Origin of the sequence: Candidatus Micropelagos thuwalensis, from assembly GCF_000469155.1 — a bacterium.
GTDB lineage: Bacteria > Pseudomonadota > Alphaproteobacteria > RS24 > RS24 > Micropelagius > Micropelagius thuwalensis.
Genome location: NZ_AWXE01000001.1, coordinates 576716 through 633230, shown reverse-complemented (window position 1 = coordinate 633230; position 56515 = coordinate 576716). Strand labels below are relative to the sequence as shown.

60 protein-coding genes (2 of these 60 cut by a window edge) are annotated in these 56515 nt (G+C 45.0%); 22 read left to right on the top strand and 38 right to left on the bottom strand.

Annotated features, from left to right (window positions below; genetic code table 11):
- Positions 1–383, top strand: the 3' portion of a protein-coding gene (locus RS24_RS03065) for a dihydrofolate reductase (RefSeq protein ID WP_021776720.1). Its footprint begins 109 nt before the window's first position; only the last 383 of its 492 coding nucleotides appear in the window; the start codon falls outside the window, past its left edge; it ends in the stop codon at positions 381–383.
- 127 nt (positions 384–510) lie between these two features.
- Positions 511–2070, top strand: coding sequence for an RNA polymerase factor sigma-54 (gene rpoN, locus RS24_RS03060; RefSeq protein WP_021776719.1), 1560 nt, complete (start codon positions 511–513; stop codon positions 2068–2070).
- A 9-nt stretch (positions 2071–2079) separates the two neighbouring features.
- Here the strand turns inward: rpoN and RS24_RS09660 are convergent, their stop codons facing one another.
- From RS24_RS09660 to bioF, 8 genes are all read right to left on the bottom strand, one after another.
- Positions 2080–2634 (bottom strand): NUDIX hydrolase, encoded by a 555-nt coding sequence (locus RS24_RS09660; protein WP_021776718.1) that lies wholly within the window; start codon positions 2632–2634, stop codon positions 2080–2082.
- Between the two features lie 79 nt (positions 2635–2713).
- A complete protein-coding gene (locus tag RS24_RS03050) occupies positions 2714–4006 on the bottom strand; it encodes a Y-family DNA polymerase (protein ID WP_021776717.1) in 1293 nt (430 codons plus the stop codon).
- Positions 4003–4425, bottom strand: a complete 423-nt coding sequence (locus RS24_RS03045) for a LexA family protein (protein WP_021776716.1) — start codon at positions 4423–4425, stop codon at positions 4003–4005. The genes RS24_RS03050 and RS24_RS03045 overlap by 4 nt, the downstream gene beginning before the upstream one ends.
- A gap of 92 nt (positions 4426–4517) precedes the next feature.
- Complete coding sequence (locus RS24_RS03040) at positions 4518–5021, bottom strand: SixA phosphatase family protein (RefSeq protein ID WP_021776715.1); 504 nt, start codon at positions 5019–5021, stop codon at positions 4518–4520.
- Positions 5021–5959, bottom strand: a complete 939-nt coding sequence (locus RS24_RS03035) for an NAD(P)-dependent oxidoreductase (protein ID WP_021776714.1) — start codon at positions 5957–5959, stop codon at positions 5021–5023. The genes RS24_RS03040 and RS24_RS03035 overlap by 1 nt, the downstream gene beginning before the upstream one ends.
- A 22-nt stretch (positions 5960–5981) precedes the next feature.
- On the bottom strand, positions 5982–7067 hold the full coding sequence (locus RS24_RS03030; RefSeq protein WP_021776713.1) for a patatin-like phospholipase domain-containing protein: 1086 nt from the start codon (positions 7065–7067) through the stop codon (positions 5982–5984).
- A 48-nt stretch (positions 7068–7115) separates the two neighbouring features.
- Positions 7116–7772 (bottom strand): dethiobiotin synthase, encoded by a 657-nt coding sequence (bioD, locus tag RS24_RS03025; protein WP_021776712.1) that lies wholly within the window; start codon positions 7770–7772, stop codon positions 7116–7118.
- Positions 7772–8947, bottom strand: coding sequence for an 8-amino-7-oxononanoate synthase (gene bioF, locus RS24_RS03020; RefSeq protein ID WP_021776711.1), 1176 nt, complete (start codon positions 8945–8947; stop codon positions 7772–7774). The genes bioD and bioF overlap by 1 nt, the downstream gene beginning before the upstream one ends.
- A gap of 139 nt (positions 8948–9086) precedes the next feature.
- Between bioF and RS24_RS03015 the strand changes: the two genes are divergently transcribed.
- Entirely contained in the window at positions 9087–10379 is a 1293-nt protein-coding gene (locus RS24_RS03015) for an adenosylmethionine--8-amino-7-oxononanoate transaminase (protein WP_021776710.1), read from the top strand.
- Between the two features lie 21 nt (positions 10380–10400).
- Here the strand turns inward: RS24_RS03015 and RS24_RS03010 are convergent, their stop codons facing one another.
- Genes RS24_RS03010 through RS24_RS09655 form a run of 3 tightly spaced genes read right to left on the bottom strand, consistent with a single transcriptional unit; the run spans position 10401 to position 12420 of the window.
- A complete protein-coding gene (locus RS24_RS03010) occupies positions 10401–11237 on the bottom strand; it encodes a metal ABC transporter permease (RefSeq protein ID WP_021776709.1) in 837 nt (278 codons plus the stop codon).
- Positions 11237–11959 carry an ATP-binding cassette domain-containing protein gene (locus RS24_RS03005; RefSeq protein ID WP_021776708.1) on the bottom strand — a complete coding sequence of 241 codons (723 nt, stop codon included), beginning with the start codon at positions 11957–11959 and terminating at the stop codon, positions 11237–11239. Before RS24_RS03005 ends, RS24_RS03010 begins: the two co-directional genes overlap by 1 nt.
- 17 nt (positions 11960–11976) lie before the next feature.
- Entirely contained in the window at positions 11977–12420 is a 444-nt protein-coding gene (locus tag RS24_RS09655) for a copper chaperone PCu(A)C (protein WP_021776707.1), read from the bottom strand.
- A 674-nt stretch (positions 12421–13094) separates the two neighbouring features.
- Here RS24_RS09655 and RS24_RS02995 point away from each other — a divergent pair.
- Complete coding sequence (locus tag RS24_RS02995; RefSeq protein ID WP_021776705.1) at positions 13095–14450, top strand: MFS transporter; 1356 nt, start codon at positions 13095–13097, stop codon at positions 14448–14450.
- Entirely contained in the window at positions 14447–15079 is a 633-nt protein-coding gene (locus RS24_RS02990; RefSeq protein ID WP_021776704.1) for a class I SAM-dependent methyltransferase, read from the top strand. The genes RS24_RS02995 and RS24_RS02990 overlap by 4 nt, the downstream gene beginning before the upstream one ends.
- A 2-nt stretch (positions 15080–15081) precedes the next feature.
- Here the strand turns inward: RS24_RS02990 and RS24_RS02985 are convergent, their stop codons facing one another.
- The 5 genes from RS24_RS02985 to dgcA all read right to left on the bottom strand — a co-directional run bounded on the left by RS24_RS02985 (position 15082) and on the right by dgcA (position 20665).
- Positions 15082–16149, bottom strand: a complete 1068-nt coding sequence (locus RS24_RS02985; RefSeq protein ID WP_021776703.1) for a GH116 family glycosyl hydrolase — start codon at positions 16147–16149, stop codon at positions 15082–15084.
- 2 nt (positions 16150–16151) lie between these two features.
- Positions 16152–16862, bottom strand: a complete 711-nt coding sequence (locus tag RS24_RS02980) for a class I SAM-dependent methyltransferase (RefSeq protein ID WP_021776702.1) — start codon at positions 16860–16862, stop codon at positions 16152–16154.
- The gene (locus RS24_RS02975) at positions 16843–18171 is read right to left on the bottom strand and encodes a glycosyltransferase family 4 protein (RefSeq protein WP_021776701.1); all 1329 of its coding nucleotides are present in this window, start codon (positions 18169–18171) and stop codon (positions 16843–16845) included. The genes RS24_RS02980 and RS24_RS02975 overlap by 20 nt, the downstream gene beginning before the upstream one ends.
- A gap of 77 nt (positions 18172–18248) precedes the next feature.
- The gene (locus RS24_RS02970) at positions 18249–19253 is read right to left on the bottom strand and encodes an alpha/beta fold hydrolase (protein ID WP_021776700.1); all 1005 of its coding nucleotides are present in this window, start codon (positions 19251–19253) and stop codon (positions 18249–18251) included.
- A 374-nt stretch (positions 19254–19627) separates the two neighbouring features.
- Positions 19628–20665, bottom strand: a complete 1038-nt coding sequence (gene dgcA / locus RS24_RS02960) for an N-acetyl-D-Glu racemase DgcA (protein WP_021776698.1) — start codon at positions 20663–20665, stop codon at positions 19628–19630.
- 118 nt (positions 20666–20783) lie between these two features.
- Here dgcA and RS24_RS02955 point away from each other — a divergent pair, with 118 nt between their 5' ends.
- Positions 20784–21104, top strand: a complete 321-nt coding sequence (locus RS24_RS02955; RefSeq protein WP_021776697.1) for a 2Fe-2S iron-sulfur cluster-binding protein — start codon at positions 20784–20786, stop codon at positions 21102–21104.
- A 3-nt stretch (positions 21105–21107) separates the two neighbouring features.
- Here the strand turns inward: RS24_RS02955 and RS24_RS02950 are convergent, their stop codons facing one another.
- Positions 21108–21419, bottom strand: a complete 312-nt coding sequence (locus tag RS24_RS02950; RefSeq protein ID WP_021776696.1) for a chorismate mutase — start codon at positions 21417–21419, stop codon at positions 21108–21110.
- A 193-nt stretch (positions 21420–21612) separates the two neighbouring features.
- Here RS24_RS02950 and RS24_RS02945 point away from each other — a divergent pair, with 193 nt between their 5' ends.
- Positions 21613–22659: an NAD(P)/FAD-dependent oxidoreductase gene (locus RS24_RS02945; RefSeq protein WP_021776695.1), complete on the top strand. Its 1047-nt coding sequence runs from the start codon at positions 21613–21615 to the stop codon at positions 22657–22659.
- Between the two features lie 135 nt (positions 22660–22794).
- Positions 22795–23076, top strand: coding sequence for a hypothetical protein (locus tag RS24_RS02940; RefSeq protein ID WP_021776694.1), 282 nt, complete (start codon positions 22795–22797; stop codon positions 23074–23076).
- Between the two features lie 5 nt (positions 23077–23081).
- On the opposite strand, the gene RS24_RS02935 is transcribed toward RS24_RS02940, so the two are convergent.
- Genes RS24_RS02935 through RS24_RS02925 form a run of 3 tightly spaced genes read right to left on the bottom strand, consistent with a single transcriptional unit; the run spans position 23082 to position 26920 of the window.
- Complete coding sequence (locus tag RS24_RS02935; RefSeq protein WP_021776693.1) at positions 23082–25058, bottom strand: transglutaminase TgpA family protein; 1977 nt, start codon at positions 25056–25058, stop codon at positions 23082–23084.
- Positions 25039–25989 (bottom strand): DUF58 domain-containing protein, encoded by a 951-nt coding sequence (locus RS24_RS02930; RefSeq protein ID WP_021776692.1) that lies wholly within the window; start codon positions 25987–25989, stop codon positions 25039–25041. The genes RS24_RS02935 and RS24_RS02930 overlap by 20 nt, the downstream gene beginning before the upstream one ends.
- 4 nt (positions 25990–25993) lie before the next feature.
- A complete protein-coding gene (locus tag RS24_RS02925; protein ID WP_021776691.1) occupies positions 25994–26920 on the bottom strand; it encodes an AAA family ATPase in 927 nt (308 codons plus the stop codon).
- Positions 26921–27105: 185 nt separating this feature from the next.
- Here RS24_RS02925 and RS24_RS02920 point away from each other — a divergent pair, with 185 nt between their 5' ends.
- A complete protein-coding gene (locus tag RS24_RS02920) occupies positions 27106–27294 on the top strand; it encodes a hypothetical protein (RefSeq protein ID WP_021776690.1) in 189 nt (62 codons plus the stop codon).
- Between the two features lie 21 nt (positions 27295–27315).
- Positions 27316–27438, top strand: coding sequence for a hypothetical protein (locus RS24_RS10090; RefSeq protein ID WP_021776689.1), 123 nt, complete (start codon positions 27316–27318; stop codon positions 27436–27438).
- A 16-nt stretch (positions 27439–27454) separates the two neighbouring features.
- Here RS24_RS10090 and RS24_RS09955 read toward each other — a convergent pair whose 3' ends face one another.
- The 3 genes from RS24_RS09955 to RS24_RS02910 form a co-directional block, all read right to left on the bottom strand.
- Positions 27455–27607 carry a hypothetical protein gene (locus RS24_RS09955; RefSeq protein ID WP_192814051.1) on the bottom strand — a complete coding sequence of 51 codons (153 nt, stop codon included), beginning with the start codon at positions 27605–27607 and terminating at the stop codon, positions 27455–27457.
- A 535-nt stretch (positions 27608–28142) separates the two neighbouring features.
- Entirely contained in the window at positions 28143–29318 is a 1176-nt protein-coding gene (locus tag RS24_RS02915; protein ID WP_021776687.1) for a vWA domain-containing protein, read from the bottom strand.
- A gap of 10 nt (positions 29319–29328) precedes the next feature.
- Positions 29329–30180, bottom strand: coding sequence for an AAA family ATPase (locus RS24_RS02910; protein ID WP_021776686.1), 852 nt, complete (start codon positions 30178–30180; stop codon positions 29329–29331).
- Between the two features lie 211 nt (positions 30181–30391).
- Here RS24_RS02910 and dksA point away from each other — a divergent pair, with 211 nt between their 5' ends.
- From dksA to alaS, 3 genes are all read left to right on the top strand, one after another.
- Positions 30392–30808 (top strand): RNA polymerase-binding protein DksA, encoded by a 417-nt coding sequence (gene dksA / locus RS24_RS02905; protein ID WP_021776685.1) that lies wholly within the window; start codon positions 30392–30394, stop codon positions 30806–30808.
- A gap of 201 nt (positions 30809–31009) precedes the next feature.
- Complete coding sequence (recA, locus tag RS24_RS02900; RefSeq protein ID WP_021776684.1) at positions 31010–32101, top strand: recombinase RecA; 1092 nt, start codon at positions 31010–31012, stop codon at positions 32099–32101.
- Positions 32102–32249: 148 nt separating this feature from the next.
- Complete coding sequence (gene alaS / locus RS24_RS02895) at positions 32250–34913, top strand: alanine--tRNA ligase (protein ID WP_021776683.1); 2664 nt, start codon at positions 32250–32252, stop codon at positions 34911–34913.
- Between the two features lie 30 nt (positions 34914–34943).
- Here alaS and RS24_RS02890 read toward each other — a convergent pair whose 3' ends face one another.
- Positions 34944–36158 carry an NADP-dependent isocitrate dehydrogenase gene (locus tag RS24_RS02890; RefSeq protein ID WP_021776682.1) on the bottom strand — a complete coding sequence of 405 codons (1215 nt, stop codon included), beginning with the start codon at positions 36156–36158 and terminating at the stop codon, positions 34944–34946.
- 164 nt (positions 36159–36322) lie between these two features.
- Here RS24_RS02890 and RS24_RS02885 point away from each other — a divergent pair, with 164 nt between their 5' ends.
- Entirely contained in the window at positions 36323–37120 is a 798-nt protein-coding gene (locus tag RS24_RS02885) for an RNA methyltransferase (protein WP_021776681.1), read from the top strand.
- 140 nt (positions 37121–37260) lie between these two features.
- Complete coding sequence (rpsD, locus tag RS24_RS02880; RefSeq protein ID WP_021776680.1) at positions 37261–37881, top strand: 30S ribosomal protein S4; 621 nt, start codon at positions 37261–37263, stop codon at positions 37879–37881.
- Positions 37882–37913: 32 nt separating this feature from the next.
- Here rpsD and RS24_RS02875 read toward each other — a convergent pair whose 3' ends face one another.
- From RS24_RS02875 to lgt, 4 genes are all read right to left on the bottom strand, one after another.
- Positions 37914–38846 carry a ribose-phosphate pyrophosphokinase gene (locus tag RS24_RS02875; protein WP_021776679.1) on the bottom strand — a complete coding sequence of 311 codons (933 nt, stop codon included), beginning with the start codon at positions 38844–38846 and terminating at the stop codon, positions 37914–37916.
- A 102-nt stretch (positions 38847–38948) separates the two neighbouring features.
- Entirely contained in the window at positions 38949–39716 is a 768-nt protein-coding gene (gene pgeF / locus RS24_RS02870; RefSeq protein ID WP_021776678.1) for a peptidoglycan editing factor PgeF, read from the bottom strand.
- Complete coding sequence (locus tag RS24_RS02865; RefSeq protein ID WP_204365696.1) at positions 39713–40873, bottom strand: class I SAM-dependent methyltransferase; 1161 nt, start codon at positions 40871–40873, stop codon at positions 39713–39715. The genes pgeF and RS24_RS02865 overlap by 4 nt, the downstream gene beginning before the upstream one ends.
- A complete protein-coding gene (gene lgt / locus RS24_RS02860; RefSeq protein ID WP_021776676.1) occupies positions 40824–41645 on the bottom strand; it encodes a prolipoprotein diacylglyceryl transferase in 822 nt (273 codons plus the stop codon). Before lgt ends, RS24_RS02865 begins: the two co-directional genes overlap by 50 nt.
- A 124-nt stretch (positions 41646–41769) precedes the next feature.
- Here lgt and RS24_RS02855 point away from each other — a divergent pair, with 124 nt between their 5' ends.
- The 3 genes from RS24_RS02855 (at position 41770) to proC (ending at position 43527) form a co-directional block, all read left to right on the top strand.
- Positions 41770–42090 (top strand): accessory factor UbiK family protein, encoded by a 321-nt coding sequence (locus RS24_RS02855; protein ID WP_021776675.1) that lies wholly within the window; start codon positions 41770–41772, stop codon positions 42088–42090.
- 146 nt (positions 42091–42236) lie between these two features.
- On the top strand, positions 42237–42737 hold the full coding sequence (locus RS24_RS02850; protein WP_021776674.1) for a type III secretion system chaperone family protein: 501 nt from the start codon (positions 42237–42239) through the stop codon (positions 42735–42737).
- Positions 42730–43527 carry a pyrroline-5-carboxylate reductase gene (proC, locus tag RS24_RS02845; RefSeq protein WP_021776673.1) on the top strand — a complete coding sequence of 266 codons (798 nt, stop codon included), beginning with the start codon at positions 42730–42732 and terminating at the stop codon, positions 43525–43527. The genes RS24_RS02850 and proC overlap by 8 nt, the downstream gene beginning before the upstream one ends.
- A gap of 1 nt (position 43528) precedes the next feature.
- On the opposite strand, the gene RS24_RS02840 is transcribed toward proC, so the two are convergent.
- The 3 genes from RS24_RS02840 to RS24_RS02830 are packed head-to-tail and all read right to left on the bottom strand — an operon-like array spanning position 43529 to position 46119.
- Positions 43529–44824 (bottom strand): ATP-binding protein, encoded by a 1296-nt coding sequence (locus RS24_RS02840; RefSeq protein ID WP_021776672.1) that lies wholly within the window; start codon positions 44822–44824, stop codon positions 43529–43531.
- Between the two features lie 57 nt (positions 44825–44881).
- Positions 44882–45583 carry a response regulator gene (locus RS24_RS02835; protein ID WP_021776671.1) on the bottom strand — a complete coding sequence of 234 codons (702 nt, stop codon included), beginning with the start codon at positions 45581–45583 and terminating at the stop codon, positions 44882–44884.
- Between the two features lie 2 nt (positions 45584–45585).
- Entirely contained in the window at positions 45586–46119 is a 534-nt protein-coding gene (locus tag RS24_RS02830; RefSeq protein WP_021776670.1) for a MarR family winged helix-turn-helix transcriptional regulator, read from the bottom strand.
- 131 nt (positions 46120–46250) lie between these two features.
- Here RS24_RS02830 and RS24_RS02825 point away from each other — a divergent pair, with 131 nt between their 5' ends.
- Positions 46251–47123, top strand: a complete 873-nt coding sequence (locus RS24_RS02825) for a branched-chain amino acid aminotransferase (RefSeq protein ID WP_021776669.1) — start codon at positions 46251–46253, stop codon at positions 47121–47123.
- 5 nt (positions 47124–47128) lie between these two features.
- Here RS24_RS02825 and pgsA read toward each other — a convergent pair whose 3' ends face one another.
- The 5 genes from pgsA to uvrB all read right to left on the bottom strand — a co-directional run bounded on the left by pgsA (position 47129) and on the right by uvrB (position 53459).
- Entirely contained in the window at positions 47129–47695 is a 567-nt protein-coding gene (gene pgsA / locus RS24_RS02820; protein WP_021776668.1) for a CDP-diacylglycerol--glycerol-3-phosphate 3-phosphatidyltransferase, read from the bottom strand.
- The gene (gene uvrC / locus RS24_RS02815) at positions 47696–49567 is read right to left on the bottom strand and encodes an excinuclease ABC subunit UvrC (RefSeq protein WP_021776667.1); all 1872 of its coding nucleotides are present in this window, start codon (positions 49565–49567) and stop codon (positions 47696–47698) included.
- A gap of 370 nt (positions 49568–49937) precedes the next feature.
- Positions 49938–50378, bottom strand: coding sequence for a dihydroneopterin aldolase (folB, locus tag RS24_RS02810; protein WP_021776666.1), 441 nt, complete (start codon positions 50376–50378; stop codon positions 49938–49940).
- 57 nt (positions 50379–50435) lie between these two features.
- Positions 50436–51188, bottom strand: coding sequence for an SDR family oxidoreductase (locus tag RS24_RS02805; protein WP_021776665.1), 753 nt, complete (start codon positions 51186–51188; stop codon positions 50436–50438).
- 24 nt (positions 51189–51212) lie between these two features.
- Positions 51213–53459: an excinuclease ABC subunit UvrB gene (uvrB, locus tag RS24_RS02800; protein WP_038300449.1), complete on the bottom strand. Its 2247-nt coding sequence runs from the start codon at positions 53457–53459 to the stop codon at positions 51213–51215.
- 76 nt (positions 53460–53535) lie between these two features.
- Between uvrB and RS24_RS02795 the strand changes: the two genes are divergently transcribed.
- Complete coding sequence (locus RS24_RS02795; RefSeq protein WP_021776663.1) at positions 53536–53847, top strand: hypothetical protein; 312 nt, start codon at positions 53536–53538, stop codon at positions 53845–53847.
- Between the two features lie 184 nt (positions 53848–54031).
- On the opposite strand, the gene RS24_RS02790 is transcribed toward RS24_RS02795, so the two are convergent.
- Positions 54032–54244: a hypothetical protein gene (locus RS24_RS02790; protein WP_021776662.1), complete on the bottom strand. Its 213-nt coding sequence runs from the start codon at positions 54242–54244 to the stop codon at positions 54032–54034.
- A gap of 144 nt (positions 54245–54388) precedes the next feature.
- On the opposite strand from RS24_RS02790, the gene RS24_RS02785 reads away from it, so the two are divergent.
- Positions 54389–55603: a pyridoxal phosphate-dependent aminotransferase gene (locus RS24_RS02785; RefSeq protein ID WP_021776661.1), complete on the top strand. Its 1215-nt coding sequence runs from the start codon at positions 54389–54391 to the stop codon at positions 55601–55603.
- 20 nt (positions 55604–55623) lie between these two features.
- Positions 55624–55998 (top strand): carboxymuconolactone decarboxylase family protein, encoded by a 375-nt coding sequence (locus tag RS24_RS02780; protein ID WP_021776660.1) that lies wholly within the window; start codon positions 55624–55626, stop codon positions 55996–55998.
- Between the two features lie 12 nt (positions 55999–56010).
- Here the strand turns inward: RS24_RS02780 and trxB are convergent, their stop codons facing one another.
- Positions 56011–56515, bottom strand: partial view of a thioredoxin-disulfide reductase gene (gene trxB / locus RS24_RS02775; RefSeq protein ID WP_021776659.1) — the 3' portion only. The gene runs 446 nt beyond the window's last position; the window shows 505 of its 951 coding nt (coding positions 447–951); the start codon falls outside the window, past its right edge; it ends in the stop codon at positions 56011–56013.

The window sequence follows — 56515 nt, the reverse complement described above, 5'->3', positions numbered from 1 at the left end:
TGGGATTGCCAATTATAATGGGGCGGCATACATGGGAGTCGCTACCGGGCGTGTTACCGGGCCGACTGAATATTATTATTACCCGTTCAAAGCTTGACCTGCCAGAAGGCGCGCTTGTCGTTAACTCCCCCGAAGCGGCTCTGGAAGCTTCGAAAGAGACAGGCTCAAAAAGGGTTATGATTATTGGGGGTGGAGAGATTTACAAAGCTTTTGAGGCTCAAGCTGATATTTTGCACCTTACGAAAGTACATGCCGCGCCGGAAGGGGATACTTATTTTCGCCTTTCAAATCCTGATGCGTGGCATGAGGCGTCTAGAGAAGATGTGCAAGCTGGTGAAAATGACACAGCTGATGTTAGTTTTGTAACATTGCGTCGCACCTGATTAGCAAGTTCCTTTTTATGACAAATTTATCACATGATGGGCTTTTCTAGGCTTAAGATATGCTGTTTTTTGGGTTTTTGTTGACAAAGCAAGAACCAGGCCAAAAAGTGAATTCCTTGGAGGCTTTATGAGTATCAAGCTGAAATTACAGTCCAAGCAGATGCAATCTCTCGTCCTGACACCGCAAATGCGGCAGGCGATACACATTCTGCAGTTGAATAATCTTGAACTCAATGAATTTCTTGCTGAACAAGTGAATGAAAATCCGTTTCTTGAAATTCAGGATGCCCAGGGTTTTGATACGGCCCTAGATGCTTCTAACTCAGATAATAATGATACCGGAAATGCTGCAGATTCTACAGATAGTGTGGCAGGTGATTTTCTTGATAATTCGTTTAAAAGCGGCAATCTGCCTGAAACGCATATCACAGATAGCTTTTATGAAAATCTTTGGGACTCTGATGCGCGTCAGGATTTACAAAATCGCCATGTTGATCAGGGCGAGGCATCTTCTTATGGCGATGACAACATTAATCCCGGGCTTGTAATTGAACAAAGTGTTAGTTCAGTGCTTTCGTTTGCGGATTTTGTGCAGCAGCAAATTTTTGACAAAATGCTTGAAAGCCCGTTGAAAGAAGATTGTCTAACTCTATTGGGGTGGCTTGATGATGAAGCCTATCTTCTTGAGAAGGCTGAAGAGTTGGAAACGCGCCTTGAGATCTCACTCGATAGAGTTCAAGCAGCACAAAATGAACTCCGGTCTCTTATGCCCGTAGGGGTTGCGGCAAGCTCTCTGGCAGACAGGTTATCCATGCAATTACATCATGAGGGACTTTGGCATCCAGATTTCGAAGTTATTCTTGATAATCTTGATCTTCTTGGGCGCGGTGAAGTTAATTTGCTGGCTAAGAAATGCAAAATCCGTCCACGTATTTTGTTGGATCGCGTAGAAACTATTCGTCAACTCAACCCTAAAATCACCTCATCTTTTAAGTTTCAAGCTACACAAGACCGCCAACCGGATATTCTTGTTTTTGAAAATGATGTGGCTGATGAAGAATATGGTAATTGGCGTATTGAATTAAATGACAACACGCTTCCTAAGATACTGGTGCTTGACCGTTATTGGGAAGAACTTGCAGCAAAAAAAATGCCTTCCAAAGACAGGGAATATTTGAATGCCTGCTATAATTCCGGCAACTGGCTAGTAAAATCAATGAACCAGCGGGCAATAACATTGTTGCGTGTTGCGCGGGAAATTGTGAAGCAACAACCTGAATTTCTTAAAAAGGGGCTAGATTATCTTAAGCCCATGACGTTGCGCGATATCGCTGTTGAGCTTGATCTTCATGAAAGTACGGTTAGCCGGGTTACCGCAAATAAGTTGATGGAAACCCCGCGAGGCATTTTCGAGCTAAAGTATTTTTTCTCGGTTGGGATTTCAGCAAAAGAAGGTGATCAATCTCATTCAGCAAGAGCCGTTAAAGAACGTATTAAAAATCTAGTGGCAGGTGAAACAAAGAACCAGAAAGACGGGCGACCAAAAATTTTTTCAGATGAAGCGCTAGCGCTTGCGCTACAAGAAGACGGCATTAATATTGCTCGCCGTACAGTTGCTAAATATCGCGAGGCCATCGGTATTCCAAGTTCGGCGGATCGGAAACGTGCGGCACGGCTTTTGAGTTAATACAAAAACTTAGGCGATATTTTGTCTAAGTCTTTTAAATATTTTCTTCTTTTGCTTTGGTTTGGCTTTTTCGAGTGCGCTTAATAACTCACGCAGATGGCGGTATTTTTGTTTCTTTTTAAGCTTGGTCAATGAAACCCATTTGCGTTGACGCATGAAGCGCTCCGGCCATCGTTTCATTTCGGTATCTACCAGGATTGGGTAAAAACAAACTGTTTTGCCAACACTATTAGCCCCATTTCCTTTGACTCTGTGGATAATAGGGTAATCAATAAGTTCACCTGAAACGCCAGCCTCTTCGGTTGTTTCCCTGAGAGCAGTTTGTTTTAGTTTTTCGTTTTGAATAACTTTACCTTTTGGGAAAACAAATCTGCTTTTGCAACGACGCGATGTCACGACGCATAGCTCGAACTCATTACCTCTTCGTCTGATTGGAATAGTGCCTGCATTGGTAAGTTTTTTATTTCCAGACTTACCGTTATTTATTGTGGTGTGTAATTTCTTTACACCTATTTCATTCCTTATGCCGTTATGCTCTGCATGCTTGCTTTGTAGCTTTGCCATGCCTTACCTCTTTTTGTTACTCTTCATCAACGTGCTCTAAATCTATTATTTTTATTGATGGCGCAAGCTTCTTTTTGGGTCAGACTGTGGGTAAATCTTCCCAGCGTGTGGTGTATCGCGGTGATACTTTTTCTTGTCGCATGAACCAGTTATTTTGTCGCTTCGCCGTGCCATAAGCAATACTGCCGTGACCGAAGCGACTATTAATCCCATCAAAAGCTTGCATAAGCTGATTTCTTTTTTTCTGTGCGATAAGTGCGTCAGGTGAACCAGCATGGCTCCAGAGACTTTGCGGGGCCATATCTTGTCGTACCAGATTGCTCAGGAGAACGCCCGCTTTTTTATACTCATAACCGGGCCGGAAAATATGCGCTAATCCTTGACGCATGGCGGCGAGAATATCAGCCGTATGGGCAGTCATTTCAGGGAAGGTGAGGGTGATGGCATTGCTATATTGGGGGCGGTCTTTTTGAAACCTGTTGGTGCGGACGAAGACGGTTATATAGCCTGCTACCAACCCAGCTTTGCGTGTTTTGGCGGCGGCGCGTGACGCAAAATCACTCAAACGGTCTGTGAGGGCCGCACGCTCTGTGACAGGTGTTGAGAAACTCCGTGATACACAAATACTTTTTTTGTCGGGGCTTTCGAGTTCCAGCGACACACAGGGTATGCCTCTGAGTTCGTGCAAAGTACGTAAACCGACCACTCCCATTTTTTGTCTGACCCAGCTATCAGAACAGGCACGAAAGTCTGCGGCGGTCATAATGTTGCGGGCTTTCAGCATGCGCGCCCAGCGTCGCCCGATGCCCCAGACATCTCCAACATCTGTGGCGGCAAGGGCGGTGGTAATTTCTGTCGGATCAGTCAGATTTGTAACGCCGTGCTTGCTGGGGTTCTTCTTGGCAAGGCGATTAGCAATTTTTGCTAACGTCTTGCTACTTGCCATGCCGATGGATACGGGAATACCCGTCCATTGCGCGACTTGTTGGCGTAGCCGGTACGCCAAATCAACTGGGTTCATTGTGTCCGGCAGATTACTGAAATCGAGAAAACACTCATCAATGCTGTATATTTCGATGGCGGGTGCGGCAGTGGCGAGCACTTGCATCACGCGGCTACTCATATCGCCATAAAGAGCGTAATTGCTCGACATGACGGCGATGCCAGCATCCTCAATCACGTGCCGCCACTTAAAATAGGGCGCGCCCATTGGAATACCGAGTGCCTTGGCCTCATTCGAACGCGCAATGATGCAGCCATCATTATTGGACAACACGACAACAGGCGTGTCGCAAAGTTGTGGGTTAAACACCCGTTCACAGGAGACATAGAAATTATTGCAATCAACGATAGCGATATGCGACTGCGTCATGCGCGGAAGCCTCGAATACAATGGCTGACCACGCCCCATATCTCACTATCGGGTGGCATTTTCGCATCTGAATAAGAAGGGTTCTCGGCATGCAGAATCCATAGATGCTTATCGTCTGGATCTCGCAGGAGCCGCTTAACGGTTAACTCACCATGCAGAACGGCAATAACAATATCATTGGCGGTTGGTGTCAGACTACGATCAACAACCAGCAAGTCGCCCGGATGAATACCCGCGCCTAACATCGACTCTCCAACAACCCTTAAAAAAAATGTCGCCGCCGGATGCGCAACAAGGTGCTTGTTGAGATCCAGACTACCTTCGATGAAATCATCAGCCGGGCTTGGAAATCCAGCAGAAATACGGGACGCAAAAATCGGGCGCCGCACCTCTAATGTGATGTCTGAACGCAATAACATAACGCAACCAAAAAGAACATAACATGAACATAGACATTATGTTATGCAGATTAGCCTGTCAAGATTTGTCAAGAATTGGAATGATATTTGGGCTATTCGTGCCTGATAAGACGAGATGGATTTTCATAATCATTAACACCACCATTATCAAAAGAGATATCAGCCCAATCGCAATCCCAGCTGATACACGCGACCGAGCAGGTAGGGTATTTCGTGGCAAATCTCTCGGCAATTTCAGGCGATGTTTGCGCCATGCGTCCGGCAAACATTTCCATGCCCGGATTATGAGCGACCAGCAAAATACAATCATGGTCACCGCCATTACGTTTGGCGATATTCAGAAGATCCGTATGCATCGCTTGATAGAGGTCGCTGGAATAAGTGATAATGTCGTGATTACATAATGTGACAACCGTTTCGCGTGTCCGGCGGGCAGTTGAGCAAATCACTAAAGTCGGCGCGAAATTATTCTCGATATAGCGGGCCATGATCTCGCGGTCACGGCGACCTCGCTTGTTAAGCGGGCGTTCATGGTCGTCAAGTTCAGGGGTATCCCAATCTGATTTGGCGTGCCGCCAAAGCAATAATTTAACCATTAGTATCCCGCCTCTTTATCTACGACATTGTTCAAGGGTTCCTGTTTAGCAAAAAGTGCCAAATTATCCAGAAAAGAAGTGGAAATAGCGTCAATAACCTGCATGTCGCACCAGGCCAAATGTGGACTGAGAAACACTTTTTCATGCCCATAAATCCAGTGATCGGTGGGTAAAGGCTCGGTCTTTACAGCATCAAGTGATGCACGGGCGAGTTTTCCATCATCTAGAGCCTGCTTTAGATCGTTTTCATCAACCAGTGATCCTCTGGCAATATTGACCAGATGTGCCTCCGGTTTGAGATAGCTAAGAGTTTTTGCGTTAACAATATTATCGGTTTCGGTAGTTGCAGGTGCTGCGAGGACTAAATGGTCGGCTTTTGCGAAAAGCGCTTCGAGACTATCTGCGGTTTCCACCCCATCCATTGCAACAGATGAGTGCCGTGTCGTAGCCAGAACCTGCATATCAAATGCCAAAGCGCGTTTGGCAAGTTCTCTTCCAATTGAACCAAATCCAAAAATAGAAAGTGTTTGTCCCTGTACCGCCCCGATATTATCGGCAATGGACCAGAGAGGTGAAGGTGCGCTAATCCAGTTTTCTGGCAGGTTTTTTCTGGCTGCCAAGATGCAAGTGAACGCCCATTCGGCAACCTGAACGGCGCTGGCACCGCGAGAGGAGGTTAAAATGGCGTCCCCTGTTGCTTCCAGCGGAAAGCCGTCAATACCGGTTCCAAAAATATGAATCCATTTCAGCCCTTTTGTCGCCGCGATAACTTCTTCCAGCCCATCCAGAAATGAGGCAACACAGAGCAGGCAATCTGCCTCGAGGTTTTCTGTCAGAGGTTGTGACGGGTCGATAAAAATAACCTTGGCTTCTGGCACTGCGGCGTGAATGCCGTCGATTAATTCTTGATTGTTTAAATAGGATAAAATTCTAACCATGTGTTTGTATAGGTTCACTTAGCTATTTCAGCAAGACCATCTCATCAGCGATACGTTCGGACTGCACAAGTTCCAGAAATGCCTCGCCGAGTTCCTCACTGCGCTGGATAGCTGTTTGCCAAACCTCCAAGCGCTTTGGCTCGTTTTTAATAAATCTCTTGAAATCATTTCTGGAGGGAATTCGCCCGTAGGGTAAGGATTTCACATAATCATCTGAAGGGGCAAAAATCACCACATTATCCAGCTTGCTCGCAGAAACTTTTCGCCATGGATAAAATTTATCAAACCAGCGCCATTTAAGATAATCGTAAAAATGCGGGTAAAGGACTATGCCTTCATTGGAAGGCCATAGCTGGGAAGGAATGGGGTGGTAATCCAGCATACCGCCATCTCGATAGAGATGAATACCATCCTCGGTTCCAATTTCTATGCCATGCATCATAACCGGAATAGCTCCGGATGCATTTAAAGCCGGTCCTAAATTCTTTTTGTCTAACGTCACATTGTGGGTTGGATAGTTGTCTATAGGTCTGAGTGCTTTTGAGCTTCTTGGGTCAGAAAACACAACGCGTTCTGCTATGCCTCTGAGACTTTGATTGTCTATGAGGGATAAAAGTGCAGCTTTTGCAATCGCCTGTTTCTGGCGTTTTACATTCTCGCTGGCTAGTAAATTGAAGGATCTTACAGTACCGATATGAAGTCTGAAATTTGGATGGGAGAGTATCTCCTCATCTCCACCATCAGCCATGACCGCGTCAATGAGTTCCTGTGGCGCCCAACTTATAATATCTCTCACATCGGGTTCATCAACCTTATCGGCATAAGTCTGCGTGGAATAAATATTGGCAAATTGATCCAGCCAACCAAGCGTATCGGTTCTGCATGCGGCAGCCAGTTTAAACGCGCCTGCAGAGGTTCCGAGTAAATCAACTGAATGGTCTATATTTTTTAGCCATTGTCCCAGTATCATCTTGTCCAGCCCGATTGTGGTTAGGGTCTTGGCGGCGCCCGACGCACAAATAACACTTTGCACATCTGACGGATTTAGGCCGTGGGCTCTGATATGTGAAAAAGCCCTTGGGCCTGCCAGAACTTTTAACGTCGTCATTTTTCGCCTTTATTCATTCGCAATATGAAATAGGTTAGCCAGAATTCATTACAATGTTAAGACCAGTTCTTCCGGTAGGGTGTCGGCATTTCTGGCGACGATATGAATCGGGATATCCGTCACAAACCGACCCAGCGTTTCGGCAGTTTCCTGCTCGGGGACAGGTGCAGCCTCTGAACTGTTTATGATGATTGCTGATGGGGTGATGCCTCGTTCTTTGAGGGCTTCAAGAGCTGTCATTGTGTGGGATAAAGTGCCGAGATAACTTCCTGTCACGAGGAAGCATTTCGCATTTAAAGCTGCCTGCCAGTCCAATGTTGTATCTGTTTCATTCAAAGGTACCATCACACCGCCAACGCCTTCCACAAGTGTAGGTGTGTCAGAGTCTAGGTTGTTACAAAAATCTACCAGCGGAAGAAGTGGGATAGTTGCGTCTTCACGTCTAGCCGCCATATCGGGCGAGAGGGCAGCTGAAAAACGCCATGGAGAGATTTCTCGCACATTTTCCATTGTCGGTGATTGGCCCATGGCATCAAGAATATGGCCTGTATCGGACTCATTAATTTTATTTTCGTCAAAGCCGCTAATGACTGGTTTCACGCCGCGAACGGTTTTCCCCATCTTGTTGGCAGTCTTAATCAGCAAACAGGTGATATATGTTTTGCCGATATCAGTGCCGGTAGCAGCTATGAAAGTAAGCGCCATTAAACAATTCCATATTCTTTTTTTGCCGCGCATATTAAATCAGCGAGGCGGTCAATATCTGCGGTTTTATGAGAAGCATTAAAAGCAATACGCAATCGTGCCGTATTATCGGGGACGGTTGGTGGTCGGATAGCACTGACAAGAAAACCTTCATTTGCAAGTTTTTCCGATACAGCCATGACAGTGTCATTATCACCGAATATGACCGGGACTATAGGACTCTGAGGGGTAGGAATACCAACCCTGTCACAAAAATGCTTTGCATAGGCCAGAGGTTTATCGACCAGCGTCGGGTCTTGCTCAATAATCTCCAATGCCGCAAGAGCTGCGGCTGTACTCATGGGAGGGAGGCCTGTCGAATAAACAAAACTCCGTGCCCTATTCACCAGCAAGTCAATTAACTTCTGACTGCCACATACATAGCCGCCATAGCTGCCCAGTGCCTTTGATAAAGTCCCCATTTGCACATCAGCCACAACGGGCGGATCAAAAGCAAATCCGCCTCCACGACCTGCACCAATAACACCAATGCCATGTGCATCATCGGTAACCAACCAGCTTTCATAGCGGTTGGCGATGTCTCGAAGAGCTGGAAGTGGTGCCAAATCACCGTCCATTGAAAAAACGGTATCTGTTAAAATAAGGCATTTGCTGGATGACTTTCGTTGCGCCGTGAGGTGGTTTTCCAAATCGGCACAATCATTGTGCTTAAAACGAATGACTTTTGCACCTGACAGCCGCGCGCCTGAATTGAGGCAAGCATGAGCCAGTTCATCCACGAGAATAAGATCGTCCGAACCGGCGAGTGCAGGTATGAGACCAATATTAGCCAGAAAGCCAGAGCCGAAAACCAGACAGGCTTGCGTATTTTTTAGTTTCGCCAGTTTCTCTTCTAACTCTTCCAGCAACGGGTAATTGCCGGTAATAAGCCTGGAGGCGGCGGCGCCAGTACCATAAAGTCTGGCGGCTTCATTTGCTTTTTCTAGAAGGGTTGGATCGTGCGATAGCCCCAGATAATCATTGCAGGAAAAGGAGATAAGAGATTTTCCAGCTTGGTGGCTCTGCGCTTCCGCAACGCGATGCGTGGTCTTAAGCTTTCGAAAGCTCGCACCTTCTTCAAGTTTGTTGATTTTTTCAGCGCAGAAAATATCAAGAGAATTTTGATTGGTTTTCATATATTCTATTATCCGCCTGTTAGGTCTTATCGTGAAGTAACATTTTCTCAGCCGACCTCATGATTATTAGCGCCCTGTAATTGAACAATAAAGCAAGAAATGAGTTTTTCTTTATAAGATATTAGTTTGAGAGATATATATGCCTGTTTCCCCCGTTAATCCTCTTTTTCCTGATATGCCAGATTGGCAGCGAAAGGCGACTGATAATTTATGGCCGCCCTACACGCAAATGCGAACAACGCCTATCGGTCTTCCGGTTAGTGAAGCAGAGGGGGTGCGCATAAAGCTGGCCGATGGTCGAACATTAATAGATGGTGTGTCCTCATGGTGGTCCGTCTGTCACGGTTATCGACATCCGCATATCGAGCAGGCGGTTGTCAACCAATTGCAAAAACTCCCGCATATTATGCTTGGCGGCTACCAACACGAGCCTGCTGCCCTTCTCGCCAGACGTCTTGCCGATATTTGCCCAGGCGAGCTTAATCATGTCTTTTTTACCGACTCTGGTTCCGTAGCTATTGAGGTTGCTATGAAAATGGCAATTCAATTCTGGTTAAATAATGGCATTAAAGGACGCCATAAATTCATGCATTTCAGAGGTGGGTATCATGGCGATACTTTTGCTACAATGGCTGTATGTGACCCGGAAGAGGGGATGCATAGTCATTTTTCGGGAGTGCTAACACCGCAAATTCTTGCCGAATTACCCATAAATGATGAACTTTACGAACGGCTGGACAACCAGATGGCTACCCATGCCGACGCGTTAGCGGGATTATTAATTGAACCTCTTGTTCAGGGCGCTGGGGGTATGATTTTCCATAGCGAGGATGTGCTGAAAAAAGTTGCCGATTTATGCCAAAAACACGATATTTTGCTGATTGCCGATGAGATTATGACCGGTCTTGGACGGCTAGGTGAGATGGTAGCATGTCAACGTGCCGATGTTACGCCCGATATTATTACGTTCTCAAAAACTCTTACAGGTGGCACAGTGCCATTGGCAGCCACCATCGCTTCGCGCAGGATTTTTGAAGCGTTTCTGGATGACGATCCTGCAAAAGCGTTGATGCACGGGCCTACCTTTATGGGGAATCCCATTGGCTGTGCAGCGGCTCTAGCATCGCTTGATTTATTCGAACAGGAACCCCGTCTTGATCAGGTAAAAGCTATTGAAACACAGCTTATCAAAGAACTTGAGTCTGCGCGTGAACTTCCTGCGGTAAAAGATGTCAGAGTTTGTGGTTCTATCGGTGTTATTGAGACCACCGGATTAGGGGATGTAAATCTACTAAAAAAGCGTTTTGTGGAAGAAGGTGTCTGGATACGACCATTTGGCAATATTATTTACACCATTCCTCCTTATATAATTGGTCAGAAAGACCTGACTCAAATAACCTCAGCAATGGTAAAGCTGTCCAAAGAATTATAAAGTATTACTTTACAATTTTTTTTAAATTATTGGCCTTTTTCTTCTCAGAAAAATCGAAATTAACAAAGATATTATAAATATTATGGTTAATGTGCTTATAATTACCGGTCCAGGAGGAAGGTAGGCGAGTTTTGACGCTAAATAACCGATGGAAACACCCGAAAAAGCGAAAATAATAGCCCATATAATCATTTTTTCAGGAGTTGTTGAGATTTGTCGCGCAGCGGCGGCAGGTATGATTAATAAAGAAGTAATAAACAGAACACCTGTGATTTGCATGCCCATAACGACCAAGGATGTCATAATTCCCATCATAATATATTGAAGGCGTAACGTCGGGACTCCCTCGGCCCTTGCAAGATCCATATTTAAGGTCATTAGAATTAAAGGCTCCCATATGAACTTGAGAATAACGCCGATCACAATGGCACCGATTATCAGAGTTATATTTTGGTGCATTGAAATATTTTCCAATGAGCCAAGCAAATAGGTTTCTAAGAGTTGATGCGGATCAATTTTGTTTTCTGCCTCATTGTGAACACCATGCCCGGTCTCTACTGCAGACCAAAAGACCAGCAACAATCCTAAAGCTAATGCGCCGTGAGCTAAAATCCCTAATAGCGTATCTATGCTCAGTTTGCGTCGTTGTTGGAGATACACCAGCAATACTGCAAAAAACGCACTTATCAGCGCGACGCCAATATTGGGTGCAAACCCTATAAATAGGCCAACCGCAACACCTAAAAGCGCAGAATGAGCAATCGCATCCCCAAAATAAGCCATACGTCGCCAGACAATTAAACACCCAACAGGCCCAGCGATAACGGCCAAAACAAGCGGGGCTATAAGTGGGGTCATCAGTGACTGTCTCCATTAAAATGGTCATGATCATGTTCATGCGGATAAACAGCCATCATTTTCGACAAATCATCCCCAAATATTGAAATGAATTCCGGATCACGTGTAATCGCTTGTGGTGCACCCGAACAGCAAACATGGTGATAAAGGCAAACCACTTTTTTTGTGGATGCCATCACCAGATGAAGATCGTGTGATACCATAAGTATCGCTTTCTGACGGTTGTGATAAATTTTTTCGAGTAATTTATAGAATTCGAGCTGACCCGAAATATCCAGATTTTGGGCAGGCTCGTCCAATATCAATAAATCCGGATCTCTAGCAAGGGCGCGAGCCAGCATAACCCGCTGGATTTCACCACTTGATAAGTTATGCATTTGCCTGTCCAGAAGATGTGGGATGTTTGTCTCGTCAATAATTTCTGTGAGAAAATCCGCCTCTATCGCCAAATTTAAGGATAAAAAACGTCTGACTGACAAAGGCAATACAGGGTCTATGAGCAAGTTTTGTGGCATATAGCCGATGGTGAGACCTGGTTTATGGGTTACGCGCCCTGAACCGGGTGTAAGCACACCAACAAGACACTTCAACAACATAGTTTTTCCGGCACCATTCGGGCCGACAATTGTCAGAAAGTCTTTTTCGTCAATCTGAAGAGATACGTTGTCAAGAATAAGTCCTGTCTCTTTCTTAACCGTAATGTTTTGACCCTCAATTAGCATTTGCAATGTTGGCCTATTTATTTTGCGCCATAAGAGACAATTTCGGGAGTAAAAGTGATTTGTTCTTCGGTTTCAAAATGAAGCGTAATGCTCATCTCGTCTTCGGAGGCGGTATAGCCAAAAACCATTAAATGAAGCCCGTGAGGTTTTAGGTGAACGCTTGTATTGGCATCAATGGTTAAGGCATCAAGTCGGCGCATCCGCATAACTCCATTTTTCATGTCATGCGTGTGGATTTCTATTTTTTTAGCAGACGTGCTCTGGGCAGATATTAAGGTCTTATCCTTGTCGGAGATGTTAGAGAGTTTGAAAAACACCACACCCGGGCGATCACTGATACCGGGACGGAAAACAGCATCTTCAATGCTAAATGAGTTGGCATCCGCATTTGCCTTTGAGACGATTGTCGCTCCAGATAAGGAAAGAAAAAAGACTAAAATAAGCGGTAAGATTCTGTACATGGGGCGAAAACCTCTTCGGTAGATTAAAAAATTTTTTAGTTAAATATCTTAGAAGAAAAACAACATACGTCTAATTAGGCTTGTCGACCACTCATATCGTCCATCTTCTGGAACTTTTTTCCTTTTATCTGTGGTTGGATTAAAAATTGGCTCTGATTTGGGTGTCTTTAGCGTTTTTCTATGTATCCGCCTGTTCGGGCGGTTGTGAGAGGCATGCTGGGTAGATATCTGGGGTAATCGCCAAAACACCAAGCTGAGCGTTTTGCGAGTCCTTAGATTATGCCAATGTAATAGTGTGGGGTGCCATATCATCAGAGCGGAGAGTAAATAGGCAAAGCTGAAACTAACTGGGATTCTGAAAATTTCCACACGAGGATCAAGGTAATTGAGAAGCGACCTAATGCGATATGCGTCACAATCGCTTCTAACACATACCGCAACGGGATGATTATTGATTTGTCGATTTATTAAGACAGCAGCCATGTGCTCTTGATTGTGATATTTCCTAGAAAATATCACATGCATTATTCTTTTGGCTTGCATGTCTCGGTTTTTATTATTTTTAATTTTTAACCTGACAGGTAAGTGGCCCTAAGCTATCAGCATTTTCACCTTGCACATATAGGTAATTAATTGAATGATGAGGCCAGTCTAGGATTTTGCATGGATTTGGTATGAGCAAAAGTTTCGGAAGCTCGTTGGTATATTTTACGCTTCCAACGATTGGCTTTGGCTATATGTATGGTCTCATCAATCTTTACCTTATGATTTTTGCGACCGATTTTTTGGCGATTGCTCCCGCAACTGTCGGTTTTATATTCGGAATATCGCGTCTTTGGGATGCAATTTCTGATCCGCTTATTGGTCATCTCTCTGATAACACCCGAACGCGTTTTGGACGACGACGCCCGTGGCTGGTAATAGCTGCTGTGCCCCTCGGATTTGCTTTTTATATGTTGTTTAATCCCGCTTCTGGCTCTGAGGAGTTGATTACGATTTTGTGGTTCGGTGCAGCCGTTATCCTTTTTTATACCGCCTCAACGCTCTTTTATGTGCCGCATTTTGCCATCGCGGCTGAGCTAACTGAAGATTATCACCAACGAAATATTGTTTTTGGTTGTCGCCATGCCGGATGGTTAGCCGGCTATGTGATGAGCCTTGGCGGGATTTATTCTCTGACCATGTTGCACAGTGAGGGAGCAGAGAAGGTCATTGATTTTGCCGGTAAACAAGCAACATTTATTGGTTCTTTGACAGCTATTAGTGTCCTGATTTGTGCTTATGGAATGCGGGAAAAGCCGGGATTTGCCGAACGCCGTTCAACCTCGGTATTACCGGTTATCAAAGATGTATTTAAAAACATGTATGCTCGGCGCATTCTGATTGTGAATTTTATGGATAATGTAAGTTTTGCGCTGACATCCACGCTCGTTATCTATGTTTGTACATATATTCTCAATGATGCGAATATTGCTTCGGTATTTATTTTATTCTTTATGCTCCCTTCTTTGTTGCTTGTTCCAATCTGGATGCCGCTGGCGCGCAAATTCGGCAAGAAAAATCTTTATACTTTCTCAATGTTGCTTTCCGGGACTGCTTTCGGGTCTTTGTTTTTTGCCGATTACAATAATTTAGCGCATCTCTACATTGCTGGCATAATGGCCGGTACTGCGAATGGCTGTAATAATGTTATTGGCCCGTCTATTTTTAGCGACATTATTGATTATGACGAACTGCAAACAGGTGACCGTAAAGAGGGGGCTTATTTTGCTGTTTGGAGTCTTGTATGGAAAAGTTCCACAGCAATCGTTTTATTTATTCTCGGCATGGTCTTGAGTTTTGTCGGATTTGAACCGAATGTGCCACAAACAGATTTGGTCATTGATACGATGAAATTTATGTTCACCTTATTGCCTTGTATGTTTTATATACTGGCGGCGTTTATGTTCAGCTTTTTTAAACTCAATGAAGAAACTTATAATAACATTCGAACCGAACTCGATACGAACCGCGAAGCCACTCAATTATGAGCCTTTCAGACGCTACGCTTGATTATATTGAAACCATTAAAGGTTTTATGGATCCAGATGAAGGAAGCGCTTTGCACGATATGGCGCTCGAGGTTATATCTGATTTTCCAAACTCTCTAACAGTTGAAATCGGCAGTTATTGCGGCAAATCCACTGTCTATATCGGCAATGCAGTTCGCCAGAGAGGCGGTCTTATGGTTTCAGTTGATCACCATTATGGCTCTGAAGAGAACCAACCGGGAGAGGCGTATTTTGATCCCGACCTTGCGGATATCGAAACGGGGGGCATGTCATCATTAGCTGCTTTTCGCCGCACGATACGAGGCGCTGATTTGGAAGATGTCGTGATTCCAGTCATCGCGCCCTCGCGCATGGCATCCCATATCGTGCACGGCGATATTTGTTTTTTATTTATTGATGGCGGTCATTCTATGCCGGCGGCGCTTGATGATTATCGCCTTTGGGCGACAAGGGTCAAGACTGGCGGAATATTGGCAATACATGATGTCTTCCCAAATCCTGAGGACGGTGGACGCTCGCCCTATGAAATCTATTTGCTGGCTATAGCCTCAGGCCTTTTTGAGGAAGTGAAAGCGGTGAAATCACTTCGCTTTTTGCGGCGTCTTTAGGCCTATTGGCTAAATAGTTTGCTGGCAGGGGTGATATCAAAAACCGCATCCGTTGCGAGTATAACAGCACCGGAAGTCCATGGCGGTTTTTCTAGAGGCCAGTTCATCTTACGCTCTGTCTGGTAGCCCATCCAGTAGCCGCCATCCTTATCGCGATATTTATCTAGCCATGACAAAATTTCCTTTGCTTGGTTTTTTCTCCCAGCTTTTACTAGCGCCATGACCAGTTCAGCTGTTTCGGCAACCGTGACCCAGGGTTCGTCGCTGACACATTTGCAACCGAACTTGTCGACAACGAAAACATCCCATTTTTCGTCCAACCGTTTTTGCGCGGCTTCACCTTCTAGGACACCAGTCAAAACGGGATAGTACCAATCCATTGAGAAATTATCTTTGGGCTGCCAATTTCGATCAAAGCGATATGGCTTGTTAATGAGAGCATCACGCAATTTATCTCGTGCCGCTGTCCACTTATGAATATACCTGTTGGCGTCAGTATCAAAAATGGCTAACTCTGCGAGTTTTAAAGATGAGTTAAGACTTTTAAAAATTGAACAGCAACCTGTGACCAATGCGTCATCGACACGCGTGGTATCCGTCTCTGCTGCCCAGCGTATATCACCATCTTCTGTTTGGAGTGAGAGTGAAAACTCAATAGCCTTTTTCACATGAGGCCAAGCCGTTTTAACAAAATCCAGATTATTATTAAGAAGATAATCATGCCAAACAGCCGTAGCGATATAAGCCGCGAAGTTTGTGTCTTTTGTCCGGTTACCTGAGTCCATATCCTCGGATGAAAAGTGCATCAGACCTTCATCCAATGGAACAGCGCTTCCAAGTTGTCCCCACCACGCGCCGTCATTGAGTTGGGTGTTAAAAAGATAATCAAAACCGCGTTTGACGTTTTCTTTCTTACCGCAAAGGTTGAGCGCCATGACTGCTTCGAGATGATTCCAAGGATCCAGTACGCCATTCTTGAACCATGGAATGCCACCATCCTCTATTTGTATAGATATGATTTTTTCTACGGTGCCGTCAAAATAAGGGCTGAAAGATTTTATGTTATTCATATTTATTTTTTGTCGAAATAATACACGACTGACTTTCCCATAATCGGGTCGAGAAGTTTGCCGAATGCAGCCACGAGACCATTTGGGTTCATCATTTCTGCAACCAGCAATTTATGATAATGGCGTACCCCGAAAACTTTATCTTTTTTCACGCCGAGTAAGCATCTTAACCACCAATATGGGGAATGCAGACCATGCGCCCAGTGATGACAAATTTTTTTAAATCCGCGTGAAGTGAAATCATCTTCCAACTCGTTGGCACGGAAAATGCGGATGTGGCCGCCTGGCTCATTGTGATAATCTGCCGATAGAAGCCAGCATATTTTTTCGGGCCAGTAGCGTGGCACTGAAACACCAATGCGCCCACCAGGTTTGGTGACACGCAATATTTCTTCAATTGCGGCAAGATAATCAGGAATATGTTCCAGAACTTCAGAACAGATAACTCTGTCAAATGTGTCATCAGCGAAGGGGAGGTGAAGCGCATCAGCTACACTTAGTCCGAAACGGCTTTTTGATTGACCTGCTAAATCTGGATAGGCTGCAAATCCATCTCGTGCAATAAGAATATCTTCAAAGCCAAGATCTACCCCGATTATCTGGCAGTCATTGTGATAATAAACGGCGTGACAATGCCGTCCGTGTCCACAACCAAGGTCTAGTACTTTATGACCTTCTTTAACGTTAAGTTTTTCAAGTTGAATTGTCTGCATTGGTTAACTGTATATTGGCATTTTTGGCGATAGTGGCCCGATACATATCGACGACCTCTTGTGCGCAACGCGACCAAGTAAAATTTTCTAAAATATGTTTACGCCCTTTGACTGAAAGCGCGTCTCGCTTATCTGGATTATTCAGCAAATCTGCAATTGCTTGGGCAAGTGCAGGCGGATTTGAATGTGGTACTATAATCCCTGCATCGCCGACGACTTCCGGCAGCGACCCACCATCTGTTGAGACCAGCGGAACACCGCATGATAAAGCTTCGCCCGCAGGAAAGCCGAAGCCCTCATAAACAGACGGAGAGACAGCAATGGTTGCCTCGGCATAGAGCTTTCTTATGTCTTCCTCATCAAGGCCAGAGATGAATTGAACACGGTCATGAATGCCGCGTTTTTCAAGTTCTTGCATTGTGGGCCCCTCCCGAAGGCTGCCCACCACAACCAACTCCAGATCAGGAAACTCTTTTAAAAGCTCCGCATAGGCTCGGATGAGGTAAATCAGCCCTTTAAGCGGGACATCCGCGCTGGCGGTTGCCATTAAGCGATTGGGCTTACGTTTAATTTCAGGCATCGGACTGAATGCCTCATGATTAATACCATGATGTATGCGTTGCATGCGCTCCATTGGTACGCCGAAATCTTTATGAACATCACGCTTGGTGCTGTCAGAGACAACTATAAGCGGGTCAAGCTGCCGCGCCACCCGGATTTGCATATTGAGAAAACTATACCAACGCCATTTCAACAGTTTAAGAAAAAGTGATTTTGCATGTGTAATTTCGATATGACGATCTTTGGTAATTGGATGATGAATTGTGCCAACAACAGGCAAACCCATATTGCGAACTTCGAGCATGCCATAACAAAGTGTCTGATTGTCATGCATGATGTCGTAATCTGAAATCCGTGTTTTCATATAATTTTTTAACCGTTCGCCGAATGTATAAGGCTCTGGAAAGCCGCCCCAATTATGTGACCACCATTCGAATAAATCGATACGGTTGCTCATAATATCTTTATTGAGACAGGTGAGAGGGTTGTCGCGGGCATACATGTCAAGCGAAGGCAATTCAATCAAGCCGACACGTTGATCTAGATATGGATAGGGTGGGCCAGAAATGACGTCAACCTCATGTCCCAAATCTACAATGGCTTTTGAGATGAGGCGCATATAAATACCCTGACCTCCAGTGTGGGGTTTGCTTCTATAACTGGGAAGTAAAATTTTGAGAGGCCTGTCACCATTGATTGCTGATATCAAATCTTTGGACGTGCCATTAATGTTAGAGGGTGTTTTCATGAGGAACGCTGGTTTGGTTAATATATAAACTTGGATAATAGACAAGTAGGGTCTGTCTGTTGATTTATCCTGTTTTCTTATACAGGGAATCTTTTTTCGAGCCAGTCTTTCATGAAGCCAAAAAGTTCATCTGGTTTTTCCGATTGAGTCCAGTGTCCGCAGTTTTTTATGAGTTTGGTTTCTAGATCTGCAATATGTTCTGGCATGACATCTGCCATGGCAGGGGGGAGAACAGGGTCTTTCTCAGCGCAAATCATCAGACAAGGCAGGTCAATTTTGTCGGGGAAATTTTCACTTAGTTCCCAGTTGCGTGTGAAATTCCGATACCAATTCACGCCGCCACGAAACCCAGTCTTGGAGAAGGCATCAATATAGGGTTGAAACTCTGCATCCGGTAAAAGCTGATGACCGGGCCATTGCGTTTCATCAGATTTCAGAATGTTTAATAACTCAAAGTTTTTCCACATTTTTTGAGTTGCTTCATCGCCATTAAAATTACTTCCCGTCGGTGAGCGATAGGATGCTAGAAGGGTTTTACGCGGATTTTCATCCAGTATTTTTTCAGCAACACCGTATTCTTGAAATCTTACCAGGTAAGAATCCTTTCCCCATATGGCTTTGAAAATTTCTATGGGGTCTATTTCCTGACGCGGTATAAAAGGGGTGTTGATACCGATGACAGCCTTTGTGCGATTTGGGTGGTAAAATGGCATTTGCCAAACAACAAAACCGCCCCAATCGTGTCCGGTGAAAATTGCTTCTTCCAGACCTAGAGCATCCAGTAGATGTGCCATGTCATCGCATAAATGTTGCATGTCGAATAAGTTTACGCTCGTGTCATCGCCTGTGTCACTTAATGGATTTCCCGTCGCCCCAAAGCCTCTTAAATCCGGCGCAACCACATGAAAGCCCAAATTTGCAAGTGGGGTCATGATATGCCGCCAGCTATAGGCAATTTCAGGGAACCCGTGACACAGGATAATTGTCGGGGTGGTCGATGACCTTTGCCCAGTTTCAAACACTGCCATGCGTAAATCTGGTAGGTCAATGAAACGGGGGGTCGTCCAGTCGATATTGGTCATTTTTGTATCCAAAGTAGTTAAAGAAAGCCTACTTTGGAATCTGCACATTGTGCAAGTCAGAGCTTGGAAGCTTTATAGCTGTCAAAGGGAATGATTTTTGCCGGAGATTTTCTATATCTATCTTGATGATTGGGGGTGTGGGGTGACGGTTTAAATATCACAATATTGTCGTCACTCTCCTTCGTGTCGTATGCCTGAATTTTTTTTGACAAGAGTGCTTTTAATTTGTGTGAAGGGATATGAACCCGTGTCATGCCATCTACCTCTATCATCCATCAATTAAATGCTATTGATAATCATTATCAATAAGAAAGGATGTTAGTCAAGCTTTAAGCGCCTCTATTTGAAATCATCTAAGTAGGAATTCTATTCCCTCAGTTCCAACCCCAGAGGGGTTTTGTGGGTAATGATATTTGGTCATGGACAAAATGCAGACCGTTTTCGCGGTCTTTTTCCAGCCATATCGGGCCGTCTAGGTCAACATAATCTGCCTGTAATCCCAGAAAATAAGCAGGCATCATTGATAGCGAAGACGCAACCATACACCCAACCATCACTTTAAGATTTTTTTTACGGGCAAGTTGAAGCATTTTTAATGCTTCTGTAAGCCCACCCGTTTTATCGAGTTTAATATTCACACAGTCATAGCCCGGATTAAGGTGATTGAGGTCATCGCTGTCATGAACCGACTCATCAGCGCAAAAGGGGAGATCAATATCCTTGAGGATATCATCATTGTCGGCGGGTAATGGCTGCTCAATTAGGTCAATATTAAAGGATTTAAGGGCATCAACATGAGAGATAATATCATGCGGGTGCCAGCCTTCATTTACATCAACGATGAGCGTTGCTTCAGCTGCGGTATCTCGAATAGCACTGAGGCGACCAATATCGGCTGCAAAGCCGTCCTCACCACCCAGCTTAACTTTAACTAATTGTTTCTTTTCAGAGTTTTTGTTCAAAAGCTGCTTAGCAGCCTGAGCCATTCTGGCAGGGGTATCTAATGTGATTGTCACAGCTGAAGGGAGAGGGCGCGGGCGCAAACCAAGCCGGTCTGGTACGGTCAGACCGATTTGTTTAGCTTCAAGATCCCAAAGGGCGCAATCTATGGCATTTCTTGCCGCGCCGGGGTGCATCGCGGTTTGAAGGTCGTCACGGGTAAAAGTGTGACTCAGCTTGTTTGAGCTACCTTCAAGGATTGGTTTGATACTCTCAATTTCCGCTGTGACACTTTCAAGGGTCTCACCGTATCGCCCATATGGAACGCATTCCCCGCGCCCGATCCGTGATCCATCATTTATCTCGACAACCACCACATCTGCGGTGTTTTTATGACCTCGAGAAATGGTGAAAGGCTTAGTTAGCCTATGGCTTTCGGCGCGTATTCTAATTTTTCTCTGCGTCTGGGTCATACTATTTCTATGCTAATGGTGGATTGCAAGCTAGACGACCCCATATATTTATGATAACGAGAGCCGAAATTCTAAGAGATTGTATATCACTTTCTCATCAGTATATGGGTATTAGCATATGGTGAAAATAACATTTGTTGAAAGTAACGGAACCGAACATCCTTGCGAGGGTGAAGTTGGAATGACTTTGATGGAAGTTGCCATCAAGAATGATATCAAAGCCATCAGTGCGGATTGCGGTGGAGCATGTGCGTGTGCCACTTGCCATGTTTATGTGCGCCAAGACTGGCAGGACAAGACGGGTCAGGCCAATGATCTGGAAGAAGATATGCTGGATTTTGCTGTTCATGTGAAGGATAACAGCCGTCTTTCGTGTCAGATTAAGGTGACAGATGACCTGGACGGTATTGTCTTAGATATGCCCGAGAACCAGTACTAGGTCTCAGCCCTTTTTATCGTAAGCGTCATATTCGTAATTGATGCTCAGCTCAATGATATTTTTCCATATCGCCTCAGCCATATCCTCCGGATAATTTGCTATCTTGGCTTCTTGTCTAATCAGGGCGATAACTTCATCAATGCGGGCAATGTCGCGGACTTGATTACGCTCTGGTTTCACCAAGGCGGCTTGCTCGATTAAATTGAGCCGCTTTTTGAGAAGCTGAAGAATGTCCTTATCAAGATTGTCGATATCTTCTCTTATTTTACCCATTTCAGGGCAAGGTAGCGGCGCGCGTGTGTTGTTTTCTGACATAGTTTCTTATATCCATTACAGGATTGAATTGAAAGTCTGACCAATCATCATATATATGAATTCACAAGGACAAAATGTCTCTGCAATAACAACTTGTAATTAATGAAAAGCATAATATAAACAAAATTATTCGGTAATTAAAATTAATTACATAAAAATTATGTAAATTACACGCACTCTGAAAGGTTAAGCTATGTCCGAAACAATTAAAACAGATGCCGTCATTATCGGAGCCGGACCCGTTGGTTTGTTTGCCATTTTTGAACTTGGCCTGTTGGACATGAAAGCTCATCTCATTGATATTCTTGATAAACCCGGTGGGCAATGTGCTGAACTCTATCCTGAAAAACCTATATACGATATTCCAGGTATGCCGGAGGTTTCCGGTCAACAACTCACGGATCAATTGATGGAGCAGGCGGCTCCTTTTGATCCGACTTTTCATTTCAACCGGATGGTAACTGGTTTGGAAAAAGTTGATGACCAGACTTGGCGTGTGACAACAGACGAAAATGAAGTTTTTGAAGCTCCGGTTGTGGTAATTGCTGCGGGTGGCGGAAGCTTCCAGCCGAAAAAACCGCCTATTCCAGAAATTGAAGTTTACGAACAGTCTGATACTTCCAATGGCGCTGGCGTTCATTATGCTGTTAGAAAAATGGAAGCTTTTAAAGATCAAGATATTCTCATCTCTGGTGGTGGTGATAGTGCCATGGATTGGGTGTTAAACCTTCAACCCATCGCCAAATCCATGACACTTGTTCATCGCCGTGATGTATTCCGTGCCGCGCCTGATAGCGTCAATAAAATGCGCGCGCTGGTTGATGAAGGAAAAATCAATTTACATATCGGTCAGATTACTGACCTTATTGGTGAAAACGGGCAGCTTTCTGGCGCACATCTTAAACCGGCTCAGGCCGATCCGATTGAAATCAATTGCACGAGCTTCTTGCCGTTTTTTGGCCTGACCATGAAACTTGGCCCAATTTCTGATTGGGGTCTTAACCTTAATGAAAATCTTATTGAGGTGGATACGGAAAAGTTTGCAACTGACCAAGATGGCATTTATGCCATTGGGGATATAAATACCTATCCCGGTAAGTTGAAACTTATTCTCTCAGGTTTCCATGAGGCAGCGCTCATGGCGCACCACGCATTTAAACGTGTGCATCCTGACCAAAAGTTGACCTTCCAGTACACGACCTCCAGCACCAGTCTTCAGAAAAAACTCGGAGTTAACTGAGGGTTAAAAGCAGTAATTAGGTTCGCCTTGTAACTTTGTCACATGTCTGAATAACCGAAGTATACGGTCTGAATTATCTTTAGCTCAACCGCGTTTTGTTATATCCAGTAAAATATAAAATGTGATGGGTGACGTATGACGGATAATTTAAACAACTGGAATAACACCCAGAGTCGTTACGACCAGCTTCCCGTTGATGTCGAAACGATTAACTACGCCATTAAAAATCTCAATGACATTGTCAGTAATCTGAACAAAGCTGTGGTTAATCTTAAAGCCGATATTAATGTGATTGTTATGCTTCTGTCCCGGATGGAAGGGTTAATGCAGGAGCAAGTTCAAATTTCTCGCGAGTTGATTGGCAAGAGTGGTAAGTCAGATAAAGAAAAGGCAGTCGATACGCCGACCACCGATTAATTCAGTCAACTACTTACAGACTGCCTTATCCCCATTAGTATTTTTTTGAGATGAGCTACATCGTCTGGTGTTACATTATCAGTGAAATAGCAACGACTCCAATGCTGAGTATAATTCCTTATCCCGTCGGCAATGTCTGGTCTGGCTTGCGCGATGCGTTCTGAAAAATCTAGTCTGCCTTCTGCTGGTGCGCGATGAAAACCGATTTTACCGGCAAGGATGCTGAATTTTGAATCCAGAAGAGTAAGCGGGTCTCTGCCGGTGAAAAACTTAAATAACAAAAGCGGGATGAGTAACGCTGAAACAGTTAGCCCCCAGATTGCCAGATATGTCAGTACACGTCCCAAGCTTAATTCGCTCAAAAAGTTCTTCCTTGATTGAGCATCAAAAGTCAAAATTTCGTTGTTCAAGCGCACAATTTGATGGTCTGCCCATCTCGCCAAACGGTTTAATCTGTCTGGTACGGTGAAACTATTACCAGGTTGCTTTAGCAATGGCGTGGTTGCACCTGTTTCCTGAGGTGTATTGGTTGTTTCTTCGATTAGGGGAACGACTTTTGTCGGGTCATAGCGTTGCCAATTTGAACCGTCAATTTTCGCCTCGACCCAGGCATGCGCGTCGGATTGACGAACCAGCACATAATTACCAAATTCATTCCAAGCCCCACCCGAATAACCGACGACGACATTTGCAGGAATGCCTGCGGCACGTAAAGCGGAGGCAAAAGCCATGGCGTAATGCCCGCAATAGCCTTGTTTTGTTTCAAAAAAGAAATCATCCATTTTGTCTCCGCGTAGCGGCGGCGGTGACAAAGAATAGCTGAACCCCTGACTTTGGAAATACCCAAGAAGCATTTCGGCAAAGGCAGCATCGCTATCAGTTTCACGGCGTTGTTTTTGAGCCCAGGCTGTTAGGCGTGGGTGACCTTGGAGGTTGGTACTCTCCGGTAGCGTGGCATTACTATTGCCGTCTGTCACAGTGCTGAGTTTCCAGATACGCGGAATCCTGTCCGTTTTGGCTGGAATAGTGATTTCTCCGCTCAGGCTGATTTGCGTTAAATTGGGGGGAGGTAGGTTTGACGGAGAACCCAAAACCGGCAGCCATGGCTCTGCGGGATTGGCATGTCTTACCGTATAGGTCAGATTTGGGTCATCATTGCCAATAGACGCTTTCAGCCTTTGAAAAGCAGGTGCTGCCGATAGCCCTCGCTCCCATTTGCCGTTTTTGGCGTGTGTGAGGACATAGACACGCCAGTAAAATTCTTTCACATTTGTTCCAGTTGGGAGAAAAGCTCTAAAGGCGGTTTCTCCGCTTTGAATGACCTCAGAAAACCGACCAATTTCCAACCTATCCGTAACGCCGGTTAAGGCTCTTTCGGATACAAGTTTTGGAATATCAGATAAATCAATGCGGGGGAGGAGAATAAAAATCATCAACGTTGCCAGAAATGCACCGCCAAGAATGCCGACCACACGAAGAATTCTTACCCGTAAGCCAGATAGAGGCATGTTATTATATCGCAGAACAAACAGGCCGAGATAAAGCCCAACGCTCACCAACATCAAAACAAACAGCATGAGACTGGAAGAAAGGGCTATCGCGCATAAAGCGGGGAACACGACCCCCAGCACAGCAAAGGGGTTTGGTCGCCCGCTTTGGTCAAGTTGCGCGATAACACCAAACATCATGACCAATAACATGAAAAATCGTTCGTCAGGTGGCGGTGCCAGAAACCGGATTGCAATAAAGACTCCGATAATAGAGGTGATGACCAGAACATGCCGTAGGGTTGAGCGTGGCATCAGGGCAAGTCCCCATAATGCAACCCATATCGGAAAAACAAGCACATGGCTCAGTGTTGCCATGGTCATGGCAATGGGGGCAGATGTTGCAGCCATTAACAAAGCTGTTAGGCGAATATCGGATTCCGGTAAGCGCTTTGGAGTGCGCTTGGGCTTTTTATTAAGCTGAAGCAAGCGCATGTAAAGCCTCAAGTCTTTGGGAGTCATTTTGAATGGTAAAGCGCTGATTGTTCAAAATCATAATGGCATTTTCCTGATGATTGGCACAAACCAACACCCCGCCACATAGATAAGATAATGCCGCCTCTTTCTCCATTTCTGTAGAAGCTTGCAACACCACATCGCCGTTATTTGGCGCGCTGAAGTCCCGGGTCAATAATTCCCGGGTTGCCGCAAAGCGTTTCCAATCAATGCGTGACGGCAAATCACCATCCTCAAATGTTCGCGGATCCTGCAAAAGCCCGTCTTCTGATTGTGCTGTTGCGGTGGCGAATAAATCATCTGAACCCTCCGTGACGGGTGTTTGGGTGGTGCGTGGATACTCTGTCAGGGGTCTCATGTCTGGCGTTGGGCAGACAGTCATTGTTATTGACGGAGATAGCCAACTCCAGCATCTAACGATGCCAAAAGGAAAACGGGTTTGAACTTTAAGCGCAGGTACAGTGTGAATACCGCGGGGCAGATTGCCGACGATTGGACGGATTTCGGCCTGACCTTTGGGTAGGTTGAGAACAAGTCTTTCAGATGTGGGAAGGTGGAGTTCCAGATTATAAACCGGATCTGTGCGTTGTAATGACAGCATGACTTGCTGGGTTTCAGAGGCCATGTAATAGGGTGCGGTTCTGAACGAGAAAGACAATCCCTGAAGGTTACGAACAGAGGCGATAAGCGACAGCATATAAATAAGAAATAGAAAAATAACGCCAAGTAGGATGAAGTTATTCTGCACACGGTAGCCCATGGCAAAGCTGGCAAACACCAAAAAGGCGACATAGACCCCATATCGATTGGGCAGAATAAATAAATCTTTTTGTCTGAGTATCTTTTCGTGTCCCGCCCATAAGCGTTTACCGGTCAGGCGATCCACAAAGGCTTGAACAGGCGCCAACATGAGATTATGGCACGGCTATACTGTTAAGAATATCTTGGAGTTTATCCAATGCATCATTTTTGCTGATGTTTTGTGTAAAGCGATGCCGCAAAGCACCGGGTATCATTTTTTGAATATCCTCCGGCGCGACATAATCGCGTCCGGCAATGAGTGCATGTGCCTGAGCGAGCCCTTTAATTTGAATGAGCGCCCTCACAGAGAGATGCGGTAATAATGCGCCGCGAACAGCTGTTGCTATGTCTTGTAAATATGTGACGATTTTGGCATCACAAATAATATCTTTTCGCCTCTCACATAGGGCCAAAAATGCGCCCTCAGGTAAAACCGGTTCACCACTAATGTCGCTGGAAAAGCCGCTTTCCGCACCGTCGATAATTTCTGCTTCGGTCTCTGCTGAGGGAAGCCCAAGTGTGAAAGAAACAGCAAAGCGGTCAAGTTGTGACTCCGGCAAAGGCGATACACCGATTTGCTCAGTCGGGTTCTGTGTGGCGATCAGCAAGAATGGCTCCGGCAAAGTATAACGACGTCCATCAATACTTGCTTGTCCTTCTGCCATGGCTTCCAGCAAGGCGCTTTGGCTTTTGCTGGGTGCACGGTTCAGTTCATCTACAAGCATAAGCTCTGTGAAAAGTGGCCCTTGCCTGAAGGTAAAATTCCCGCTTTGTGGATCAAAAACATTCACCCCGATAATATCGGACGGCATGGTGTCATTTGTGCATTGGAGGCGTTTCCAGTCCAGATTGAGGTGATGGCCGAAGGCTTGCGCGAGGGAGGTTTTACCGGTCCCGGGCGTATCTTCTATCAGGACATGCCCGCCGGATAGAAATGCCGCAAGCGCGCATTCAATTTGGTCTTTTTTGTCACGCACGATGTGATTAACGGCGTCAATGACGAAGGATAGTTTATTATCAACGGCTACAGGCTTCAACATAAGCAACTACTCATCAAATAATTTCCGACACCCTAACATGAACTTAATATATGCAAAAAGCGAAATATATTTATTAAACAAATTTAATTGTAAATTTTAATATAAAATTTGTTTAACAGTTTCATAAACTATCTTATGCTCATATGGTTACCCACATCAATCAGCAAAACCAACGGGTGTAATGAATGACTTTAGTTAAAAGAAATAACCTATCTGCATTGGCCTTAAATACACAAAAACTTAATCAAATTTTTCTTATTGCCGTCGTGCTGACACTACCGGCATGTGAAGCCTCACGCTTTACCTCAGTTGTCGCGCCGGACTTGGTACCTGCTGCCGAGCTGGCAAAATTCAGATGCGAAGAGTTGAATTAACCAAATGACAGAGAATGTCTGATGCGGCAGCACGAACAAATCATCATTGAGCGCGCCGAGATTCGCAAAGCTGAAGCAGGCGCCACCCACACCACCAACACCACAAATGTCGAAGTGATTAATAAAGGAAATAAGAAGGATTAGAGGTTTTCAAAACCCTCTATTTCAGCTTAAAACTCAGAGTGCGGCACAAATCCGCCAAGCTTATTTTTTCATCTTCACTTAGCTGAACATCTTCGCGAACAATCGTGATGACTTGATCTGTCTCCAGCCTACGAATGGCAATTAACGTATCACCCTCCATAAAGGGCATTAGCTCTGTTTTTTAAAGGGGAAGAATATGTCGAAGGAATTTCCGGATTTGTTGTAGATGTTTCATTTGGTGTCTCTTTGTATTGTTATACCAAAACGGCACCATTCATCTGAATGGTGCCGGGGTCTGATAGCACCGCACAAAGTCGGCAACGGCGTATTCGCCGGAGCTGTTGTATTCCGCCGCCACCCCGACATGGTGTCGAGTTGACGGTTATCGGGACAAGACTAAGAAAAACTCAATAAGCTTAAGCATTTAAGCCAAACTGAAACTATAGAGAACGGCAAGCCGCACTCACTGTCTTCAGGCGGCTTATCCTATACCGCTTTGTGTCAGGGCTATCATAACCCAGCCTTTGCCTGTCATAACAAAGGATGAAAATATCATAACATATTCTGTTATACAGTGTTACACGCAAAGGTAGTTTTTCTCAGAGATGCAGCTTTAGCTTTGAAAGAAATTGCGAAAGAAAACAATAGTGTAATCAATAGACTTCGTGTTAGGAGACTAGGTGTAGACATTGATTAGAGTTTTTTTACCGACTCAATTCGCGCATGGCGGCGTCGAGGCCATCGAGGGTGAGGGGGAACATGCGGTCATTGAAAATCTGCTTGATGATGTCGGTTGAGCCGCTATGCGTCCAAAAGCGTTCCGGCGTCGGGTTAAGCCACACCGCGCTGGTATAAATATCCACCACACGTTGGAGCCACACGCCCCCGGCCTCTTCATTCCAATGTTCCACCGACGCGCCTGCATGCACAATCTCATAAGGCGACATGGACGCATCTCCGACAAAAATAATCTTATAGTCCGCCGGGTATTTATGCAGCACATCCCATGTCGGCATTTTGTCCGTATGGCGGCGGGCATTGTCTTTCCACACGCCTTCATAAAGGCAGTTGTGGAAATAAAAATGTTCCATGGTTTTAAACTCAGCGCGCGCGGCAGAAAACAACTCCTCGCAAAGCTTGATATGCGGATCCATTGAGCCGCCAACATCAAAAAACAACAGCACGTTGATTTTGTTGCGCCGCTCGGCCTCCAGCTTAATATCAAGATAACCGGCATTGGCGGTGGATTTGATCGTGCCATCCAGATCGAGCTTATCCGGCACACCGTCGCGGGCAAAACGGCGAAGGCGCCGCAGGGCAACTTTTATATTGCGCGTGCCAATCTCGACGTCACCATCGAGATTTTTATATTCGCGCTTATCCCAGACCTTCACCGCGCGCCCATGACGCCCTTTTTCCTGACCAATGCGGATGCCTTCAGGGTTATAGCCGTCCGCACCAAAAGGCGATGTGCCGCCCGTGCCAATCCATTTATTGCCCCCTTCATGGCGTTCTTTTTGTTCCTCAAGCCGCTTTTGCAGCTCTTCCATAATTTTTTCCCAGCCGCCTAGCGCTTCCACCGCAGCTTTTTCTTCTTCAGTCAAAAACTTTTCGGTGAGGGATTGCAACCACTCCGTCGGGATTTCGGCGATTTCTGTTTCCGATAATGCTTGCAGACCTTTGAAGGTTTTGCCGAATACAACATCAAACTTATCGAGGTTCTTCTCGTCCTTCACCAAAGCAGCGCGGGAGAGATAGTAAAATTCTTGAATGTCGCGGTTGATGACATCACGATCCAGAGCTTCCAGCAGGCTCAGATATTCTCGCAGGCTGACGGGTACGCCGTTACTTTTCAGATCATGGAAGAAATCAACAAACATTGTTTAGGGTCTAATTTCTCTCGCGGCGGGCCAGAAAAGCCAGCTTTTCAAATAGCTGAACATCTTGCTCGTTTTTAAGCAACGCCCCATGTAATGGTGGAATAAGCTTATTCGGGTCACGCTCGCGCAGGGTGGTTTCGTCAATATCCTCATTCATCAGAAGCTTCAGCCAGTCCAGCAATTCAGATGTGGAGGGTTTCTTTTTCAGTCCCGGCACCTCACGCACTTCATAAAAAACAGACAGCGCTTCTTTCACCAGACGCGGTTTTAAATCCGGGAAGTGAACTTTGACGATTTCTGTCATTGTCTCGTGGTCTGGGAAAGCGATGTAATGGAAGAAGCAGCGGCGTAAGAAGGCGTCCGGCAATTCTTTCTCATTATTGGAGGTGATGATAACCAGCGGGCGTGTCTCGGCCTTAATGGTTTCGCCGGTCTCGTAAACAAAAAATTCCATGCGGTCGAGTTCTTGGAGCAAGTCATTTGGGAACTCGATGTCGGCCTTATCAATCTCATCAATCAGCAGAACGACGCGCCCTTTATGGGCAAAGGCTTCCCAGAGTTTGCCGCGATTAATATAGTTTTTAATATCTTTGACGCGTTCATCCCCGAGTTGGCTATCCCGCAGGCGTGTGATGGCGTCATACTCATATAGCCCTTGATGCGCTTTGGTGGTGGATTTGATGTGCCAGGTGAGAAGCTCCAGATCCAGTGCTTTAGCGACTTCCTCAGCCAATACGGTTTTACCTGTACCGGGTTCGCCTTTGACCAGAAGTGGTCTTTCCAATGTGAGCGCAGCATTTACCGCAATCCGTAAATCCTCTGTTGCAATGTAATTTTGAGTACCTTCGAATTTTCCGGACATCACAGAATTCCTTATTTGTTTTGAAAAACCTTTTAAACACCAATTTACGGCCTGCAGGCAAGAACAGAATCTCCGCTGCGGACATTTTAACGCATGCTTATTTATGGGAAAAAATCCAAAAAATCAAAAATGCTTGCAATGTCGGACTTGTATTTAAGCAAGAACTGAATATATTTCGCCTGTCTTAATTTGGTGCAGGAGAATATCGTTCATGGCAACGCGTTTACCAAAAGATTATGCGCCCAGTGATAGCGAACCCTTTATGAATGCCCGTCAAAGGGAATATTTCCGGCGCAAGCTTGTGACTTGGAAAGAGGATATCATTCGGGAAACACGCGAAACTGTCTCTTCATTGCAAGAAGGGAGTCTTCACCTTCCTGACGTGACTGACAGAGCAGCTTCTGAATCTGAAAAAACATTGGAATTAAGAACGCGTGACCGACAACGTAAACTCATAAATAAAATAGATGCCGCGCTTGGACGTCTGGAAGACCAAACTTACGGTTATTGTGAGGAAACAGGCGATCCGATTAGTCTGAAACGCCTCGATGCGCGCCCAATTGCAACATTAAGCGTGGAAGCGCAGGAAAGACACGAAAAACGTGAGCGCGTATTCCGCGACGACTAGAGCTTTTTTTCTGCCTTACCGATTCTCTTGCCTGGCTTGTGATTTTTTTTAAAAAATCACTCTTTCTGTGAATAAAGTGAGAACATGATTTTATTATATAAATAAAATCAATGGGTTAATTTTTTCCTTGCCAAAAAGAACAAAATAGGTACAAATAAGTTAATTGCTCCTTTTATAGGGGTGTGAAATAAGGAGATAGCAATGTCCTCTAACTTGGTGAACCTCATGGATGAAAAAGGCGACAGAAAAAAAGCTCTTGAAGCTGCTTTAGGCCAGATTGAACGAAATTATGGTAAAGGCTCGGTGATGAAGCTGGGCGACCCAGAAAATATTGTAGAAATTGGAGCTATTCCAACTGGCTCCTTGGGTCTGGATATCGCACTCGGTATTGGTGGCTTGCCACAAGGCCGGATTATCGAGATTTACGGGCCGGAAAGCTCGGGTAAAACAACTCTTGCCTTACATACAGTTGCAGAAGCACAGAAAAACGGCGGTATTTGTGCTTTTATTGATGCTGAACACGCACTCGACCCCATATATGCGGGTAAATTGGGCGTGGATGTGGAAGAATTGTTGATTTCTCAGCCCGATAATGGCGAACAGGCGCTTGAAATCGCGGATACGCTGGTCAGATCTGGTGCGATTGATGTGTTGGTTGTTGATTCGGTGGCGGCATTAACCCCACGCGCTGAACTTGAAGGCGATATGGGCGACAGTTTGCCAGGTCTTCAAGCCCGTTTGATGAGTCAGGCTTTGCGTAAACTGACTGCCTCTATATCAAAGTCAAATACGATGGTTATTTTCATCAATCAAATTCGGATGAAAATCGGGGTGATGTTTGGTAGTCCGGAAACAACAACCGGTGGTAATGCCTTGAAATTCTATTCTTCTTGCCGTCTGGATATCCGTCGTATCGGGGCGATTAAAGATCGCGAGGAAGTGGTTGGCAACCAGACACGTGTCAAAGTTGTTAAAAATAAAGTGGCACCGCCTTTCCGTGTCGTTGAGTTTGACATCATGTATGGTGAAGGTATCTCAAAAACTGGTGAGTTGATTGATCTTGGCGTTAAAGCTGAAGTCGTTGAAAAATCTGGTAGCTGGTACAGTTATGGTGACCAGCGTATCGGTCAGGGTAAAGAAAATGCCCGTCAGTTCCTTAAGGATAACCCCGATATTGCTGCGGAAATTGAAGAAAAAGTCCGTGCTGACGCTGGTCTTGTTGATGTAGAGCCTCTCAAACCTGAAGATGATTATGATGCAGGTGATGATGAGCTAGAGGAAGCAGCAAGCTAATTTGGCTCCTTTATTGTGTGTACCAATTATAAAACCCCGGATTTCATATCCGGGGTTTTCTTTATTTATATTGTAAATTTATCTGTTTCGTACGGACAGGGCTTGGCATATTGGGGAAGGCTCGTTACAAACCTAGTGGGAGAATAAAATGTCACTTGGCTTGGCGGACATCCGTAAATCATTTCTTGAATATTTTGAGCTGCAGGACCACAAGGTTCTCGCATCCAGTCCGCTTGTACCTTTGAATGATCCGACATTACTCTTCACCAATGCCGGTATGGTTCCTTTCAAGAATTTTTTCACGGGCCAAGAAGTCTCACCGTATCAACGTGTGGTGACATCTCAAAAATGTGTGCGTGCAGGGGGTAAGCATAACGACCTCGATAATGTGGGTTATACTGCGCGCCATCATACTTTCTTTGAAATGCTGGGTAACTTTTCCTTTGGGGATTACTTCAAAGAAGATGCTATTAATTACGCCTGGCAGTTTTTGACTAAAGAGCTTCAAATTGCTGAAGAAAAACTGTTGGTTACGGTATATGCCGAAGATGAAGAAGCTAAAACGCTTTGGAAGAAAATTGCTGGTCTAAGTGATGATCGGATTATTCCCATCGCTACATCTGACAATTTTTGGTCTATGGGGGATACGGGACCATGTGGACCGTGTTCTGAAATATTCTTCGATCACGGACCGGAAATAGCCGGTGGGCCACCAGGTAGCCCCGATGAAGATGGGGACAGATTTATAGAAATTTGGAATCTTGTCTTCATGCAATTTGAGCAACATGTAGATGGTACGCGCACCGATCTTCCCAAGCCGTCTATTGATACGGGGATGGGGCTCGAGCGTATTGGCGCGCTGCTTCAAGGCAAACATGACAATTACGATACTGATTTGATGCAGCATCTCATTGCCGCATCTGCAGATTTTAGCGACCAGGCAGCAGATGGTGTGCATAAGGTAAGTCATAGGGTTATTGCTGACCATTTACGCAGTGCGGCTTTTTTAATCGCGGACGGTGTTTTGCCGTCGAATGAAGGGCGCGGTTATGTATTACGCCGAATTATGCGACGAGCTATGCGCCATGCTCAGTTGCTCGGTACTTCTGAACCGCATATGTGGAAATTATTACCTGCGCTTAAAAGCCAGATGGCGGCTGCCTATCCTGAACTTGAAAGAGCCGGTGCGTTGATAACGGAAACGCTCAAACATGAGGAAGAACGTTTTAGGGAAACCCTGACACGCGGTTTAAAATTGCTTGATGATGCGCTTGAAGATTTAAATGGTAAGATTTTGCCCGGCGATATTGCTTTTAAACTTTACGATACGTATGGCTTTCCACTTGATTTAACGCAAGACGCCTTACGCGAGCGCGGACTTAGCGTAGATGAAGCGGGCTTCGAGACAGCCATGGAAAAACAACGGGCAGAAGCGCGCGCCAACTGGTCAGGTTCGGGTGAAACGGCAACCGAAACAATTTGGTACGATATACGACAAGATACAGGCATGACAGAATTTGTCGGTTACCAAGGTGCAGAGGCCGAAGCTAAAATATCTGCTATCATCTTAGACGGTGTGCCAACTGACCGCGTACATGCTGGGCAAGAAGCCTCCATCATCGTTAATCAAACCCCGTTTTATGCTGAAAGCGGCGGGCAAGCGGGAGATCAAGGCATTATCAAGTCTGAAAACTCTGCGTCGATGGCTGTGACCAATACATTGAAGAAACTTGGCGATATGCATGTTCATATTGGTGATGTTCAGTCTGGGGAGCTTGCTGTTGGTGATGTGGTACATCTTGCAATTGATGACAGCCGACGTACTGAGATACGCTCTAATCACTCCGCCACGCATTTGTTACATGAAGCCTTAAGGCGGGTTCTTGGTGATCACGTTACTCAAAAGGGATCATTGGTTGAAGCTGCTTATCTTCGATTTGATTTCAGCCATCCAAAGGCGATGACTGATGAAGACATTAAACAAGTTGAAGATATTGTTAATGCTGTCATTCTATCCAATCATCAAGTCAGCACCCGTCTTATGACACCAGAGGAAGCAATCGAAGCTGGGGCGCTGGCGTTGTTCGGGGAAAAATACGGCGATGAGGTGCGCGTTCTAGCAATGGGCGAGGATGGTGATGCGGATAATCGCGGTGGGCATTATTCAGTAGAATTATGCGGGGGCACACATGTCAATCGGCTGGGTGATATTGGCCTTTTTGCCATTACGCAGGAAATGGCGGTTGCATCGGGTGTTAGACGTATTGAAGCTATGACGGGTCATGCTGCACGGCATTATCTGAAAGAGCAGGAAGGTGTGCTGGGTGATATTGCGGGTATTTTAAAGGCCGGTCAGAAAGATTTACCGAACCGCATTGCTGGTTTGCTGGATGAGAAAAAACGTCTTGAACGCGAATTAGCCGAAGCCAAAAAGACTTTAGCGCTTGGTGGCGGCCAAATGATAGATACCGATACGCAAGACGATATTACAGAAATTAATGGCACAAAATTTCTCGGTAAAATTGTGCAGGGTCTCCCCGCAAAAGAATTGCGTGGCCTTGTTGATGAAGGCAAAAAACAAATAGACAGTGGGGTGGTTGTCTTTATCGGCATAGATGAAGGAAAGGTCGGTATCGCTGTAGGCGTGACTAAAGACCTGACGGAAAGGTTTGACGCGGTATCTTTGGTGCGTCTTGGTGCTGATAAACTTGGCGGCAAGGGCGGCGGTGGGCGCCCTGATATGGCTCAAGCAGGGGGATCATACACGGCTGCTGCCCCTGAAGCCTTGGACGCCATCAAAGCAAGTCTTTAAATAAAGCCGGTATGAAATCAGCAAATAGATTTAGCTGAGGGCTTTTTGCAAATTGCTGTCAATTTTATCCAGAAATGCCGTCGTGCTGAGCCAATTTTGCTGTGGCCCGACAAGCAACGCCAAATCTTTAGTCATGTGACCGCTTTCAACAGTGCTAACACACACTTTTTCAAGCGTCTGAGCGAAATTAATCAACGCCTCATTGCCGTCAATTTCACCACGCTTAATGAGGCCACGTGTCCAAGCAAATATTGATGCAATTGAATTTGTTGATGTTTCTTCGCCGCGTTCATGGGCCCTAAAGTGACGTGTCACAGTTCCGTGTGCCGCTTCGGCTTCCATCGTTTTACCATTTGGCGTTAGAAGGGTTGAAGTCATCAAACCGAGAGAACCAAATCCCTGGGCGACAGTGTCGGATTGAACGTCACCATCATAGTTTTTACACGCCCAGACAAATTTACCGTTCCATTTGAGCGCTGCGGCGACCATGTCGTCAATCAGGCGATGCTCATAGGTGATGCCATTGGCTTCAAATTTATCCTTAAACTCTGCGTCAAAAACTTCCTGAAATAGATCTTTGAAACGTCCGTCATAAGCTTTCAGGATAGTGTTTTTTGTAGACAGATAGACTGGCCAATTTCTGTTTAAGCCATAATTCATGCTTGCGCGTGCAAAATCCCGTATAGACTCATCAAGATTATACATTGCCATAGCAATACCCCCGCCGGGGAAATCAAAAACATCTCTTTCAATTTTTTCGCTGCCATCTTCGGATTCCCAACTGATTTTGAGCTTACCTTTGCCGGGGACAACAAAATCTGTTGCGCGGTATTGATCGCCAAATGCGTGACGTCCAATAACAATTGGGTCTGTCCAACCCGGCACGAGGCGCGGTACATTTTTACAAATTATTGGTTCACGGAATACTGTGCCGCCTAGAATGTTTCTAATGGTACCGTTAGGAGACCGCCACATTTCTTTGAGGTTAAATTCTTCAACACGCGCTTCATCCGGTGTGATGGTCGCGCATTTGACACCGACACCGTACTCTTTGATGGCTTCTGCCGCATCAATTGTAATTTGGTCCTTAGTGTCATCACGCACCTGAACTGACAGGTCGTAATATTTTAAGTCTATGTCGAGATATGGTAAGATGAGCTTATCTTTTATGAGTTGCCAGATAATTCTGGTCATTTCATCCCCATCAATCTCAATGACAGGATTTTCAACCTTGATTTTTGACATAGTTAACCCTCAATGCCTTATGAATTAAGCTCAGGCATAGCAGAGGTTTGGGTTATATAAAAGACCTGCATTGATTTATTTGATGGGTATTTTGTCTCAGGTGATAAAAAATTATACATTGCGGATGCTTAATTACCTTAATGAGTGGAAAGTCGGATGTTTTTATGAAGCCTGCAGTCATTTTAATCGGTCCTCAGCTGGGGGAAAATATCGGTACTGTTGCTCGTGCAATGCTCAATTTCGGGCTTGAGGATTTGCGTTTAGTTAATCCACGTCATGGTTGGGATGTGGATAGAGCCATTAAAGCTTCTGCCGGAGCTGATAAGGTGGTTGAAAACAGAAAAACATTTACGACAACCGCGGAAGCCATTGCAGACCTTGGTTATATTGTGGCGACGACGGCCCGGAGCCGCGATATGGTAAAGACAGTTTTGACACCTGAAAAAACGGCTGAAGAGATGTATTCTCATGCCGCAGAAGGTGTGAAAAGCGGTTTGATGTTCGGCCCCGAGAGAACCGGTCTTGATAATGATGATATCTCTCTATGCGATGCGATATGCACTGTGCCCCTTAATCCTGACTTCTCATCTCTTAATCTTGCGCAAGCGGTTTTGCTGATGTCTTATGTTTGGTCCAATTATAAGGATGATACGGCGGCGGAGGTGTTATTAATGACTGATACACGACCTGCAAATCGGGGTGAGTTATCAGGTATGTTCACACATCTGGAAAACGCTCTTGATGAGGCAGGGTTTCTTGCGCCGCCTGAGAAAAAACCTGCGATGGCCCGTAATATAAGAAATATGCTGATGCGAACAAAAATGACGGAGCAGGATGTTCGCACTTTTAGGGGAATGATAAATGCTTTATTGCGTTGGCCGAGGGGGGCAAAAGACAGTGAAATGAAAGCGCGGGTGCTTGCAATTTCACGCGGAGACCCCGATCCGGGCGACCAAAAATGACGGATAAAAAAATTCACATAAATCAAACCTTATGGTTTGACAGTTCTGTGAAGCTGGCTATACTCCGCGCTCATTATAGAAGAGTTTTCTTCTAAGCTTATTTTCTTAAATTGGTTTGACGACGCAAAGGATTTTCCCGCATGAGCAAGCGGATTAGTGCTAAATATAAAATTGACCGCCGTATGGGCGAGAATATCTGGGGTCGCCCCAAAAGCCCTGTGAACAGACGTGATTATGGTCCAGGACAGCATGGTCAAAATCGTCGTGGTAAACTTTCTGACTTTGGTCTGCAATTGCGTGCAAAGCAAAAACTCAAGGGCCATTACGGTAATATCACTGAGAAACAGTTTCGCGGCATATATGCTGAGGCCTCACGCTTAAAGGGCGATACGAGTGAAAATCTTGTTGGTCTTCTTGAGCAACGTCTTGATGCAATCATTTATCGTGCAAAATTCGTCCCAACGGTTTTTGCTGCACGTCAATTTGTTAATCACGGTCACGTGATGGTAAATGGTCGTCGTTGTAATATACCTAGCGCACGCCTGAAGCCTGGCGATGTTGTTCAGGTGCGTGATAAGTCCCGCAATATTGCGCTTGTCCTTGAAGCTATTCAAAGCCCCGAGCGCGACACACCCGATTACCTGGATGTGGATCATAACAAAATGACAGCCAGCATTACCCGCGTTCCACAACTCGCAGATGTTCCATATCCAGTTCAGATGGAACCGAACCTTGTGGTTGAATATTATTCCAGAAATTAGATTATTTTAATTAACCCGCTTCGGCGGGTTTTTTAATCGAATAGGCTTGAAACCGAGCGCTCTTCTGTTGTTCTGAGCATGGCTTCGCCAATAAGGGGGGCTATGGTGATGACAGAAAACTTGTCGCTATTAATCACATCCTCTGAGGGCTGAATAGAGTCAGTGATGAGCAATTTTTCCATAACGGAATTATTTACACGTTCTGTTGCTGCGCCTGATAGCACCCCATGGGTAACATAAGCAGAAACACTCGAAGCACCATTATCCATCAAAGCTGCGGCTGCATTACACAAAGTGCCCGCACTATCTACGATATCATCAACAAGTAAACACTTACGCCCATTTACATCACCAATAATATTCATGACTTCCGACTCACCGGCCCTTTCGCGTCTCTTATCGACAATCGCCAAATCGGCATTAATGCGTTTGCCCAGTGCGCGGGTGCGAACAACACCGCCGACATCAGGTGAAACCACCATTAAATCATCACCATTAAACCGGGATTGAATATCCTCAACAAAAACCGGCGCGCCGAAAAGATTGTCTGTCGGAATATCAAAAAACCCTTGAATCTGTCCGGCATGTAAATCAAGCGTGAGGACTCTATCCGCGCCTGCAGCTTCAATGAGATTGGCGACCAGCTTAGCTGAAATAGGTGTCCGAGGGCCAGGCTTGCGATCTTGCCGCGCATAACCAAAATAGGGAATGACAGCTGTTATACGACGGGCGGATGCGCGTCTTAAAGCGTCTATGGTAATTAATAATTCCATGAGATTGTCATTAGCCGGAAAGGATGTGGATTGAATGATGAAAACATCTTCACCGCGAACATTTTCTTGTATCTCTACAAAAACTTCTTCATCAGCAAACCGCCTGATATCTGATTTTGTTAGAGGTATATTTAGATATTTCGCGATTGCTTCAGCGAGTGGACGATTACTGTTTCCGGCGACTAACTTCATGGCTTCTTCCCACAGAATCCTTTGACACGTTTTTGTAACAAAGCAGAGCGACCTGTGTAACCCCATTTTTTTGAAAATCAAAAAAATTTTCTAAAAATAAAACTAAGTCAGGGCTATGGCTGATATTTGACGCCCATAATCTGATTCTTTTTGATGCGTTGCACGACGATAGGAAAAATAGGTGTCTGGGTTTAAATAAGTACAAATATCTAAATGTGAAATTTGCATAACGCCCGCGGCTTTTATTCTGGTCTTAACAAAAGCAGGGAGATTAAACAAAAACTTCTCATGTTCCGTTTCGGGCAAGAATAACTCTCTCGCCGATGGATCCACTGCAATGACTTTTTCATAAACATTAATACCGACCTGATAAGCCGCTTGGGATATGGCAGGGCCAATAATGGCTTTCATGCTGTCGGGATGAACCTCCTCGGCTTTAAGAGTGGTTACAAGGTTTTCAATTATACCGGCTATTGCCCCTTTCCAGCCTGCATGGGCTGTGGCGATGATGTCTGTTTTATGACCGCCTATACTCCCGCTTATAAGAACCGGTACGCAGTCAGCGGATAACACACCCAATGCTATCCCTTTTTCTTTTGTGAATAAGGCATCCGCTTCAGGCTTGTCGTCAGCAGTCAACACCTCTGAGACCTTATTGCTATGGGTCTGATATCCTGTAATCAGGCATTGTGCATTAAGACTTGTTGCAACCCTCTGGCGGTTGATGGTGATGTTCTCTTTTCTATCATTGGAGCCGAGGCCGACATTTAAGCTGTCATATAAACCGCTAGAAACACCGCCTTGGCGTCCAAAGAATCCGTGACTTGTTGGTGTTAAAAGCGCATCAGTGAGAAAAGGTGGTGCTGTCATAAAACATCCCTTGATATTTCTTCAAATCCTGCAGGTAATGCCGCATCAGATTTTGTAACCGCAAGTACATTGAAAAGCACACCCATTTGATCGACGCCAATAAGCCGATTACGTGCCGCAAGTAAATCAATTTTCTGTTGGGTAGTGGCGTTTAGGCTTAAGCTTTCAAAGCGTTGTTCCAGTCCAAGGGATAAAAGAAAGTTTCTTTGCGAGACAGGGCCTAAACTTTTGCAGGATGTATCCTCTGCTATATCAGCAAGGCGTTTAAAATTCACATGGGCTGTGAGGTCTGCATCTCCTGGGCTTTTATAGGGTGAAACAGTCCGATGGTCGGACAATGCTTGGAACGTGTCGCCTGGTTGATTTTTTGTGTAGCCATAATCAATCATCAAAAGTGCGCCACCATATTTAGTAATATAGTTGGCGAGTTGCATCACAATGGACTCGGCTAAAGGCGTCGTTTCTAAAATATCTCCGTGCGAAAAGTTCTGCGCTGCCGGTAGGTGTTCCGTGAGCAATCTATCTTTGGAGGTTATTGGAACAAGTTCATTGTCTTCCACATCAACACATCTCAGAGCCCATGAGTCATTTTCTTGTACATATTGGCGAATAGGAAGAGCATCAAAAAATTCATTGGCATAAATAATCACAGGCATGCCATGACAGGCCTCAATTAAATCATCGATATTTTCATGCCACTGACAGGCGGATTTCTCACGAGTGATATGAGAGAGAGTTCGGTTTTGCAGGTCTCTTAATACAGGGCTGGTTTCTAGCAGATGTAGGCGGGCAGATTGCAGGTAGGTAGGGTGTCCCTTTACTGCATTAGTGATATCGCGTATGAGCGTGCCGCGCCCGGGGCCGAGTTCTACTAAATTGAAATTCGACCATGAACCAGAGTTTATCCAGAAGTCTAGCCCCCATAGGCCGATCAACTCGCCGAAAACCTGACTGGTTTCAGGTGCAGTGATAAAATCTCCTTTTTTGCCGAATGGATCTTTTTTTGTGTAATAACCGTGCGTGTTATCCCCGAGTGCGCGCGCCATATAATCTTCAAGCGGCATCGGCCCGTTTGCGCGAATTTCCTCAATGATAATTTGTTTGAGCTCATTCATCTGATTTGATTTGCTGTCTTTTCCGGGTTGCGAGATAAACAAAAAATAATCCGGCAATCAGCATGGGCAGAGATAGCCAGAAACCCATCGTCGTTCCGCCTACGAGATACCCTATATGCGCGTCAGGTTCGCGGAAAAATTGCTCGACAATCATGCGTGACAGGCCATAACCGGCGATAAATATACCCATTATGAGGCCCGGCTTTTGTGGGGCATTTGTGCGCCGGCAAAGAAAAGCCAGCACTATAAAAAGCAGTAATCCCTCTAAAAATGCTTCGTAAAGTTGACTAGGGTGTCGCGGTAGGGGGCCACCATTTGGAAAAATAACACCAAGGGTAAATTCGGTTTGTCGTCCCCATAATTCGCTATTGATAAAATTGGCAATCCGTCCAAAGAATAATCCTATGGGTGTAGCCGAAGCGATTAAGTCACCCAGCGATAACGGGTTGATGTTGTGCTTATAGGCGTAGATCAGTACCGCAATAGTCACCCCGAGAAAACCGCCATGAAAGGCCATGCCTCCCTCCCAGACCGCAAGAATTTGTCCGGGGTTGTCAAGGTAATAGCCGGGGTTATAAAATATGACATATCCAAGCCGTCCCCCAAGAATGGTGCCGATGGTTAGCCAGAGGAGTAAATCATCCAGCGGAGAAGCTTCGTCTTTGTCATATTGTTCATAAATGGATGTATTTGGCGCAAGAGACAGCATGTAATACCAGCCTCCAATAAGACCGATCATATAAGCCAATGCATACCAGCGTAAAGCAAATGGGCCTATTTGGAAAATTATCGGATCAATATCAGGAAATGGCATTCTATCACTCTTTTTGTTCAAGTTTCTGCGGTAGGGGTCTGAGTCCGGCTTTTATTTGGGGTTTACATCAATATTTGTTATATCATGAAAATAAGATATTTAGCTCTAATGGATAGGCAAGCCAATGAGTCAGGCACGTGAAAAAATTGTTGATGATTTTGTCAAACTTATGATGGGTGCTGTGGGGACTGCCCAAGGCATGCAAGAGGAAGCCGCTTCATTGATGCGTTCGCGGCTGGAAACCACTATTCGTAAGCTTGATTTGGTATCTCGTGAAGAATTTGATGTTGTTGCCGAGATGGCGCAACAAGCGCGTCAAGAAAATGAAGCTTTGACTAAGCGTCTTGAAGAACTTGAGCGTGGTTTGGCTAAAGAAAGCCCTTCAACAGTTAAAAAAGTGACTCGAAAAAAACCGTCAACAGCAAAGAAGTCATCTTCTGAGTGATTGCCCCTTTTATCGTTACTGTGAATCAGGCACTGTCATCTTGTGGGTGAAGTCTAAATGACCCACTAAATCTGGTAGAAGCATACAATTCAACTGCAAAACCAGCTAACCGGCATTATGTGCAACAGAAATAACAGGCGATAATTATGATCCTAGCTGAAGCTCAAGACATCCAAATCTCCGAACACCCCATAGACGCTATGGAAAAGCTGGCGGCTGCCTATGAGTGGCCGAGCGAGCGCGGGACCGAAGATGACATGAATATTTGTGTCTCAGGTAAATATTGCGATTTGCATATGGCGATTAGTTGGCGTTCAGATTTAGGTGGACTGCATCTGGCCTGTGTTCTGGACACGAAAGTACCAACAGCAAAAAGAAATGATGTTTGCGACCTGATTGCGCAAATTAATGAGCAATTATGGCTTGGACATTTTGATATTTGGTCTGGCGACGGCGCGGTTTTATTCCGAAACACACTGATGGTTAGCGGCGAAGGCCTCAGTGAAACGCAATGTGAGGGGCTGTTAAATCATGCTGTGACGACTTGTGAGCAATTCTTCCCCGCTTTCCAATATCTCATTTGGGCAGGACATGACGCTCAGAGAGCCCTTGAGGTCTGCATGTTTGAAACCAAGGGCGATGCCTAATAGCACGCCAATACTCCTTATCGGTGCTGGCAAAATGGGTCAGGCCATGCTTAAAGGCTGGCTCGCCTCAGACTTTACCTCAATTGAAGTGCTGGAGAATTTCCCCTCAGATGCGCTCAGATCATTACCAATTGACCCGAATCCGTCCACGGTAACTATTAATGAAAGTCAGACCGTTATTCTTGCCGTAAAGCCGCAAAATTACCGCGAGGTTCTTGACGAACACCAAGCCAATATTCATCCCGAAGCGATGGTTATTTCCATTCTGGCGGGAATTTCGATTGAAGCCTTGCAAAATGCGTTGCCCAAACGGAGTATTGTTCGTGCCATGCCTAATACGCCGGCAACCGTCAGTCAGGGACTGACGGCATTATGTGCGGCTGATGATATTTCTGATGCCCATAAAAACGTCGCTACAAGCCTGATGCAGGCTGTCGGGGAGGTTGTCTGGGTTGAGAATGAGTCCATGATGGACTCTGTCACAGCAGTGAGCGGTAGTGGTCCTGCCTATCTGTTTCATTTTGTTGAGGCACTGACAGCGGCGGCAATAGATATTGGTTTTGCGCCCGAAATGGCAGAAACATTTGCCCGAAAGACGATTATAGGCTCAGCAGCATTATTGGAGAGTTCTACGGAAAATGCGGCTCAATTGCGCGAGAATGTAACCTCAAAAGGTGGGACAACGCAAGCGGCATTGGATGTGCTGATGGCTGACGCAGGGTTGCAGTCAATCATGCTGGAGGCTGTTAAAGCGGCAAAAAAACGATCAGAAGAATTATCCAAAATCTAGCTCAAGCTGGCACAGATACAGTGGCCTCTAGGCCGCCTTGTGTTCCTTTTGACAGATAAATATCCCCGCCATGTCCGCGTGCTACATCGCGTGCAACAGAAAGCCCAAGACCTGTACCACCAGTCTCTGCATTCCGCGCCTGATCCAGACGGAAGAATGGTCTAAAAACCTGATCCATGGACTCTTCGGGAATACCAGGGCCATTATCTGAAATAATAATATTCAGGCTTTCATCTTCTATTTTTACAATGATACGGACTTCTTCAGCATGGTTACAGGCATTATTGACGAGGTTCGTGAGGCACCTTTTAAAGGCACGGCGTTTTACTTTGAAATGTAAAGTTGGCGGGCATGCAAGAAATATATCGGTGTCTGGTTTGCGAAGTTTCGCACTTTCACGAATTTCTTCCAGTAGATTGCGAATATTAATCTCAAGGCTTTTTTCGCCCTGAAAGCCCTTAGCGAAAGATAGATAATCCTCAAGCATGTCTTCCATTTCAATGATATCTTTTTCCAGCCCCAGAATTTCTGGTGAGCGCGGCAGCATAGCGAGTTGCAGTTTTAATCGTGTCAGTGGCGTTCTTAAATCATGGCTCACACCGGCAAGCATCGTGGTTCTTTGTTCAATTTGTGCTTTGATACGATCTCGCATGTCCAAAAAAGCTGATGCCGCTTGCCGGACTTCAGAGGCACCGGACGGTTTGAAATCTTGTATATCACGGCCTCGACCAAAGCTTTCAGCCGCCTCGGCCAGATTTTCAATCGGGCGGATTTGGTTACGTAGAAAAATAATCGAAACCGCGAGTAGAAATAAAGACGTACCCGTCATCCAAACAATAAATATATGTGAATTTGTTGCGTATACCTTACTTTTAAGGACCAGTGCGCGCATCACTTCACCGGGAAGTTGAAGGCGCACATCCACATAATTACCGACGGAAACTGTATCCAGCCAGAAAGGGCGTCCAACCAGATTTTCAATTTCATCAGAAAGAGAGTCATCAAGAAGATCTACAAATGGGCGCGGCACAGGTTCAGGTAATGTTTCGCCTGGCAAAAATGCGATGCTCATCTCAAAACTTTCATCTGCAAGCCTGATAAGTTCCTCATCATCTGTCTGGGTATCCCCCATGCGTAAATCCACCAGTAATGACAAGTCACTTATTACGGCATGGGATAGGCGTTTGGTAACAGTGTTCCAATGACGCTCAAGGAAGACATAACCGGCAACAATCTGTATCAGAACAATAGGGATGATGATAATCATCAGTGACCGTGAATATAGTCCTGACGGCATGTAGTTCTTAAGCTGAAAATAGCTGCTTAAATTTGCCCAATTTATCATGGGATCATTCTAATCGGTTTGTAAAATATATCCAGCGCCTCGGACTGTCTGCAAGAAGATTGGGTCTCTTGGTGTGTCCTCAATTTTCCGACGCAATCTATTGATTTGAACATCAATGGCACGTTCAGAAATGTTTTCATGATCACCTGTTAATTCTTCTCGCCGGATAATGCGTCCACCCCTAGACGCAAAGCATCGCATTAATTCTATCTCGCGTGTGGTGAGAGGGACACGTTCACCGTTTTTTGTCAATTCGCCTCTTTCAGGCTTGAAAACACAATCGCCGAAGGTAATTTCTTCCGGCATATCAGCAATATTAGGCATTGACTCCTGACGCCGTAAAATATTTCGGATACGCAAAAGCAACTCTGTAGGTTCAAAAGGTTTTGGCAGATAATCATCCGCTCCAATGCGTAAGCCTTCAATCCGGTCATCCACCTCCGCTAACGCTGTAAGCATTAAAATAGGCACATAATTAGCTTCCTTGCGTAGCACGGTTGTCAGTTCGAGACCGGTTTCCCCTGGCATCATGACATCAAGAACAATCAAATCAAAAATTTCGAGGCTGAGTTTTCGTCTAGCTTCGCCGGCATTTGCCGCAATACTCGCTCTATACCCTTGGTCAGAGAGAAATTTCTGGAGAAGGGAGCGAATGCGTCGGTCATCATCAACGACGAGAATATGCGGGGATGCTTCGGTGGGTTCGCTCATGGCTACTTATCCATTCCTGTATCATCCATAAAATCAATTTTAGTCTCCATATTTATAAGATGGAGCATGAATTCCTGCCATTTTTCTAATGTGCCAATCTCACTTTTTGCAAGCGACTCCTGAAACCGCCGGATTTGAGGATCAATCAAATTACGATGTAACTTCTGACCCTTGGGAGACAATAAAAGCCTTTTTATCCGGCGGTCATGTTCATCGGTTTCTTGGATGATGTATTTTTCTTCAATCAAATCTTTCAGAACACGTGACAGGCTTTGTTTGGTAATCGACAAAATGTGGAGTAATTCAGATACTGACATACCCGGACGACGTCCGACAAAATGTAATACGCGGTGATGGGCGCGCCCGAATCCGTGGCTTTCAAGAATAGTGTCCGGGTCTGAAACAAAATCCCTATAGGCGAAAAACATTAATTCCACGGCTTCTACCAATTCCTGAGGAAGGCCAAGTGACGACATGTCACCAATTTGAGGGGTTTCATGTTTTTTGCTTAAAGTTTCTGAATTATCCTGAGACATAATTACCTTTTATTAAGCGTCATACATAGCCGCATTTTGAGAAGAATATGTCAGCCATGTTGACTTATTTTACCCTTACAGATACACATATCAACTTCTCAATCGGTTTATTATAACCTGTGGAGGGTAGATTGGGTATCTCATTCGATCAAATGGACGGTCATATTTGGTTTAACGGTGAATTTGTACCGTGGGCTGATGCACGCATACATGTTTTATCACATGGTTTGCATTATGCCTCTTGTGTGTTTGAGGGCGAGCGTGCCTATGAGGGGAAAATTTTCAAACTCCGTGAGCATACGGAAAGGCTTTTTTATTCTGCCCGGGAGCTCGGATTTGATATACCTTACAGCATTGAAGACATTGATGCCGCTTGTGAGGAAGCACTAAAAATAAATAATCTCACCAATGCCTATATCCGCCCAGTTGCCTGGCGTGGCAGTGAAATGATGGGTGTATCCGCGCAGGAAAATAAAATTAATGTAGCGATAGCTGTCTGGGAGTGGCCCTCTTATTTTAACCCTGACGAAATCAAAAAAGGCATCCGCCTGGATATTGCGAGCTATAAGCGGCCTTCACCGGAAACCGCACCGTGCCATGCCAAAGCGGCTGGTCTGTATATGATTTGTACGCTTTCCAAACATGCCGCTGAAAAAAAAGGTTATGCCGATGCCCTGATGTATGATTATCGGGGGCACGTTGCTGAGGCGACTGGAGCTAACGTTTTTTTCATTCAGGACGGAAAGATTCATACGCCGATAGCTGATTGCTTTCTTGATGGAATTACGCGGCGAACGGTGATTGACCTTGCGAAAGAGAAGGGCGTTGAGGTGATTGAGCGCGTGATTATGCCTGATGAACTTGATGGATTTGAGGAATGTTTTATCACCGGTACAGCTGCAGAGGTGACACCTGTTTCTGAGATTGGGCCACATCGTTTTACGCCAAGTGAGATTAGTTTCGACCTTATGACACGCTATGCGGCATTGACCCGGGGTCAATAAATCATCTAGCTATTTTTTTCTTTAAGAAGCCTCATGCCTTCGGATAGATAGTCTATAGCTGTCCAAAGAGTAAAGAGTGTTGCCGTCCAAAATAACACAAGCCCAATTTCCTGAATAAACGGGCTTATCATCTCTCCGGCCTCACCCAAAAGTAAAATGCCCAAAGCAATCATTTGTATGGTGGTTTTAAATTTTGCAATATGAGATACGGCAAGTGTTACACCGCGATCTGTTAAATATTCACGAAACCATGAGATTAAAATCTCTCTCAGAATTATGAGACCGGCGGCGAGGGTATGGATGCCGTTAATATCTCTGAATTCAATAAGAATGATAATAACCGCAACAACCATTAATTTATCGGCAATTGGGTCAAGCATACGCCCAAACTCTGAGGTTGCTTCAAGTTTGCGTGCGAGCCATCCATCAAGATAGTCTGTGATTGCTGCCAGGTAGAATATCAAAACGGCAAGCCAATGCCCCAAAGGCCCGGGGATGAGATAAACAATCACGAGAGCCGGGATCATAAAAATTCTGAACAGCGTTAGAAAGTTTGGAAGAAGTTTCAGCACTTATGAACCCTCGCCGTTAAAATGATCATATATATGTTGTGCGATACCAGCACTAATACCCTCAACCCTGATGAGGTCTGCTAATGAGGCTCGCATAACAGCTTTAGCAGAACCAAAATGATGCAACAGGGCTTTTTTACGTTTTGCCCCAATACCAGAAATATCATCTAACGGATTCGCTCTAATATCTTTTTTTCTTTTGATGCGATGTCCGCCAATAGCAAATCTATGTGCCTCATCGCGCAATCGCTGGAGATAATATAATACCGGTGAATTGGGGGGTAGGTTAAAAACATCACGCCCCGGCATGAAAAATTGTTCACGGCCTGCATTTCTGTCTGGCCCTTTGGCAATGCCGATTAAGGGGATATCAAGACCAAGTTCAGCCATTACCTTTCTGGCAATGCCAAGCTGACCCTTGCCCCCATCAATCAAAATCAGATCCGGACGATTTGAACTATCTGCATTTTCCTCGCGAACCATGCGCTCATATCGCCGCGTGAGAACTTCTTGCATCATTGCATAATCATCGCCAGGGACGCTATCTGCATTTTTGATGTTGAATTTACGATATTGATTTTTAACAAAACCGTCCTCAGTTGCGACAATCATCCCCCCGAGCTGATTAGTCCCGCCAAGGTGACTGTTGTCAAAAACTTCAATGCGGCGTATCGGGCCTTCAATATCGAAAGTTTCAGCGACTGCTGATAAGAGATTTTGTTGGCTTGCTGTTTCAGACAATTTGCGCGCCAATGCCTCTCTCGCATTTTGTTCCGTATGCGCGACAATATCAGCTTTTTCACCTCGCTTTGGTGTGGTCAGATTGACTTTGTAATCTTGTTTTAAACTCAGTGCTTCCTCTAAAAGGCTTTTGCTGGGCAAGGTGAGGTTAAGCAGAATTTTTCTTGGTGCCTGTCTATTCTCATAAAACTGAATAATAAATGACTCTAAAACTTCTTCTGATGGTGTGTCTTTATCATGGCGGGGGAAATAAGCCTTATTGCCGAGGTTGCGCCCTGCGCGGAAAAAAAACACCTGAATACAGCTTTGCCCACCTTCTTGAGCAAGCGAAATAATGTCGGCTTCCTCAATAGTGCGTGCAAATACATCCGTGGTGGATTGAATATATGTTAGGGCGCGGATACGATCTCGATATTCCGCTGCGAGTTCAAAGTCTTGAACATCACTTGCTGCTTGCATTTGCTGGGCAAGCTCACCTTGAATATCCTGATTGCTTCCTGATAGGAATTGTCGTGCCTGTTTAACCAGCAGACTATAATCTTGCGGCGAAATTTCATTCGTACAGGGCGCACTGCACCGCTTGATTTGATGGAGCAAGCAAGGGCGTGTCCGACTATCATAAACGCTGTCAGAGCAAGATCTAAGCAGGAAAGCTTTTTGCAATGTATTGAGTGTTCGGTTTACAGCTCCTGGAGATGCAAAGGGACCAAAATAGTCTCCTTTACGTTTTCGGCTTCCACGATGTTTGGTGATTTGCGGAATAATATGATCATCTGCGAGTAGAATATAAGGAAGGCTTTTATCATCCCGCATTAAGACATTAAATCTGGGCTTAAATTTCTGGATAAGATTGGCTTCGAGAAGCAGAGCGTCGGCTTCTGTTTGGGTGCGGATAAATTCCATATTGTGCGTGAGGCGTATCATATTTGCGATACGGTTGGAGTGACCGCTGATGCGCGTATAGGAAGAGACACGATTTTTAAGATTTTTTGCCTTACCAACATACAAAACATCATCATTTGACCCAAGCATACGATAAACCCCCGGTCCGTTTGGAAGAGTTTTAACCTTGGCTTTAATCAAATTTGTGCCGATCGGTGGATCGGTTTCTGATGTGTTCTGCATATTCATGCAGTATATACCTCTTGGCGTTTTAAAATTGTATCTTTAGAGAGATTTCCCAAGATAAAAATGTCAAAAAAAGCATCCACGACAACTGTGGATAAGTTTGTGAAAAAAACCCTATCATATCTGCCAAGTTGTTGTATTTATTGAAGAGGCACGTCTTTGCATAAATTTTAGGCATTTTTATAACTCATTGTTTTATTTATAAAAATTAAAATCAAGAGACAAAATAATAAAAAATTTCTTAATGAGAATGGGGTTTACAATTTTTTTAATCTGTTGCAGTAGCTATGTGATTAACTACCCAATAATCAGAAAATTCGCTTTAGTTCTCGTTGCTTAGGTCAATTTAAAAAAAATCCTAAAAAATCATTAATTAGAAAGTTTTAAAGCGTTCAATTGTTACACCGACTGAACCTGCCGTCTCTATTGCATCTGGTTTGGCAACTTTTACGCGGGCAAGCGTTACGCGCGGTAAATTAAGACAGAGCTGAGCAATTTCTTCGGCAAGTTGTTCGACCAGATCAATGTGTTTGTGCTCCACCAAATCAGAAATCAGGTTTGTGATGTTTTCATAGCACACAACATCAGAAATTTGTTGAGGCACATCGGCGGGTGATGAAACCGCATTATCCTCGATGCTCAAATCTACAGAGACAATAATGTTTTGCTTATTTATTTTTTCATGAGGGTGAATACCAATCGAAGCCATTAGTTTGTAGTCATGGACAAAGACATGCATCAGACCTGCTGGCGCATTGGCAAAAACATTCGTTTCCGGTGTGACGGTAAGTTTGGAAGCTAAGGGTTTATTCATAAGATTAAAATTCTTTGTAAACGAAACAATTAAGCAATGTCATGAGGGTTATCAGGGTTATTCAATAACTTCAGTTACATCCGGTGTTTTCCAGGCGAGGTGTTGTCCACCATCAAGGGCAATCATTTGGCCTGTCATGGCCTGTGCAGACAATATATATCTCACCCCATCAATAATGTCTTGTGGATTTGCACCTTTACCAAGCGGAACTAGTCGTGTTTGTTTTTCAAACTCCTCAGGGTTTTGTCTTTGGTTTGCCAGGGTTGGGCCGGGGCCGATACCATTGACGCGTATCTGTTGTTCTGCCAATGCTTGAGCGAATGTCTGAGTGAGTGTCCATAATCCTGTTTTGGAGACCGTGTAGCTAATAAAGTCTGGATTTAAGCGCCAGACTCGTTGGTCGATAATATTAATAATATTACTTCCTGCCTGAGCCTGTTTGGCAAAGTCCCGCATTAATATTGCTGGTGCTTTTAAATTCACATTCAAATGCATATCCCAGCTATCATCTGATAGAGTTGTTACCTCGTCGCGCTCAAAAACCGACGCGTTATTAATTAAAGCAGATAAAGGACCTGCAATTTCCACAGCGTGAGAAATGAGACTTGCAGTTTCTAAGGCATCAGCCAAATTCGCTTGCAGCGTCACCGCATTGCCGCCTTTCTCAGTAATATTTTGGGCCAGCTCATTAGCCGCCTGACCAGAGTTGCTGTAGTGAATAATCACTTTCCAGCTATCCTCAGCCAGCCCCAGCGCAACGGCGCGACCAATACGATGTGCGGCGCCTGTTATTAAAACTGTTTTAGTCATGGGTTGTCCTTAACGATTATGATGCTAGCGGGAGCGACGGTGTTTTTTTGGGCTCCATTTTTTACCAATTTTGGTACCCGTGGCTTCTGAAACTCTTTTTTCAACTTCTGCTGGGCGAGCGAGTGGATCATTCGCTACCACTAATTCAGTTTGTTGTAACCGCTTAATTTCATCGCGTATACGCGCCGCCTCTTCAAACTCAAGATCTGATGCAGCGGTTTGCATTTTCTTTTCAAGCTCCTCAATGTGGGTGCGTAAATTATCGCCAAGTAGAGGCGCTTGCGCTTCTGCCATACCTTCTTTTACGCGGTAAGGCCCGGGAGCCATGTTATCCTGCGCCTCTGCCATACCTTCAAGCAAATCGCCGATATTTTTTTGCACTGATGCAGGCGTGATATTATTAGCTTCATTGTAAGAGCTTTGTTTTTCCCGCCGTCTTTTGGTTTCCGCCAGCGCGCGTTCCATTGAGCCTGTGATTTTATCGGCGTAAAGCAAAACACGCCCATCAATATTCCGTGCGGCACGGCCTATGGTTTGGATGAGTGAGGTCTCGGATCTCAAGAAACCTTCTTTATCGGCATCAAGTATAGCAACCAAGGCACATTCTGGTATATCAAGCCCCTCTCTGAGAAGGTTAATTCCAATCAAAATATCATAGGCGCCCATACGCAAATCACGAACGATTTCGATCCGTTCCAGTGTATCAATATCAGAGTGCATGTAGCGGACGCGAAGTCCTTGCTCATGCATATATTCGGTCAAATCTTCCGCCATGCGCTTCGTGAGCGTGGTGACAAGGACGCGGTGATTTTTCTTTACGGCCTCATGACATTCGGAGATTAAATCATCGACTTGAGATTTTGCTGGTCTTATATCGCAAACTGGATCAACCAGCCCAGTTGGTCGGATTACCTGCTCGACAAAAACGCCCCCGGTCTGGTTCATCTCCCAAGGGCCGGGGGTCGCTGAAACATGAATGCTTTGCGGGCGCATCAAATCCCATTCTTCAAATTTCATCGGGCGATTATCAACACAACTAGGCAATCTAAAACCGAATTCTGCGAGGGTGGATTTTCGTCTGAAGTCACCTTTAAACATGCCGCCAATTTGAGGCACGGTAACATGGCTTTCATCCGTAAACAGAATGGCATTATCAGGTAGATATTCATAAAGTGTTGGTGGCGGTTCGCCGGCTTTTCTGCCGGTTAGGTAGCGTGAGTAGTTTTCAATTCCAGCACATGAGCCGGTTGCTTCAAGCATTTCAATATCAAACTCTGTGCGTTGTTCAAGACGCTGAGCTTCCAGCAAACGCCCGGCGGCTTCAAATTCTTTCAAACGGATTTGCAAGTCTTTTTTGATGCGTTGCACAGCCTGATTGAGTGTCGGGCGCGGCGTGACATAATGGCTATTGGCATAGACCCGAACGAAATCAAGTGATCCAACTTTATTACCCGTAAGTGGGTCAAATTCGGTCAAAGCATCAATTTCGTCACCAAAGAGTTCAATACGCCAGGCACGGTCTTCGCAGTGTGCAGGAAATAGCTCTATTGTATCACCACGAACCCTAAAGTCTCCGCGCGCAAAGCCTAATTCGTTTCTGGAATATTGCAGAGCGACCAGATCGGCGAGTAATTGAGCGCGGGGCATATGTTTACCGACCTCTAGATCGAAACTCATTTCCGTGTAAGTTTCGACTGAACCGATGCCGTAAATACATGAAACAGAAGCAACGATAATGACATCATCACGTTCAAGAAGGCCACGCGTAGCTGCGTGGCGCATGCGGTCAATTTGCTCGTTAATATTACTTTCTTTTTCTATGTAGGTATCCGTTCTGGGAACATAGGCCTCTGGCTGGTAATAATCATAATAAGAGACAAAATATTCGACGGCATTATCTGGAAAAAAGCTCTTAAACTCACCGTAAAGCTGTGCCGCAAGTGTTTTGTTTGGCGCGAGTATTAGGGCAGGGCGGCCCGTATGGGCTATAATTTGTGCCATTGAAAAAGTTTTGCCCGACCCAGTAACGCCCAGCAATACCTGGTCACTCTCACCATTATTTATACCCTCCAAAAGCTCGTTAATAGCTTTAGGTTGGTCTCCTGCCGGCTCAAAGTCGGATTTTAAGTTAAAAACCCGACCTCCCTCGGTTTTCATGGGGCGGATCGGTCGGTGCGGAACAAAACTTTCCAATGAAGCTTCGTTCAAACCCGGCTCAGCTATTGGTGGGAGAGGTTTTCGACCGGTAAGGCTTTGCTGCTCTTCAGACATAGAAATAATATAGACATCGTCCGACAATTTACTAGTATGGTCATCTTCTAAAAATCAAAAAGAAAAAGGACTCATCATGCTTCTTAATTTTAGAAAAATATACTTTGCGATTATTTCTACAGTCAGCATTATTGTTGTGGGTGTTACAGCGGTTGATCTGTTAAGTTTTGCCATTACGACAGTATTTCCAGACTTGATTGCCTCGGATATGGAGCGTTTAAAAGAAATCGCATCTGACGATGATGCAGGCGCAAATGCCTTTTTGCAACGTGAAGTGCGTCCGCTAAATTCTGAAATCGTTAGCGACGTCATTAGAATGATTATATTCGGATTGTTACTTCACTGGCACTTGCCGCGTTTATTGGAAAACGAAAAAGATTTTGATTAAACGTGAGAAAATCTCCTCATAAACTTAATCAATAATCACAAGTTTTTTATCTGCCATTATGCCTAAATCTTTTTTGAGACTTTTGCATTCACTGTTAGATATCTCTATCTCAAGTTTTTTTATCCGAGTTTGAGCGGAAACAAACGATATATTGACCATTTGCTAGATTTGAAATGGCATAGTCTTATTTGCTTGTATACATATCTATACCATGGGATTTACACTGTGAAGCGGCAGTACTGGCGTAAGCAAGGCTTTGAACATCCATTTGAATTTCGTCGGTGTATTCCAGACCGACTGAGCTAGGTATTGGTATGGCGCCTTTTAAAAACAAAAGTAATAAAATACCTGAAAACAGAACTATGAAAGCCCCAGTACATAAGAATTTCTTATTCATTAATTTTTCTCCTTGTTATTTTCACAGGCGATAAGAAAATTTTTGAATTATCAAGTTACGAAGTTTTAATTTAAAAGAGGTTCGCTTGTGTTTTGAGCTGTGTGGGCTTAACTTACAGTAACCTTAGCTCAAGGAGTCTTGTTTATGTCCGGTTCCTCTTTTTTGTCTGAAACCTTGTCCCGCGTTAAGCCGTCGGCAACCATTGCTATATCCGATAAGGCAAGGGAGTTACGCGAGGCAGGTGTGGATGTTATTGGACTGAGCGCAGGTGAACCAGATTTTGATACGCCGGATAATATCAAACAAGCGGCTGTAGAAGCGATTAATCGCGGTGAGACAAAATATACTGCCGTTAATGGCATTACTGAGTTGAAAGAAGCGATATGTGACAAGTTTAAGCGGGATAATGACCTTAGTTATACACAGGATCAATGTTTTGTGGCGCCAGGGGGGAAGCCCGTCATTTATGACGCGCTTATGGCGACGCTAAACCCTGGTGACGAGGTTATTATCCCGGCACCCTATTGGGTGAGTTACCCTGATATGGTCAGACTCGCTGGTGGGACATCTGTTATAATTGAAGCTAAAGCCGAGGATGGGTTTAAACTTCAGCCGGAGACACTTGAAGCTGCAATTACCGACAAAACAAAATGGTTTATTTTTAATTCTCCCTCCAACCCCTCAGGTGCGGCTTATACCGCGGATGAATTGAAAAAATTAACGGATGTATTGGTGCGTTATCCGGATGTCTGGATACTTACCGATGATATGTATGAACATCTCGTCTATGACAATTTTACCTTCGCGACACCCGCGCAGGTAGAGCCATCTTTATATGTCCGCACTTTGACCATGAATGGGGTCTCAAAAGCTTATGCCATGACAGGTTGGCGGATTGGTTATTGCGCTGGACCAGTACAGTTGATTAAGGCCATGACTAAAATTCAATCCCAATCAACCTCCAACCCTTCATCGATTAGCCAGTGGGCCGCAGTTGAAGCATTAAATGGGCCGCAAGATTATATTGCCGAACGAAATGCCGTTTTCAAAACACGCCGAGATATGGTGGTGGATATGCTTAATCAGGCTGAAGGTATTGAATGCCTGACACCGGAGGGAGCTTTTTATGTTTACCCGTCCTGTTCGGGGTGTATTGGCAAGTCCACGCCAGGTGGGCAAGTTATCGAAAATGATGAAACTTTTGCGACAGCTTTGCTAGAAGCTGAAGGGGTTGCTGTTGTTCATGGGGCGGCTTTTGGTTTGTCACCGCATTTTCGTATCAGCTATGCAACCTCGGATGAAAATCTGAAAGAGGCTTGCACGCGTATTCAGCGTTTTTGTGCGTCTCTAAAAAAATAAACTTCAAACAGGCTCTCAATATGAGTGAAGACAGTTTTAAAGAACGCGTCGAAAAAGGTTGGCTGGTCGCCGAGCGTGTATTCGGTGAAAGACCGCCTGAAGGCCAAGAGAATGGTTTATTGTCAGATATGGTTATGGCCACGGCTTATGCTGATATCTGGTCAAGGCCTGGCCTCGGCCTTCGCGATCGTTCGCTAATAACCTGTATTGTGCTGGCCGTTCAAGAGCATGAGAAAGAGCTTAGAGTTCATCTCAGAGGTCTTGCAAATCAAGGTGTAAGCCGGTTGGAAGCCGAAAAAATGATGATGCATATCTCCATTTATATTGGTTGGCCTAAAGCTCTTGAAGCACGCCGCATCATGACAGAAGTTTTTGACGAACTGAAAATAAGCTGACACGCTAAGTTTCTAGACAGCTTCTTTTTCAGCCAAATATTTTTCCGCTTCAAGGGCTGCCATGCAACCCATGCCTGCAGCAGTAACTGCCTGACGGTAAATGTCATCTGTTACATCACCTGCGGCATAAATGCCCGGGATTGACGTTGCTGTACTGTCAGGTGAAGTGATGAGATAACCGCCTTGTTTGGTCTCAAGTTGATCCGTGAACAACTCCGTTGCCGGAGCATGACCAATGGCGATAAAAACCCCGTCAGCCTCAATCTCAGACAATGCTGCCGTTTTGGTATTTTTCAACCGCGCTCCCGTGACGCCCAATGGCTCTTCAGTGCCGATAATCTCATCAATTTCTGTGTCCCATAGCACATTAATTTTTTCATGCGCCAACAAACGTTGTTCAAGGATTTTTTCACAACGTAAAGCATCACGCCTATGAATCAGCGTCACTTCAGAGGCAAAATTGGTTAGAAACAAAGCTTCTTCAACCGCTGTATTACCACCCCCAACGACCAGAACT

Bases quoted from the DNA above. Each gene is read 5' to 3' on its own strand.
- bioF (WP_021776711.1), bottom strand. From the start codon at position 8,947: ATGAAAACCAATCAAAATTCTCTTGATATTTTCTGCGCTGAAAAAATC.
- rpoN (WP_021776719.1), top strand. From the start codon at position 511: ATGAGTATCAAGCTGAAATTACAGTCCAAGCAGATGCAATCTCTCGTC.
- recA (WP_021776684.1), top strand. From the start codon at position 31,010: ATGTCCTCTAACTTGGTGAACCTCATGGATGAAAAAGGCGACAGAAAA.
- RS24_RS03040 (WP_021776715.1), bottom strand. From the start codon at position 5,021: ATGGTTAAATTATTGCTTTGGCGGCACGCCAAATCAGATTGGGATACC.
- pgeF (WP_021776678.1), bottom strand. From the start codon at position 39,716: ATGACAGCACCACCTTTTCTCACTGATGCGCTTTTAACACCAACAAGT.
- RS24_RS02780 (WP_021776660.1), top strand. From the start codon at position 55,624: ATGAGTGAAGACAGTTTTAAAGAACGCGTCGAAAAAGGTTGGCTGGTC.
- RS24_RS02790 (WP_021776662.1), bottom strand. From the start codon at position 54,244: ATGAATAAGAAATTCTTATGTACTGGGGCTTTCATAGTTCTGTTTTCA.
- proC (WP_021776673.1), top strand. From the start codon at position 42,730: ATGCCTAATAGCACGCCAATACTCCTTATCGGTGCTGGCAAAATGGGT.
- RS24_RS02925 (WP_021776691.1), bottom strand. From the start codon at position 26,920: ATGTTGAAGCCTGTAGCCGTTGATAATAAACTATCCTTCGTCATTGAC.
- RS24_RS03030 (WP_021776713.1), bottom strand. From the start codon at position 7,067: ATGACGACGTTAAAAGTTCTGGCAGGCCCAAGGGCTTTTTCACATATC.
- RS24_RS02910 (WP_021776686.1), bottom strand. From the start codon at position 30,180: ATGTCCGGAAAATTCGAAGGTACTCAAAATTACATTGCAACAGAGGAT.
- RS24_RS03010 (WP_021776709.1), bottom strand. From the start codon at position 11,237: ATGACCCCACTTATAGCCCCGCTTGTTTTGGCCGTTATCGCTGGGCCT.
- lgt (WP_021776676.1), bottom strand. From the start codon at position 41,645: ATGCCATTTCCTGATATTGATCCGATAATTTTCCAAATAGGCCCATTT.
- rpsD (WP_021776680.1), top strand. From the start codon at position 37,261: ATGAGCAAGCGGATTAGTGCTAAATATAAAATTGACCGCCGTATGGGC.
- uvrC (WP_021776667.1), bottom strand. From the start codon at position 49,567: ATGAATATGCAGAACACATCAGAAACCGATCCACCGATCGGCACAAAT.
- RS24_RS02990 (WP_021776704.1), top strand. From the start codon at position 14,447: ATGAGCCTTTCAGACGCTACGCTTGATTATATTGAAACCATTAAAGGT.
- uvrB (WP_038300449.1), bottom strand. From the start codon at position 53,459: ATGTCTGAAGAGCAGCAAAGCCTTACCGGTCGAAAACCTCTCCCACCA.
- RS24_RS02920 (WP_021776690.1), top strand. From the start codon at position 27,106: ATGACTTTAGTTAAAAGAAATAACCTATCTGCATTGGCCTTAAATACA.
- dksA (WP_021776685.1), top strand. From the start codon at position 30,392: ATGGCAACGCGTTTACCAAAAGATTATGCGCCCAGTGATAGCGAACCC.
- RS24_RS03035 (WP_021776714.1), bottom strand. From the start codon at position 5,959: ATGGTTAGAATTTTATCCTATTTAAACAATCAAGAATTAATCGACGGC.
- RS24_RS02890 (WP_021776682.1), bottom strand. From the start codon at position 36,158: ATGTCAAAAATCAAGGTTGAAAATCCTGTCATTGAGATTGATGGGGAT.
- RS24_RS02885 (WP_021776681.1), top strand. From the start codon at position 36,323: ATGAAGCCTGCAGTCATTTTAATCGGTCCTCAGCTGGGGGAAAATATC.
- RS24_RS10090 (WP_021776689.1), top strand. From the start codon at position 27,316: ATGCGGCAGCACGAACAAATCATCATTGAGCGCGCCGAGATTCGCAAA.
- RS24_RS02975 (WP_021776701.1), bottom strand. From the start codon at position 18,171: ATGAAAACACCCTCTAACATTAATGGCACGTCCAAAGATTTGATATCA.
- RS24_RS02840 (WP_021776672.1), bottom strand. From the start codon at position 44,824: ATGCCGTCAGGACTATATTCACGGTCACTGATGATTATCATCATCCCT.
- bioD (WP_021776712.1), bottom strand. From the start codon at position 7,772: ATGGCGCTTACTTTCATAGCTGCTACCGGCACTGATATCGGCAAAACA.
- alaS (WP_021776683.1), top strand. From the start codon at position 32,250: ATGTCACTTGGCTTGGCGGACATCCGTAAATCATTTCTTGAATATTTT.
- RS24_RS02940 (WP_021776694.1), top strand. From the start codon at position 22,795: ATGACGGATAATTTAAACAACTGGAATAACACCCAGAGTCGTTACGAC.
- RS24_RS02795 (WP_021776663.1), top strand. From the start codon at position 53,536: ATGCTTCTTAATTTTAGAAAAATATACTTTGCGATTATTTCTACAGTC.
- RS24_RS02785 (WP_021776661.1), top strand. From the start codon at position 54,389: ATGTCCGGTTCCTCTTTTTTGTCTGAAACCTTGTCCCGCGTTAAGCCG.
- dgcA (WP_021776698.1), bottom strand. From the start codon at position 20,665: ATGACCCAGACGCAGAGAAAAATTAGAATACGCGCCGAAAGCCATAGG.
- RS24_RS02855 (WP_021776675.1), top strand. From the start codon at position 41,770: ATGAGTCAGGCACGTGAAAAAATTGTTGATGATTTTGTCAAACTTATG.
- RS24_RS09660 (WP_021776718.1), bottom strand. From the start codon at position 2,634: ATGGCAAAGCTACAAAGCAAGCATGCAGAGCATAACGGCATAAGGAAT.
- folB (WP_021776666.1), bottom strand. From the start codon at position 50,378: ATGAATAAACCCTTAGCTTCCAAACTTACCGTCACACCGGAAACGAAT.
- RS24_RS02935 (WP_021776693.1), bottom strand. From the start codon at position 25,058: ATGCGCTTGCTTCAGCTTAATAAAAAGCCCAAGCGCACTCCAAAGCGC.
- RS24_RS02945 (WP_021776695.1), top strand. From the start codon at position 21,613: ATGTCCGAAACAATTAAAACAGATGCCGTCATTATCGGAGCCGGACCC.
- RS24_RS03050 (WP_021776717.1), bottom strand. From the start codon at position 4,006: ATGACGCAGTCGCATATCGCTATCGTTGATTGCAATAATTTCTATGTC.
- RS24_RS02850 (WP_021776674.1), top strand. From the start codon at position 42,237: ATGATCCTAGCTGAAGCTCAAGACATCCAAATCTCCGAACACCCCATA.
- RS24_RS02985 (WP_021776703.1), bottom strand. From the start codon at position 16,149: ATGAATAACATAAAATCTTTCAGCCCTTATTTTGACGGCACCGTAGAA.
- RS24_RS02980 (WP_021776702.1), bottom strand. From the start codon at position 16,862: ATGCAGACAATTCAACTTGAAAAACTTAACGTTAAAGAAGGTCATAAA.
- RS24_RS02805 (WP_021776665.1), bottom strand. From the start codon at position 51,188: ATGACTAAAACAGTTTTAATAACAGGCGCCGCACATCGTATTGGTCGC.
- RS24_RS02955 (WP_021776697.1), top strand. From the start codon at position 20,784: ATGGTGAAAATAACATTTGTTGAAAGTAACGGAACCGAACATCCTTGC.
- RS24_RS02950 (WP_021776696.1), bottom strand. From the start codon at position 21,419: ATGTCAGAAAACAACACACGCGCGCCGCTACCTTGCCCTGAAATGGGT.
- RS24_RS02875 (WP_021776679.1), bottom strand. From the start codon at position 38,846: ATGAAGTTAGTCGCCGGAAACAGTAATCGTCCACTCGCTGAAGCAATC.
- RS24_RS02835 (WP_021776671.1), bottom strand. From the start codon at position 45,583: ATGAGCGAACCCACCGAAGCATCCCCGCATATTCTCGTCGTTGATGAT.
- RS24_RS09955 (WP_192814051.1), bottom strand. From the start codon at position 27,607: ATGCCCTTTATGGAGGGTGATACGTTAATTGCCATTCGTAGGCTGGAG.
- RS24_RS02915 (WP_021776687.1), bottom strand. From the start codon at position 29,318: ATGTTTGTTGATTTCTTCCATGATCTGAAAAGTAACGGCGTACCCGTC.
- RS24_RS02830 (WP_021776670.1), bottom strand. From the start codon at position 46,119: ATGTCTCAGGATAATTCAGAAACTTTAAGCAAAAAACATGAAACCCCT.
- RS24_RS02970 (WP_021776700.1), bottom strand. From the start codon at position 19,253: ATGACCAATATCGACTGGACGACCCCCCGTTTCATTGACCTACCAGAT.
- RS24_RS02930 (WP_021776692.1), bottom strand. From the start codon at position 25,989: ATGTTGGCGCCTGTTCAAGCCTTTGTGGATCGCCTGACCGGTAAACGC.
- RS24_RS03015 (WP_021776710.1), top strand. From the start codon at position 9,087: ATGCCTGTTTCCCCCGTTAATCCTCTTTTTCCTGATATGCCAGATTGG.
- RS24_RS02995 (WP_021776705.1), top strand. From the start codon at position 13,095: ATGAGCAAAAGTTTCGGAAGCTCGTTGGTATATTTTACGCTTCCAACG.
- RS24_RS09655 (WP_021776707.1), bottom strand. From the start codon at position 12,420: ATGTACAGAATCTTACCGCTTATTTTAGTCTTTTTTCTTTCCTTATCT.
- RS24_RS03045 (WP_021776716.1), bottom strand. From the start codon at position 4,425: ATGTTATTGCGTTCAGACATCACATTAGAGGTGCGGCGCCCGATTTTT.
- RS24_RS03005 (WP_021776708.1), bottom strand. From the start codon at position 11,959: ATGCTAATTGAGGGTCAAAACATTACGGTTAAGAAAGAGACAGGACTT.